Genomic DNA, 53,481 nt, shown 5'->3' on the forward strand with positions numbered 1-53,481 from the left:
TAGTTGGGGGATCTCCCCCTGTGAGGATAGGACGTTGCCAGGCAACAACGCAGAGGACGACCGAGCATAACGCTCGGTCGTTTTTTTGTATCGATTAGCGGTGCTCTTTATAGAGGGCATCGCTTTTCGTTTGCCTTTTTTTAAATCAATGATAAAATATAGTCAAAAGTCAAAGATGGTCAGAGGGTGGTGGAGATGAGAAATATTTCGGATGTCATTGAACAGTATTTGAAGCAAGTGTTGAAGGAAAGTCAGGCAAATGCGATCGAGATTAAACGTCAAGACATCGCGCAACGATTCGAATGTGTTCCATCCCAAATCAATTATGTCATCAACACACGTTTCACCGTCGAAAAAGGATATTTAGTAGAAAGTAAACGTGGCGGTGGCGGGTATATTCGAATCCGACGCGTCATTTTACACGAAAAACAAGACGTTCTTTCAAGTTTAATGGATGTCATTCATAATCACCCACGCCTAAATGAACAACTCGTTGAAAATGTGCTCGTTCGATTAGTGGAAGAACAAATGATGGACGAGCAAGAAGCACAGTTGATCTATCATCTCTTATCAGATGAAGCGTTAAACTTACAGGTTGATGATCGCTTTTTTATTCGACGTCAACAATTACTCGCACTGATGAAAGTACTTCGTTATCGTAATGGGGGATAAGTCGTATGTTATGCGAACGCTGTAAACAACGACCTGCTGTCAATGAAGTCGTTGTGATGGAACAAGATGTACCCGTAAAAAAACGATTATGTCGGCAATGTACGGTAGAACTCATGACGGGTTATGTACCGGTCGTGAAGCGGTGTCCGACTTGCCAGATGACACGCCAAGACTTATTGCGTGTACGAAAAGCAGGATGCGCAACATGTTATACCGTATTTCGGGATGAGTTGATCAAGATTACTCGTCAATATCAACAAGGGCACGATCATCACATTGGATCGATCCCCGACCATTTGCGCACGCCTCATGAACGGATTGAAGAACGGCTCGAAAAGTTGGCAGGGGAGTTGACCCGCGCTGTCGAACAAGAAGATTATGAACGGGCAGCACGCATTCAAAAAGAAATGAAGCAATTAGAAGGGCAGGGAGATGTATAATGGAAACTTTCCTAACACATCCACTTGGTCCAAAAATGAAAGAGCGTGCCAAACTCGATGACTTGGTCGTTTCTACGAGAATTCGACTGGCACGTAACGTCAAAGACACGGTATTCTCTCCCGTACTTTCTAAAGAAGGCGAACGACAACTTTGTGATCGTCTCGAAGGGCGTCTACGTGGGTTAAAGGGATTTGAATATCTTCATATGCGTGATTATGATGAAGTAACACGACAGGCATTGATGGAGAAACACTTGATTAGCCCGGCTGTTGCAACAAATGAAGAGAGTGCGGTCTTCTTAAGTGAAGATGAGACAATCAGCGTGTTGATTAATGAAGAAGACCATCTACGCATTCAAACGTTGCTTCCAGGATATCAAGTGAAAGAAGCGTTTGAGTTAGCGAAGCAAGTAGACGCATTATGCGCAGAATCCCTCTCTTACGCGTTTGATGAGCAATTAGGATATTTGACGACATGTCCAAGCAATATCGGAACAGGACTCAGGGCCTCGGTCATGTTACACTTGCCGGGACTCACCTTAACGGGACGGATTAGTCCGATTTTGCGAGAGCTTCGAAAGCTCGGTTATACGATTCGAGGTCGTTACGGTGAAGGGAGCGATGCTGCCGGACGCTTGTTCCAATTGTCGAATCAACGGACATTAGGAAGTCATGAATCACAATTACTTGCCGACTTCATGGAAGTGACAGAACAAGTGATTCAAGCAGAACGCCATGCGCGTGAAGAACTCGTTGCGAATCGTCAGGAGGAATTAGAAGATCGATTTTATCGGTCATACGGTATTTTAAGATATGCTAAACTACTTTCTTCTACTGAGGCGATCGAAAGATTATCTGATTTACATTTGGCGAGTGACCTAGGGATTTTATCTGATTGGAGTCCACCGAAGTTCCATGAACTCATCGTTCGACTACAATCAGGTTTTCTACAAAAGCATTTCGGGAAAACATTATCTACACAAGAACGGGATCGAGAGCGAGCAACCCTCGTTCGTCGAACGTTAGATCAAGGCTTAGTTTGATCCAACTATAAGGAGGTTTTGTCAATGATGTTTGGACGTTTTACAGAACGAGCACAGCGCGTATTAGCTTTAGCACAAGAGGAAGCAGTACGTCTTGGCCATCATAATATTGGTACAGAACATATTTTATTAGGATTGGTTCGTGAAGGAGAAGGAATCGCTGCAAAAGCGCTCTTCGCTCTCGGATTGACTTCTGAAAAAATTCAACAAGAAGTAGAATCATTAATCGGGCGCGGTTCTGAGAATGGATCAACAATTCATTACACACCACGTGCGAAAAAGGTCATTGAACTCTCGATGGATGAGGCACGAAAATTAGGACATTCATACGTTGGAACGGAACACATCCTTCTTGGATTGATTCGTGAAGGCGAAGGTGTCGCAGCTCGTGTTCTCAATAACCTTGGAATCAGCTTAACGAAAGCTCGTCAACAAGTGTTGCAGCTTCTCGGTAACACGGAGTCTTCTTCAAACGCCTCGCAACCAGGCGCAAGTGCTGCAACCCCAACACTTGATGGTTTGGCACGTGACTTGACACAACAAGCGCGTGAGTCACGATTAGACCCGGTCATCGGACGAGCAGGTGAGATTCAACGTGTCATTGAAGTCTTATCTCGTCGTACGAAAAACAACCCGGTTCTTATTGGGGAACCAGGTGTCGGGAAAACAGCTGTAGTTGAAGGCCTCGCCCAACAAATCATCAACAACGAAGTACCTGAAACACTTCGCAATAAACGAGTGATGGTACTCGACATGGGTACACTCGTAGCGGGGACAAAATATCGTGGCGAATTCGAAGATCGTTTGAAGAAGGTCATGGACGAAATTCGTCAGGCTGGAAATGTTATTCTCTTCATCGATGAGTTGCACACATTGATTGGTGCGGGTGGTGCAGAAGGTGCGATTGATGCGTCGAACATCCTTAAACCTTCATTGGCCCGTGGTGAGCTTCAATGTATTGGAGCGACAACGCTCGATGAGTACCGGAAATATATCGAGAAAGATGCTGCGCTTGAACGACGCTTCCAACCGATTCAGGTAAATGAGCCGACAACAGAAGAAGCTGAGCAAATTCTTTTCGGTTTACGTGATCGCTATGAGGCCCACCACCGTGTAACCATCACGGACACAGCGATTCATGAGGCAGTCGTTCTGTCTGACCGTTATATCTCAGATCGTTTCTTGCCAGATAAAGCGATTGATCTCGTTGATGAGGCAGCATCAAAAGTACGACTTCGCTCATTCACCGCGCCACCGAACTTAAAAGAATTGGAGTCGCGTCTCGAGTCGATTCGTAAAGAAAAAGACTCAGCTGTTCAAAGCCAAGAGTTTGAAAAAGCAGCATCTCTCCGTGACACGGAACAGAAGTTACGTGATGAGTTGGAAGAGTTAAAAACGGAGTGGCAGAACAAGCAAGGCAATGAAAAGCTTGAAGTGACGAAAGAAGATATCGCTCAAGTTGTCGCAAACTGGACAGGTGTACCGGTCACGAAAATTGCGGAAGAAGAGACAGACCGTCTCCTAAAACTCGAATCAATCCTTCACAACCGTGTCATTGGTCAAGACGATGCCGTGAAGTCGATCTCTCGCGCCATCCGTCGGGCTCGTGCCGGCTTGAAAGATCCAAAACGTCCAATCGGTTCATTCATCTTCCTCGGACCTACTGGAGTCGGGAAAACCGAACTCGCTCGTGCGGTTGCAGAAGCGATGTTTGGTGATGAGGACGCGATTATTCGAATTGACATGTCGGAGTACATGGAGAAACATGCGACGAGCCGTCTCGTTGGTTCGCCTCCTGGATATGTCGGTTACGAAGAAGGCGGTCAGTTAACAGAGAAAGTACGCCGGAAACCATACTCGGTCATTCTTCTCGATGAGATTGAAAAAGCGCACCCTGAAGTGTTCAATATTTTACTTCAAGTGCTTGATGATGGTCGTTTGACGGACTCGAAAGGCCGCACGGTCGACTTCCGAAACACGGTCATCATCATGACATCAAACGTCGGGGCCGCAGCGCTTCAACGTAATAAGTATGTTGGATTCACAGTCGAAGATGATGTGAAACGTGAGTATACAGAAATGAAGGATAAAGTACTCGAGGAATTGAAAAAGGCGTTCCGACCTGAGTTCTTGAACCGGATTGACGAAATCACGGTCTTCCATTCACTTCAAAAAGAGCACATTCAAGAAATCATTAAACTTATGGCAGAGACACTTAAAAAACGTCTCGCCGAACAAGGTGTTGATTTCAGCTTGACGGATGCGGCGCTCGACAAGATTGCCGAAGTCGGCTACGATCCGGAATACGGGGCTCGCCCTCTCCGTCGTGCCCTTCAACGAGAGGTGGAAGATCGCCTCTCAGAAGCAATGCTTGGCGGTACCATTGCCAAAGGTAGTAAAGTTGCGCTCGACGTACAAGATGGAGAGTTTGTCGTTCGTAACGAAGGTGTGGTTCAGTAAATCATTTAGCTCCCTCGTCGTTCATGAGGGAGCTTTTTTTAGACAGGAAGGAAACTTATGGCCAAAATTAAAACGAAATACGTCTGCCAATCGTGTGGATATGAATCAGCCAAATGGATGGGGCGCTGTCCAGGTTGTAATGAATGGAATACGCTCGTCGAGGAGTTTGTCGAGGAGAAGAAAGCGAAACGGGGTGCAGCTTTTGTGCACAGTTCATCCCGACAATTGAAGCCGGAGCGACTAGCGAACGTCGTCTCGCAAGAAGAGACGCGTGTGCACACAAATAGTCGTGAGTTTGACCGGGTGCTCGGTGGAGGGATTGTTCCGGGTTCCCTTGTCTTAGTCGGGGGTGACCCAGGAATCGGGAAGTCGACGATTCTACTACAAGTCAGTGCACATTTAGCCCACAGCGGTAAGAAAGTACTGTATATCTCAGGTGAGGAATCACTCAAACAGACGAAACTGCGGGCGGAGCGTCTCGGGTTGCCGACCGAAGACTTGTTTGTGCTCGCCGAGACAGATATGTTGATGATTGAACGGGTCATCGATGAGGAACAACCAGGATTCGTCATCATCGACTCGATTCAGACGGTATATATGGATGAGATTCAATCTGCGCCAGGAAGTGTGTCGCAAGTTCGAGAATGTACGGCAGCCCTCATGAAGATTGCGAAGACGCGAGGGATTGCTGTCTTCATCGTCGGTCACGTGACGAAACAAGGATCGATTGCGGGGCCACGGCTACTCGAGCACATGGTTGATGCGGTACTTTACTTTGAAGGGGAGCGTCATCATACATTCCGTATTTTACGAGCAGTGAAAAACCGTTTTGGTTCAACGAACGAGATTGGAATTTTCGAGATGAAAGAGAGTGGGCTAGAAGAAGTGCTCAACCCGTCCGAAATCTTCCTAGAAGAACGAACCGCCGGTGTGTCGGGGTCTACGGTCGTCGCTTCGATGGAAGGGACAAGGACGGTACTCGTTGAACTACAGGCTCTCATCTCCCCGACATCATTCGGGAATCCGAGACGTATGGCGACGGGGATCGACCAAAACCGGGTCGCGCTTCTGATGGCTGTCCTTGAGAAACGTTCAGGCTTGTTGCTTCAAACACAAGATGCCTATTTGAAAGCAGCGGGTGGCGTCAAGTTAGATGAGCCTGCGATTGACCTCGCGATTTGTGTCTCGATTGCCTCGAGTTTCCGCGATCGCCCGACCCGTCCGACGGATGTCTGCATCGGTGAAGTCGGGTTGACCGGAGAAGTGCGACGCGTATCGCGGATTGAACAACGTGTCGCCGAAGCCGCAAAACTAGGATTCACACGTGCCATCATTCCGAAAAACAATATGGGTGGATGGACGGCTCCGGCAGGAATTGAAGTGGTCGGCGTCGGAACGGTAGACGAAGCATTGCAGTTGGCGATCCCGTTTTAACGGGTCGCCAATGGCAGTTTTTAACGCTTTGTAACGAACGTGATTGAAAAAATCATGTTACAATGTAAGTGTTATTTTTTGAAATTTTATTTCATATAGAAGGAGGTGGAATGAGTGAAGATTGCAGTACGAATCGGATTTATTTTGATTGGTCTCGTCGTAGGTTGGTTTGGAATTATCGAAGCGACGCTATTATTAGGAGACTTCGGCATGAATGTGCCGGAATGGTTAACGATTCCATACGTAGCAAGTTTGATTGGTGGACTTATCTTCTTCATTCTTAGTTTATTCTTAACCGATGGTGTTGTTGCATTTATTCGTTTTGTCGAAGAACGGCTCGTCCGTTTACCGGTAGGAGATATTTTATTCGGTTCGATTGGCCTCATTATTGGGCTCTTGATTGCCTTTTTAATCAGTGTGTCGCTCGAAGTCACGAACATTTTCTTATTGAGTAAAATCGTCCCGATTTTTGTCACGGCGCTGTTTGGTTACTTCGGATTCGCGGTCGGATATCGGAAGCGTAACGAATGGATCAAGCTATTTGTGAAGAGCGAGCGGGAGAAGCCGGCGGCTGAACCGGTTCAGCGTTCAAATGATAAAATCTTAGATACGAGCGTGATTATCGATGGACGAATCGCCGATATCGCCACGACTGGATTTGTGGAAGGAACGTTGATTGTTCCGCAGTTCGTCATCGGAGAACTCCAATATATCGCGGACTCGTCGGATACATTAAAACGAAACCGTGGTCGTCGTGGGCTTGATATTTTAAAGGAACTTCAAGAGAATAAGCGAATCCAAGTTGAAATTTATGATGGGGATTTTGAAGACGTACCAGAAGTCGACATCAAACTAATCAAATTGGCAGAGCTTAAAAATGGGATTGTCGTCACGAACGACTATAACTTAAACAAAGTATGTGAAGTTCGAAATGTCCCGGTCTTGAATATTAATGACTTAGCGAATGCCGTTAAACAAATCGTCATCCCAGGCGAAGAGATGGTCGTGACGGTCATTAAAGAAGGAAAAGAGCAAAATCAAGGCGTTGCCTATCTCGAAGACGGAACGATGGTCGTCGTAGAAGGTGGACGTAAGTTGATCTCGAAGACGCTTCCTGTCGTCGTGACGAGTGTGTTACAGACGTCTGCAGGCCGCATGATTTTTGCCCGTCCTGAATAACGAACAAAAAAGAGACGCGTGAGCGCTCTCTTTTTTCACGAAGAGAGGTGTTTAGCATAGTATCTTATACAGTTGTGATCCCGGCTGCGGGAAGAGGGAAACGAATGGGGGCGGATGCGAATAAACTGATGTTGTCGCTCCGTGATAAACCCATCATCGTATGGACGCTACAAGCGTTCGATACCGATCCGTGGTGTGAACGAATCGTTCTAGCGATTCGTCCAGAGGAACGTGAATGGTTTGAAGCGATAACGACACAGGTTGAAACACCGATTACATACGTAACAGGTGGGGAAGAACGACAACAAAGTGTTTACGCAGGACTCAAGGTGGTTGCACCCGATACGATTGTGATGATTCATGATGGTGCCCGTCCATTTGTAAAGCGCGAACAGCTACATCAAGTGGCAGAAGCGGCCTTACAAGGTGGCGCCATTCTAGCGGTACCCGTCAAGGACACGGTCAAACAAGTCGAACGTCATCAAATCGAACGAACCGTGCCCCGTGAAAATTTATGGTTGGCGCAAACGCCGCAAGCCTTTCAGATCGATGCCATTTTAGCGGCTCATGAACGGGCGATCGAACAACAGATGATGGGAACGGATGATGCGAGCTTATTCGAATGGATTGGTGAGACTGTACAAGTCGTCCTTGGGGACTACCATAATATTAAGATGACAACGCCAGAAGACTTATTGTTTGGTGATGCGATTTTAGCGAAGGAGGACTTACAATGAGAATTGGTCAAGGATTTGATGTACACGCATTTGCGGAAGGGCGTCCGCTAATTTTAGGAGGAATCGAGATTCCGCACGAACGTGGTCTGCTCGGTCATTCAGATGCAGACGTATTACTCCATACGATTGCCGATGCGGCACTCGGTGCGATTGCGGCAGGTGATATCGGGAAGCATTTCCCGGATACGGACCCTGAATTTAAAGATGCAGATTCGAAAGTATTGCTTCGCCACGTGTGGCAACTTGTGAAAAACGAAGGGTATGTCCTTGGAAATGTGGATGCGACCGTCATGGCGCAACGTCCGAAGTTACGTCCTTATATTGATGAGATGCGGGCGGTCATTGCCGATCTTCTCGAAGCGGATATCGAACAGGTGAACGTGAAGGCGACGACGACAGAGAAACTTGGCTTTACGGGGCGTGAAGAAGGAATCGCGGCACAAGCGGTCATCTTACTCAACCGAGCTTGACAGAAATGGTATACTATTTGGGCAGAAGAGAAGAAAGGTGGAACTATTATGAGTGAAGTGCGTGTACGCTATGCGCCTAGTCCGACGGGGCATCTCCACATCGGGAATGCGCGGACTGCGTTGTTTAACTACTTATTTGCTCGTCATGCAGGCGGGAAATTGATTCTTCGAATTGAAGACACGGACCAAAAACGAAATGTGTTGAACGGTGTCGAGAGTCAAATGAAGTATTTGGAGTGGCTCGGAATCGATTGGGATGAAGGTCCGGGTCGTGACGGAGATTACGGTCCATATTACCAAATGGAACGTCTTTCACTTTATGAGAAATACGTCAACGAATTGATGAGCAAAGGTCTCGCTTACAAATGCTACATGACGTCAGAGGAGCTCGAAGCAGAGCGTGAAGCACAAATTGCGCGCGGCGAGGCACCACGTTATTCTGGTGCACACCGCAATCTGACTGTCGAAGAACGTGAAGCGTTTGAAGCAGAAGGTCGCAAGCCGTCGATTCGCATCCGTGTGCCGGAAGGCGTAACGTATAAGTGGACAGATGTCGTTAAAGGCGACGTCTCATTCGAATCGAAAGACTTTGGTGATTGGGTCATCGTGAAACAAGATGGCATTCCAACATACAACTTCGCGGTTGTCGTCGATGACCACTTGATGAAAATCAGCCACGTCTTGCGTGGAGACGATCACATTGCGAACACACCAAAGCAGATGATGGTATATGACGCACTTGGATGGGAATATCCTGAGTTCGGTCATATGACGCTTATTTATAACGATCAACATAAGAAACTATCAAAACGTGACGAATCAATCATTCAGTTTATCGAACAATATGCTGACCTCGGTTACTTGCCGGCAGCGCTCTTCAACTTCATTTCCCTTCTTGGCTGGTCGCCGGTTGGAGAAGAAGAAATCTTCTCAAAAGAAGAGTTTATTCAAATGTTTGATGCGAACCGTTTATCGAAGAGTCCAGCGGTATTTGACCAACAAAAACTTTCTTGGATCAACAGTGTATACATGAAGAAGGCCACGCTTGACGAAGTAGTGGCACTCAGTTTACCATTCTTACAAGAAGCAGGACGATTACCCGAGGCGGTATCTGTGGAAGAAGCAGATTGGGCAACAAACTTGATCGCATTGTATAAAGAACAAATGACGCACGGGGCAGAGATTGTCGCGTTGACAGACTTGTTCTTCAAAGATGAAATCGAGTATGACGAGGAAGCGAATGCTGTTCTTTCAGGAGAAACGGTTCCGGCTGTCCTTGCAGAGTTCAAACAACAGCTCGAAGGAATCGAAGACTTCACACCAGAAGCGATTAAAGCGGCGACGAAAGCGACGCAAAAAGCAACTGGTCAAAAAGGGAAGAACTTGTTCATGCCAATCCGTGTCGCAACGACAGGACAAACACATGGACCAGAGCTCCCGAACGCAATTTCGTTAATCGGAAAAGAGCGTGTCTTAAAGCGTCTGACAACTTTATTAGCATAAAGGCATCGATGAGGAAAGTAAGCGGTATGGCACTTTGCAGAGACTAGAACCTAGGCTGGGAGTTCTAGATGTGTCCCCCGAAGAAGTGCACCTCTGAGCCGTCTCGGCGATATGTAGTCGAGGCCGCGACTCGGCGTTAACGAGACTTGAGAGGGGAACACTTTTCCCAAACAGAGTGGAACCGCGCTTACGGCGTCTCTGTGCCTTGGCACAGGGGCGTCTTTGTTTTTTGTATAAGAAAAGGAGATATCAATTATGGGATTTTGGAGCAGTGTACGCGAGGATTTGCGGACTGTCCTGGAACTCGATCCTGCCGCTCGTTCAAAAGTAGAGGTGGCACTGACGTATCCAGGTCTACACGCCATATGGGCACATCGTATCGCACACGGATTATGGAGACGTAACGTGAAGTTGGTGGCCAAGTTGTTAGCCCAGTTCAGTCGTTGGGTAACCGGGATTGAAATTCATCCGGGAGCAGTACTCGGTGATCGCGTGTTCATCGATCACGGTTTTGGTGTCGTCATCGGTGAGACGGCGATTATCGGGAATGATGTGACGATTTATCAAGGCGTCACACTCGGAGGAACAGGGAAAGAAAAAGGGAAGCGTCATCCGACCATCGGGAGTGACGTGCTCATCTCGGCAGGGGCGAAGGTACTCGGAAACATTACGGTTGGCGATTGCGTCAAAATCGGAGCGAGCTCTGTCGTCTTGAACGATGTGCCGTCTGATTCGACCGTAGTCGGAATTCCGGGTCGTGTCGTCATTCGAAATGGGAAGCGTGTGAAGCAACATGACCTCGATCATCGTTTCCCAGACCCAGACCGTGAGTGTCAAGAACGCTTAGAAGCGGCAGTGGATGAACTACAACAAAAATTAGAGGCGCTTGAAAAGCGGATGGAGGAGAAGACACATGATTCAGCTGTACAACAGTCTCACGAATAAAAAAGAACCGTTTGTCCCGATTGTTCCGGGGAAAGTATCGATGTATGTTTGTGGACCGACCGTCTACAACTATATTCATGTCGGGAACGCCCGACCAGCCATCGCTTTCGATACGGTGCGTCGTTATCTGACATATCGTGGGTACGAGGTGAAATACGTTTTGAACTTCACGGACGTAGACGACAAAATCATTCGCACCGCCAACGAGTTGGGGGAAGACACGGAGACGTTGACGAACCGTTACATTGAAGCTTATTTGGCTGATACGGGAGCATTGAACGTACAACCGGCAGACGTACACCCACGTGTGACGGATACAATGGAAGAAATCATCGAGTTCATTCGTCAGTTAGAGACAGAAGGGTTCGCTTATGAATCAGAAGGCGATGTATATTTCCGGACGAAGAAGTTTGAAACGTACGGGAAATTAAGTCAACAGTCCATCGAAGATTTACGTGCTGGCTCGCGCGTCGATGTCGGAGAAAAGAAAGAAGACCCGCTCGATTTCGTCTTATGGAAAGCCGCTAAACCAGACGAGCCTTCATGGGATAGTCCATGGGGTAAAGGACGACCAGGCTGGCATATCGAATGCTCGGCGATGGCGAAAAAGCATCTCGGCGCAACGATTGACATTCATGCGGGCGGTCATGACTTGAAATTCCCACACCACGAGAATGAGATTGCCCAGTCAGAAGCGTGTAACCATGCGAAGTTTGCCAACTACTGGTTGCATAACGGATTCATCAACATTGAAAACGAGAAGATGTCTAAATCGCTTGGCAACTTCCTACTCGTCCACGAGGCATTGAAAGAAGTCGACCCGATGGTCCTTCGTTTCTTCATGTTGTCGGTCCATTATCGTCATCCGATCAACTACAGCCGTGAATTGATTGAACAGGCGGCAAACGGTTGGAGTCGAATCAAAGAAGCGTATCAAAATATCGAATACCGCTTGTCTGTCACAGCTGGACTTGGTGAACCGAGTGAGTCGATGGAGCGGAAACTTGAAGCAATCAAGACGTCGTTTATCGAATCGATGGATGATGATATCAATACAGCAAATGCCGTGACTGTTCTCTTTGACTTAGCACGGGAAGCGAATATTTATGCCAAGGCGGATCACGTGGCAAAAACGACACTCGAACAAGTTCTCTCGTTATTCGACGAATTGACAGGTGTGCTCGGATTGACGCTCGCTGAAGAGAAAGAATTGCTCGATGCCGAGATTGATCAATTGATTCAAGAACGAAACGACGCACGCGCGGCACGTAACTTTGCCCGCGCTGACGAGATTCGTGATTTACTGAAAGAACAAAACATCCAACTCGAAGACACGGCCCAAGGGGTTCGGTGGAAACGGTTATGATGCAACCGAAACAAATGAATGCTCTCGCGCTCGCCTATATGGGTGACGTGGTGTATGAATTGGCCGTACGAGAAAGACTGCTCGAGCAAGGGTTGACGCGCCCGAACGATTTGCATCGAGGGGCAGTCCGTTACGTGAACGCGCGGGCGCAAGCGAGCGTCGTGACCCATTGGCTTGAGACGGACGTGTTGACAGAAGAAGAGCAAGCCGTCGTCAGACGGGGTAAGAATGCGAAGTCAGGCTCGATTCCGAAGCGGGTCGACGTCCATACGTATCGTTACTCTACGGCATTTGAGGCATTGATTGGCTATATCTATTTAACAGAAAGAAGGGATCGTCTTGAAGAACTCATCAAACAAGCGTTCGAACGACTCGAAACCGAGTCGACCGAAACGACATGACGAAAAACGGGGCGCGGAAAAACGAAAGTTTGACCGTCCGCGTGGGGAACGACCAGAACGTTCACGCCATCAGAAGGCGGAACGACCGGACTATAAGGAAGTAGACGTGATGGAGGAAGGAATCGATTTTCTTTACGGTCGAAACCCTGTACTCGAAGCACTTCGAAGCGGTCGCGACATGAACAAAGTGTTTGTTATGGAAGGGCAACAAAAAGGACCGCTCGCTCAAATCATCTCGATGGCGAATGAAGCATCCGTCCAAGTGTCATTCGTACCGAAAACAAAACTCGAGAAGATGGCTGGTAGTGAACATCACCAAGGTGTTGTAGCGGCCGTCGCGGCTTATGAGTATAAAACAATCGAGGACATGTTCGCGCTCGCCGCTTCAAAAGAGGAGACACCGCTCTTTATTTTGTTAGATGAACTCGAAGACCCACACAACCTCGGTTCGATTTTACGGACCGCGGATGCTGTCGGGGCACATGGGATCATTATTCCGAAACGCCGTTCCGTCGGTTTGACTCAGACGGTCGCCAAAGCGTCGACTGGCGCGATTGAACATATCCCGGTTGCGCGCGTGACGAATTTGACGCGGACACTCGAAGAGTTGAAAGAAAAAGGATTATGGGTCGTTGGGACCGATGCGAAAGAGAGTCAGGATTATCGTCGATTGGATGGGAATATGCCACTTGTCGTGGTCATCGGGAGTGAAGGCAAGGGAATGAGCCGACTCGTGCGTGAATCATGCGACTTCCTCGTTCACTTACCAATGGTTGGTCATGTCACGTCACTGAATGCATCTGTTGCAGCGGCACTCCTTCTGTATGAAGTGCATCGCTCACGTCACCCGTTAGCATGAGTATCCAAAAACGCGAGCTCCTTCTTGTCGACGGATATAACATCATCGGGGCGTGGCCGCACTTAAGAAGTTTGCGCGATATGGATTTTGACCAAGCGCGCAATTTGTTAATTGAAGCGATGGCGGAATATCAGGCCGTATCTGGGAAAGAAGTCACCATCGTCTTCGATGCCCATATGCGATACGGGCGTGAATCGAAAGAAAAACGAAGTCGTGTCGATGTCGTTTACACAAAAGAAAATGAAACGGCAGACGAATGGATCGAGCGGCGGGCGCACGAACTGGTGGATAACCGACTCGTCACATTATTCGTCGCGACGAACGACTTCACCGAGCAGTGGGTCATTTTTGGCCAAGGTGCCTTACGTGTCCCCGCGACCGAATTATTAAAAGATTGGAAGCATGCCAAAACACTGATTGAGCAACAACGCCTCTCGTTAGAGAAGGAACAATCGAATCGAAAAACGATTGATATCCCTCCGCATATTCAAGAGCGATTTGAAGAAATGCGACGTCGTAAATCAAAAGGTGACTGAAATCACGGACGAGTTCATGAAATGGACTCGTCTTTGTTTCGATTTTGACATTTTTTTGCAAAGGAATGTTGTATACTATTACATATATGAGTTACACAGTATTTAATTGACGGAATTTTTAGAAATTTGTTTGACGCATAGGAGTAGGGAGTCCTATAATGGGACACAACCTTACATAGTTCAGGATCAATCGCCGGGGGGTAACGAGCATGAACGGATGGCCGTACGAACAGTTTGAAAAAATGTCAGACGAAGAGTTGGTCTTATTGGCGCGCAACGAAGGGGATAGCGACGCGCTCGAGTTTTTGATTGAACGATACCGGTATTTTGTTCGAGCAAAAGCCCGCTCTTATTTCTTGATTGGTGCAGATCATGAGGACATCGTCCAAGAGGGCATGATCGGTCTCTATAAAGGGGTGCGGGACTATAAAGACGAGCGACTCGCCTCGTTCAAAAGTTTTGCCGAGATGTGCATCACACGTCAGATGATTACAGCAATCAAGACGGCGACACGTCAAAAACATATTCCGCTCAACTCATATGTGTCACTCGATAAACCGATTTTTGATGAGGAATCTGATCGGACGTTGCTCGATGTCATTTTGCCACCACATCCGACGGACCCGCAGGAACTGATCGTGACTCAAGAAGAACAGACATTTATGGAAGCGAAGATGGATGAGATTTTAAGTGATCTCGAGCGGAAGGTGTTGCGTCTTTATTTAGACGGACGTTCTTACCAAGAGATTTCAGACGACCTCGACCGTCATGTCAAATCGATTGATAATGCGTTACAGCGCGTGAAGAAGAAGTTTGAACGCCATGTCGACGTCCGAATGCTCACGAGCTAACCGATGATTGACCGCGTGCCTCCTATGTGATACTTTAAAAGCAGCGCCTTGTCCGTAGACGCCATTTACAGGAGGCGTTTTTTTTTCGCTCTTTTTTAAGAGGGATTAGTCGAAAGGGGCGCTTATGAATGGCAAAGAAAGTAAGTCTCGCTTGCTCAGAATGCGGGTCTCGGGAGTATTCGACGACAAAAAAAGATGGTGTGTCGACACGGCTTGAAATGAAAAAGTTTTGTCGCCGCTGTAACGCGCATACGATGCATCGAGAATCAAAGTAACGTAGATTGGCATTCAATGTAGGAGGAAGCTACCATGAACTTTTTGCGCGACGTATGGAAAGAGTTGAAAAAAACGAGTTGGCCAACTCGTAAAGAACTCACGAAATATACCGTTACCGTCATCGCGACCGTTGTCGTGATTGGCCTGTTCGTGTTCGGCGTAGATACTGGAGTCAGCTATCTCGTCAATTTATTGATTAACTAAGGAAGAGGTGAAAGCCGTGGAGAAACAGTGGTTTGTTGTCCAGACGTACTCAGGTTTTGAGAATAACGTCAAAGAAAACCTAGAACGTCGAATCGGTTCGATGAACATGGAAGATAAAATTTTCCGCGTCCTCGTCCCGACTGAAACGACGCAAGAAGAAGTCACATTAAAGAGTGGCGAAAAGAAAATTAAAGAGCGTGAAGTCAAAAGTTTCCCGGGCTACGTGTTCGTAGAGATGGTCATGACTGACGATTCATGGTATGTTGTCCGCAACACGCCTAACGTCACCGGCTTCCTCGGTTCAACGGGTGGCGGAGCAAAACCAATCCCGCTTCAACCGGACGAAGTGACAAACGTCTTGTCACAAATGGGTCTCATCGAGAAGAAAGATCGTTACAACTACGAGCTCGGTGACCTTGTCCGCGTGAAAGAAGGCGCGTTCGAGAACTTTGAAGGTACAATCGATGAGATTGAAGCTGACAAAGAGAAGCTCAAAGTCGTGGTCGACATGTTCGGTCGTGAAACAAAAATTGAGCTTGATTTCGAACAAGTTCAGAAAATTAACTAAACCCACTTGCTAATCCGTGAAACGGATGGTACAATCGAAAATGTTTGATGTTGTGCTATATTTCGGTACAAACTCGACCTAATAGATTGAGTGGGAGGGCGCACAACGTCCAAGAAACCACATTTTAGACTTAAGGAGGTGTGTCTCGTGGCGAAAAAAGTTTCTAAACTCGTTAAACTTCAAATCCCAGCTGGTAAAGCTAACCCAGCACCACCAGTAGGTCCAGCACTTGGTCAAGCAGGTGTTAACATCATGGGATTCTGTAAAGAGTTCAACGCTCGTACACAAGACCAAGCCGGATTGATTATTCCTGTAGTCATCACGGTATACGAAGATCGTTCGTTTACATTCATTACGAAAACTCCACCAGCTGCAGTTCTTTTGAAGAAAGCTGCTGGTATCGAGAGTGGTTCTGGTGAACCAAACCGTAAGAAAGTAGCAACGGTTAAGCGTGACAAAGTTCGCGAAATCGCTGAACTTAAAATGCCTGACCTTAACGCATCATCTGTAGAAACAGCGATGCTTATGGTTGAAGGTACTGCACGTAGTATGGGTATTGTAATCGAAGACTAATTGTTAGTCTCTGGGGTTGTCGGTGAATACTGCTCACCTTCAATCCCTTCATTATGTGGGAGGAAATTCCGCTAACCACAAGGAGGAAAAGATCATGGGTAAAAAACACCAAGAAGCAGCTAAGCTTGTTGACCGCACGAAGTCATACGACCTCGCTGAAGCTGTCGAGCTCGTTCAAAAAACAGCTACTGCTAAATTCGATGAAACAATCGAAGTTGCTGTCCGTCTCGGCGTAGATCCGAAGAAAGCAGACCAACAAATCCGTGGTGCCGTTGTACTTCCACACGGTACTGGTAAAACACAAAAAGTTCTCGTCTTCGCTAAAGGTGAGAAAGTGAAAGAAGCGGAAGCTGCTGGCGCAGACTACGTTGGCGACGCTGAGTACATCAACAAAATCCAACAAGGATGGTTCGACTTCGATGTAATCGTTGCGACACCTGACATGATGGGTGAAGTTGGTAAACTTGGTCGTGTTCTCGGACCTAAAGGCCTCATGCCTAACCCGAAAACAGGAACAGTTACTTTCGACGTAGAAAAAGCAATCGCGGATATCAAAGCTGGTAAAGTTGAATACCGTGTTGATAAAGCTGGTAACATCCACGTTCCAGTTGGTAAGAAGTCATTTGAAGCATCTAAACTCACTGAGAACATCGAGACAATTCTCGAAACACTCATGAAAGTGAAGCCTGCTACTGCAAAAGGAACTTACCTTAAAAACATCGCGCTTTCATCTACAATGGGTCCTGGGATCCGTGTAGCGACTGCGGATTTCCTTAAGTAATCTTGTTGAAATAAATTGTTGACAACGTGTGACACCGCTGTTAAAGTAATACACGTTCAACCGAATATGTTGGATTACCGTAGACAGAAGGTGGACATCGGTCCGTAAACCCTTCCGAGGTGTCTTTGCTCGAACTTGAGCCTGTTGTCACAGGTTTACTTTCAAACAATTACGCCCTCGTATGTCTTCATACGAGGGATTTCTTTTGGAGAGCAGCCTCTCGTCCGGTATAAGAATTGACTAGGAGGTGCAAACACATGGCAAACGAAAAAATCGTAGCTCAGAAATCGGCACTCGTCGATGAAATCGCTGAGAAAATGCAAGCGAGCGTTGGAACAGTTGTTGTTGACTACCGTGGACTTACAGTTGAAGAAGTGACTACACTCCGTAAATCACTCCGTGACGCTGGAATCGAGTTCAAAGTTTACAAGAACGGTCTTCTTCGCCGCGCAGCTACTCAGTCGAACTTCGAAGGTCTTGACGAAGTCTTCACTGGTCCTACAGCAATCGCCTTCTCTAACGAAGACGTTGTTGCTCCAGCGAAGATCTTGAACGACTTCTCGAAAGAGCACAAAGCGCTCGAACTCAAAGGCGGAATCATCGAAGGCAAAGTGACTTCACTCGAAGAAATCAAAGCCCTTGCAGAACTTCCATCACGCGATGGTCTTCTCTCGATGCTTCTCAGCGTACTTCAAGCTCCAATCCGTGGGCTCGCAGTCGCAACAAACGCAATCGCAGAACAAAAAGAAGAGCAATCAGCTTAATTTTTATCGCGTAGCGTAACTCAAAAAACTTTTTCACAACATCAAAGGAGGAAAACCATAATGGCTTTCAACAAAGAGCAATTCATCGAAGACCTCAAATCAATGACGGTTCTCGAACTTAACGAACTCGTAAAAACAATCGAAGAAGAATTCGGCGTATCAGCAGCAGCTCCAGTAGCAGTTGCAGGTGCTGGCGCAGGCGCAGCAGCTGAAGAGAAAACTGAATTCGACGTAGTACTCACAAACGCTGGCGCTGGTAAAATCAACGTCATCAAAGCTGTTCGTGAAATCACAGGTCTCGGCCTTAAAGAAGCAAAAGCACTCGTTGACGGAACTCCAGCTCCAGTCAAAGAAGGCGTTTCTAAAGAAGACGCTGAGTCAATCAAAGCTAAGCTTGAAGAAGCTGGCGCATCTGTTGAAGTTAAGTAATTCAACTTCACAACCTATAGAAGCTCGCCACGGCGAGCTTCTTTTATTTCCTTGAAGAAAGGGTTAGGAGGTTCAACGCATGGGAGATCATTACTACACGAACGATCCACGTTCGGAAAGTGCCCCGGAGACATGGACGTACGAGTTGCGAGGGAAACAGTATCATTTCACTTCGGACCGCGGTGTGTTCTCGAAAGGATCGGTCGATTTTGGGTCGCGTCTTTTAATTGAGTCGTTTGAAGTGCCTGATGTCTCAGGACGTATTTTAGATGTAGGCTGTGGCTATGGTCCAATGGGGATCTCGCTTGCCGATGCCTCTGGGCGTGAAGCCTTGCTCATTGATGTAAATGAGCGTGCGCTGGCGCTCTCTGAGCAAAACGCCGCCCGTAATGGAGTGACGGTCGAAACACGATTTTCTCACGCGTATGACGCGGTGGGGGGAGAACGGTTTGCCGCCATTGTCACCAATCCGCCGATTCGCGCGGGGAAACAAGTCGTCCATACGATCTTGCGTGAAGCACATGCGCATTTGGTCGATGGGGGAGCAATCTATGTCGTCATTCAAAAGAAACAAGGAGCACCTTCTGCTAAGAAATTATTAGAAGAGGTGTTTGGTCAAGTCGAAACAATTGCGAAAGAGAAAGGTTACTTTATTTTCCGAGCAATTCGGTCTTGACAAACGGTGAAGTCTTGTTGACTCGCCATAACGTATATGCTAACATTATAAAATGCCATTGGAATGGAATTCGCTTGAAACTGCCGTGTCTGCTGCTTTTTAGGGACGGAAAACGAGCGACATTCAATGACAATGTTCGATTATTACGCCCGAAAAATTCGCTAAAGAATTGGGGGTCTGAGAGGTGAATCAGTTGACTGGTCAACTTGTTCAGTACGGTCGTCACCGTCAGAGAAGAAGCTTTGCCCGTATCAGTGAGGTATTAGAGCTTCCGAATTTGATTGAAATTCAAACTGCTTCTTATGAGTGGTTCTTGCGTGAAGGATTGAAGGAAATGTTTACGGACATTTCGCCGATTTCCGACTTCACAGGAAACCTCGTATTGGAGTTCATCGATTACTCGCTCAGCGAGCCGAAGTATTCGATCGATGAATCGAAGGAGCGCGACGTTACTTATTCTGCGCCACTTCGCGTAAAAGTGCGTCTCCAAAACAAAGAGACAGGTGAGCTCAAAGAACAAGAAGTGTTCATGGGGGATTTCCCGCTCATGACAGAATCGGGAACGTTTATCATTAACGGCGCAGAACGCGTCATCGTTTCCCAGCTTGTCCGTTCACCAAGCGTGTACTATAACGCTAAACTCGATAAAAACGGTAAACGTGGATTTGGCGCAACCGTCATCCCGAACCGTGGTGCTTGGCTCGAACTTGAGACAGACGCTAAAGATATCGTTTATGTTCGTATCGACCGTACCCGTAAAATTCCGGTAACGGTGTTGTTGCGTGCCCTCGGATTCGGTACGGACCAAGAAATTATCGACCTTCTCGGGGATGACGAATATCTTCGTAACACCCTTGAAAAAGATAATACAGAGTCTACAGAGAAAGCGTTGATTGAGATTTATGAGCGTCTACGCCCTGGTGAACCACCAACGGTAGAAAACGCAAAATCACTTCTCGTGTCACGTTTCTTCGACCCGAAACGCTATGACTTGGCGAACGTCGGTCGCTATAAGATGAACAAAAAACTTCATCTTAAGAACCGCTTGTTCGGTCAAAAATTAGCGGAAACACTCGTGGACCCAGAAACAGGCGAAGTACTCGCTGAAGCTGGAACAGTCCTCGACCGTCGCAACTTAGATCGTATCCTCCCACACTTGGAGAACGGCCTCGGTTATGTCGATGCGGAACCAACTGGTGGTGTCGCTGAAGGTGAACCGTTCGGTCTTCAATCAATCAAAGTCATCTCACCAGATGACCCAGATGGAGAGCGTATCTTGAACATCATCGGAAATGGCAATATCGACCGCAGTATCAAGCATATTACGCCGGCTGATATTATCGCTTCAATCAACTACTTCTTCAACTTACTTCACGAAGTCGGAACAACAGATGACATCGACCACTTAGGAAACCGTCGTCTTCGTTCAGTCGGAGAACTTCTCCAAAACCAATTCCGGATCGGGCTTTCTCGTATGGAACGTGTCGTAAAAGAACGTATGTCGATTCAAGATCAAAACGCGATCACACCGCAAGCGCTTATTAACATTCGCCCGGTAATCGCATCACTTAAAGAGTTCTTCGGTAGCTCGCAATTGTCACAGTTCATGGACCAGACGAACCCGCTTGCTGAGTTGACGCACAAACGTCGTCTCTCTGCACTTGGACCGGGTGGTTTGACACGTGAACGTGCTGGTTTCGAAGTTCGAGACGTTCACTATTCGCACTACGGTCGGATGTGTCCAATCGAAACACCAGAGGGACCGAACATCGGACTCATCAACTCACTCTCGTCTTATGCGAAAGTGAACGAGTACGGTTTCATCGAAGCACCGTATCGTCGTGTTGACCCGGAAACAGGTCTTGTTACTGGCGATATCCAATATATGACGGCTGATGAAGAAGACCTCTACGTCGTCGCACAGGCGAACATGCCGCTCACAGAAGACGGTCACTTTGCAGACGAACAAGTTCTTTGCCGTTTCCGCGGACAAAACTTGTCAGTTGAGCCAAGCCGAGTCGATTACATGGACGTTTCGCCGAAACAGGTTGTTTCTGCCGCGACAGCATGTATTCCGTTCCTTGAGAACGATGACTCGAACCGTGCCCTCATGGGAGCGAACATGCAACGTCAAGCAGTACCACTTCTCCAACCAGATTCACCGATCGTCGGTACTGGAATGGAGTACGTGTCTGCGAAAGACTCTGGGGCAGCGATCGTTGCGAAATACCCAGGTGTCGTTGAACGCGTCACAGCGCGTGAAATCTTGATCCGTCGCACGTCTGACGTCAACGGTTCTGAGGTTTCAGGTGATTTAGACCGTTACAAACTTCAAAAATATGTCCGTTCAAACCAAGGGACATGCTACAACCAGAAACCAATCATCGCAGCTGGCGACCGTGTCGAAAAAGGAGAAATCCTCGCAGACGGTCCGTCGATGGATATGGGTGAGCTCGCGCTCGGCCGTAACGTCGTCGTTGCCTTCATGACATGGGATGGTTACAACTATGAGGATGCGATCATCATGAGTGAGCGTCTCGTGAAAGATGACGTGTACACATCGATTCATATCGAAGAGTACGAGTCAGAGTCACGTGACACGAAACTCGGACCAGAGGAAATCACGCGTGATATTCCAAACGTCGGAGATGACGCGCTTCGTAACTTGGACGATCGTGGAATTATCCGCATCGGAGCTGAAGTTAAAGATGGCGATATCCTCGTCGGTAAAGTAACGCCTAAGGGAGTTACGGAATTGACGGCGGAAGAGCGTCTCTTGCACGCAATCTTCGGTGAGAAGGCACGTGAAGTACGTGATACGTCACTTCGTGTACCAAACGGTGGAGACGGAATCATCTTGGATGTCAAAGTGTTCGACCGTGAAAACGGCGACGAATTGTCTCCAGGCGTCAACCAAATGGTACGTGTCTATATCGTTCAAAAACGTAAGATTCACGAAGGGGATAAGATGGCGGGACGTCACGGTAACAAAGGTGTTATCTCGCGGATCCTCCCTGAAGAAGATATGCCATACATGCCAGACGGTACACCGGTTGACATCATGCTCAACCCGCTTGGGGTACCATCTCGTATGAACATCGGTCAGGTGCTTGAACTTCACTTAGGAATGGCAGCGAAGAAGCTCGGCATCAAAGTGGCAACACCTGTATTCGATGGAGCGCGTGAGGAAGACGTATGGGCAACGATTGAAGAGGCTGGTATGGATAAAGATGCGAAGACGCGTCTCTATGACGGTCGTACGGGTGAACCGTTCGATAACCGTGTCTCTGTCGGTGTCATGTATATGATCAAACTCGCGCACATGGTTGATGACAAACTTCACGCTCGTTCGACTGGACCATACTCACTCGTTACGCAACAACCGCTCGGTGGTAAAGCACAGTTCGGTGGTCAGCGCTTCGGGGAGATGGAAGTTTGGGCTCTTGAAGCGTACGGCGCAGCCTACACGCTCCAAGAAATCTTGACAATCAAGTCGGATGACACGGTTGGTCGTGTGAAAGCATACGAGGCCATCGTGAAAGGCGAGAGCGTTCCGAAAGCGGGCGTTCCTGAATCATTCCGTGTCTTGATCAAAGAGCTTCAAGCGCTCGGTATGGAAGTCAAGATGATGTCAGCGGATGATGAAGAAGTCGAAATGAAAGATGAAGATGACGACAACATCCCGAACGCAACATCGGCGTTAGAACAAGTCGTTCAACCGACTGTTACGGAAGAGGAATAAGGCGAAAAGGGAGGTCGGCCCCTTGGTAGATGTTAATCGATTTGAATATATGAAAATCGGCTTGGCTTCATCAGAGAAGATCCGTTCGTGGTCTTACGGTGAAGTCAAAAAGCCGGAAACGATCAACTATCGTACACTTAAACCAGAGAAGGACGGATTGTTCTGTGAACGAATCTTCGGTCCTACGAAAGACTGGGAATGTTACTGCGGGAAGTACAAACGAATCCGTTATAAAGGAGTCATTTGTGACCGTTGTGGCGTTGAAGTGACGAAAGCGAAAGTGCGTCGCGAGCGAATGGGCCATATCGAGCTCGCGGCACCAGTTTCGCACATCTGGTACTTCAAAGGGATTCCAAGCCGCATGGGGCTTGTTCTCGATATGTCACCACGTGCACTTGAGGAAGTGATTTACTTCGCTTCTTACGTGGTTACAGAGCCAGGTGATACACCGCTTGAGAAGAAACAACTTCTCTCGGAAAAAGAGTTCCGTCTCTATCGTGAAAAATACGGTAGCGACTTCAAAGCAGACATGGGTGCTGAAGCAATCCGCACACTCCTTCAAGACGTCAATCTTGAAAAAGAAGTAGGCGAGCTTCGTGAAGAGTTGAAAACTGTCCAAGGCCAACGTCGTACACGTGCGATCAAGCGTTTGGAAGTTCTCGATGCGTTCTTCACATCAGGGAACAATCCAGACTGGATGATCCTTGAAGTACTTCCTGTCATCCCACCAGAGCTTCGCCCAATGGTACAGCTCGATGGTGGACGCTTTGCGACATCTGACTTGAACGACTTGTATCGTCGAGTCATCAACCGTAACAACCGTCTCAAACGTTTGCTCGATCTCGGCGCGCCGAACATCATCGTGCAAAACGAGAAGCGTATGCTTCAAGAAGCGGTTGACGCCCTCATCGACAACGGTCGTCGTGGTCGTCCGGTAACAGGTCCTGGTAACCGTCCGCTCAAATCACTTTCACACATGTTGAAAGGGAAACAAGGTCGTTTCCGTCAAAACCTTCTTGGTAAACGGGTCGACTACTCAGGACGTTCGGTTATCGTCGTAGGACCGAACTTGAAGATGTATCAGTGTGGTCTTCCAAAAGAGATGGCACTTGAGCTCTTCAAACCGTTCGTGATGAAAGAGCTTGTCGGTCGTGGCATCGCTTCAAACATCAAGAACGCAAAACGCAAAATCGAGAAGATGCAACCTGAAATCTGGGGCGTCCTTGAAGAAGTCATCCGTGAGCACCCAGTTCTCTTGAACCGTGCCCCGACACTTCACCGCCTTGGTATTCAAGCATTCGAACCGATTCTTGTTGAAGGTCGTGCGATTCGCCTTCACCCACTCGTATGTACGGCTTATAACGCCGACTTCGATGGTGACCAAATGGCCGTCCACGTTCCGCTTTCTGCAGAAGCACAAGCGGAAGCACGTCTTCTCATGCTCGCTGCACAGAACATCTTGAACCCGAAAGACGGTAAACCAGTTGTTACACCATCGCAGGATATGGTCCTCGGTAACTACTACATCTCACTTGAACGTGAAGATGCTGTCGGTCAAGGGAAAGTGTTCTCGAACGTCAACGAAGCGTTGATCGCTTACCAAAACGGATATGTCCACTTGCACTCGCGTGTGGCGCTTCCGGCACGTACGCTCAACAACCCGACGTTCACAGACGAACAGAACGAGAAATTGCTCATTACGACTGTTGGTAAGATGATTTTCAACGAAATCTTGCCGAACACGTTCCCATACTTGAACGAGCCAACGATGGAAAACTTGCAGGAAGCAACTCCTGATAAGTACTTCATCGACAAAGGGGCGAACGTTGCGGAAGAAATCGCATCACGTCCAATCATCGACCCGTTCAAAAAAGGATTCCTTGGAAAAGTCATCGCGGAAGTGTTCCAGAAGTTTGAAACGACTGAAACAAGCCGCATGCTTGACCGCATGAAAGATCTCGGCTTCAAACACTCGACGAAAGCCGGTGTGACAGTTGGGATTGCCGACATCATCGTACTTCCTGATAAACAGGAAATCTTGGATGAGGCACAAAAACAAGTCGACCAAATCATGAAGTCGTTCCGTCGTGGTCTCATCACAGAAGATGAACGTTACGAGCGCGTTGTACGTGCTTGGAACGAAGCGAAGGATGAAATTCAATCTCGATTGATGAAATCCCTCAACCGCTTGAACCCGATCTTCATGATGTCTGACTCTGGTGCCCGTGGTAACGCCTCTAACTTTACGCAGCTTGCGGGTATGCGTGGTTTGATGGCCGCTCCATCTGGTCGCATCATCGAACTTCCAATCAAATCGTCATTCCGTGAAGGTCTGACGGTTCAAGAGTACTTCATCTCGACTCACGGGGCTCGTAAAGGTCTTGCCGATACAGCCTTGAAGACAGCCGATTCAGGTTACTTGACGCGTCGTCTCGTTGACGTTGCGCAAGATGTCATCATCCGTGAAGAAGATTGTGGAACAGACCGCGGGATCCGCGTATCTGCACTCCGCGAAGGTACGGAAGAAATCGAAAACTTGTACGACCGTCTCGTCGGACGTACATCGTTTGAAACGGTCACACACCCTGAAACGGGCGAAGTGTTGGTCGATAAGAACGAATTGATCACAGAAGACATCGCACGCGTCATCGTTGATGCGGGTGTCGAGCAAGTTGAAATCCGTACGGCCTTCACATGTAACACGTCACACGGTGTATGTAAGAAGTGTTACGGACGTAACTTGGCTACTGGATCAAACGTTGAAGTCGGGGAAGCCGTCGGTATCATCGCCGCACAATCAATCGGTGAGCCAGGAACGCAGCTTACAATGCGTACCTTCCACACAGGTGGGGTTGCCGGAGACGATATCACACAAGGTCTTCCACGTATCCAAGAGGTATTCGAAGCCCGTAACCCGAAAGGTCAAGCGGTCATCTCGGAAATCTCTGGTACGGTCATCGACTTCACGGAATCGCGTGACAAGCGTGAACTCACGGTCGAAGGATTCAGTGAAACACGTTCTTACACGATTCCATTCGGAGCGCGTCTCCGTGTTCAAATCGGCGATACAGTAGAAGCCGGTGAAGTCTTCACGGAAGGTTCGATCGATCCGAAAGAATTGCTCGCCGTCCGTGGTGTATCTGGTGTTCAGAACTATCTTCTCCAAGAAGTTCAAAAAGTATACCGGATGCAAGGGGTAGAAATTGGTGATAAGCACGTTGAGGTCATGGTTCGCCAAATGCTTCGTCGTGTCAAAGTCATCGAGTCTGGTGACACACCACTTCTCCCAGGTTCACTTGTCGACATCAGCGTCTTCAAAGAAGCGTGTAAAGATGCGATTCGTGACGGTAAACACCCAGCGACTGCAAAACCAGTCCTTCTCGGGATCACGAAAGCATCGCTTGAGACAGATTCGTTCCTCTCAGCAGCTTCGTTCCAAGAAACGACTCGTGTCTTGACGGATGCGGCAATCAAAGGGAAACGCGACTATCTCCTCGGACTCAAAGAGAACGTCATCATCGGTAAACTTGTTCCAGCTGGTACTGGAATGGCGGTCTACCGTGATGTCGAACTTAAAGAAGATGAGGCGCCAGTTGCACTCGAAGATACAACGGTCGAGTAAAATACGTCTTGACAGCGCAGGTTGGCGGTGCTACTATGATTTAGTGCCGCCAATCGGTTGTTGTCGATGACAACGATGTCCAGCAGTCGGCAAGCTACTTGGACGTCCATCCGAACTTTCTACGGGAAGGTTTGGCTGCTACAATTGCCACTTTCAAGGTATAACTCACGTTTTTGCGAGGTCATGGAATGCCTACGCCTCGTAAAAGCGTTTCGTTATGACCTTAAATGAACCACCCGGGTCGGTGGGACTAGAAAATAGCAACATTCAGGAAGGGAGGATCTTCAAAGATGCCTACTATTAACCAGTTAGTCCGTAAAGGACGTAAATCGAAAGTCGTTAAATCTGACTCTCCAGCACTTAACAAAGGTTACAACAGTTTCATCAAGTCACAAACAAACGTGAGCTCACCACAAAAACGTGGTGTTTGTACACGTGTTGGTACAATGACTCCGAAGAAACCGAACTCGGCACTTCGTAAGTATGCTCGTGTTCGTTTGACTAACCAAATCGAAGTGACTGCGTACATTCCAGGTATTGGCCACAACCTTCAAGAGCACAGCGTTGTTCTTATCCGTGGAGGACGTGTAAAAGACTTACCAGGGGTACGTTACCACATCGTCCGTGGTGCGCTTGACACTGCAGGTGTTGATGGACGTATGCAAGGCCGTTCTAAATACGGTACGAAACGTCCGAAAGCTGCGAAGAAGTAATTCTCGCAAACTAAACTACAATTGAAATTTTGAAAGGAGGGTACTCGGATGCGTAAAAACCGTGCAGAACGTCGTGACGTTATCGCAGATCCGATCTACAACTCGAAATTGGTAACTCGCCTCATTAACCGTGTCATGTTAGACGGTAAAAAAGGTACAGCTCAAACTATCATTTACAACGCATTTGGCATCATCGCTGAACGCTCAGGCAAAGAGCCTATGGAAGTGTTCGAAGAAGCAATGAACAACATCATGCCTGTACTTGAAGTTAAAGCACGCCGTGTAGGTGGAGCTAACTACCAAGTTCCTGTTGAAGTTCGTCCAGAGCGCCGTACAACACTTGGTCTTCGTTACCTCGTGAACTACGCTCGTCTCCGCAACGAAAAAACGATGGAGCAACGTATCGCGAACGAAATCATGGATGCAGCCAACAACACTGGTGCGTCTGTTAAGAAACGCGAAGACATGCATAAGATGGCAGAAGCAAACAAAGCGTTTGCTCACTATCGTTGGTAATTTAATCGTAAAGTCCACTCCGCCAAGCATGGCTTAACGGAGTGGCTTTCGGGTATAATCATATCGTGTGCGCGCACACGAAAATTAAACATGCGGAAGGAGAATACCCAGTATGGCAAGAGAATTCTCCCTAAAGAATACTCGTAACATCGGGATCATGGCTCACATCGATGCCGGTAAAACGACAACAACTGAACGTATTCTTTATTACACAGGTCGTATCCATAAAATTGGTGAAACGCACGAAGGTGCTTCACAAATGGACTGGATGGAGCAGGAGCAAGAGCGTGGAATCACGATCACTTCAGCTGCGACAACTGCACAGTGGAATGGCCACCGTGTAAACATCATCGATACACCTGGACACGTAGACTTCACAGTAGAAGTTGAACGTTCACTCCGTGTACTTGATGGTGCTGTTGCTGTACTTGACGCTCAGTCAGGTGTAGAACCACAAACTGAAACTGTATGGCGTCAAGCGACGACATATGGTGTACCACGTGTCGTATTCGTCAACAAGATGGATAAAATCGGCGCAGACTTCTTGTACTCTGTGAAGACGCTTCATGAGCGCCTCCAAGCGAACGCTTACGCGATCCAACTCCCAATCGGAGCAGAGGACGATTTCAAAGGGATCATCGATCTCGTTGAAATGAAGACTTACATGTACAACAACGACCTCGGTACTGACATCGAAGTTACAGATGGCTTCCCAGCTGACATGGCTGACCAAGCTGAAGAACTTCGCGGTCAATTGATCGAAGGTGTTGCTGACTTCAACGAAGAGTTGATGATGAAGTACCTTGAAGGTGAAGAGATTTCAATCGAAGAATTGAAAGCTGCAATCCGTCAAGCGACACTTAGCGTTGAATTCTACCCTGTACTCGTTGGTTCTGCCTTCAAGAACAAAGGTGTTCAGCTCATGCTTAACGCCGTTGTTGATTACCTCCCATCACCAGTTGATGTAGAGTCAATCAAAGGGATCAACCTCGATACAGAAGAAGAAATCACGCGTGAGCCTTCTGACGAAGCTCCATTCTCAGCACTTGCGTTCAAAGTTATGACTGACCCTTACGTCGGTAAATTGACGTTCTTCCGCGTGTACTCTGGTACAGCTGAAGCGGGATCATACGTGAAGAACTCGACTAAAGGGAAGCGCGAGCGTCTCGGTCGTATTCTTCAAATGCACGCAAACAGCCGTGAAGAGATTCCAATGGTATACGCTGGTGACATCGCCGCTGCTGTTGGTTTCAAAGACACGACTACTGGTGACACGCTTTGCACAGAGAAAGATAACATCGTTCTCGAGTCAATGACGTTCCCAGAACCAGTTATCTCGGTTGCAATCGAGCCTAAATCGAAAGCAGACCAAGATAAAATGGGTCAAGCTCTTGCGAAACTCGCAGAAGAAGATCCAACATTCCGCACTGAAACAAACCCTGAGACTGGTCAAACAATCATCTCTGGTATGGGTGAGCTTCACCTTGATATCCTCGTTGACCGTATGCGTCGCGAATTCAAAGTAGAAGCTAACGTTGGTGCACCACAAGTTGCTTACCGTGAAACAATCCGTGGCGCTGCGAAGATCGATTCGAAATTCGTTCGTCAGTCTGGTGGACGCGGTCAGTACGGTCACGTTGTCGTAGAATTCGAGCCGAACGAAGAAGGCGCTGGATTTGAGTTCGAGAACAAGATCGTCGGTGGTGTTGTACCACGTGAATACGTCCCAGCTGTTCAGAACGGGATTGAAGAAGCTCTCGAAAACGGTATCCTCGCTGGTTACCCAGTAGTAGACGTTAAAGCTCGCCTCGTATTCGGATCGTACCACGATGTCGACTCGAACGAGATGGCGTTTAAAGTTGCTGCTTCGATGGCGGTTAAACAACTTAAGGACCAAGCGAAAGCTGTCATCCTTGAGCCAATGATGCGTGTTGAAGTTGTTATCCCAGAAGAATACATGGGTGACATCATGGGTGACGTAACGTCACGCCGTGGACGCGTAGAAGGTATGGAAGCTCGCGGTAACGCACAAGTCGTTAAAGCGATGATTCCACTTTCAGAAATGTTCGGTTACGCAACATCACTTCGTTCACGTACACAAGGACGCGGAACGTACTCGATGCACTTCGATCACTACGAAGAAGTACCGAAATCAATTGCTGAAGAAATCGTCAAAAAAGCGAACGGCTAATAACGGTTGTATCGCTAGATTGATTGTTGTAAGCTAAGGAGGACGTATGTTAAAAGTAACCTACGTCTTCCTAGTTAAATAAAAACTAATCGTTTAATAGAGGAGGAATCTAGAATGGGTAAAGAAAAATTCGACCGTTCTAAGCCGCACGTTAACATTGGTACAATTGGCCACGTTGACCACGGTAAAACAACTTTGACTGCAGCAATCTCTGCTGTACTTTCACGTGCACAAGGTAAAACAGCTACTAAGTTCGACCAAATCGATGGTGCTCCAGAAGAGCGCGAGCGCGGTATCACAATCGCAACAGCTCACATCGAGTACGAAACTGACAAGCGTCACTACGCACACGTTGACTGCCCAGGACACGCTGACTATGTTAAAAACATGATCACTGGTGCTGCTCAAATGGACGGCGCGATCCTCGTTGTATCTGCAACAGATGGCCCAATGCCACAAACACGTGAGCACATCCTTCTTTCACGTCAAGTAGGTGTTCCTTACATCGTAGTCTTCATGAACAAAGTTGACATGGTAGACGACGAAGAGCTCCTCGAACTCGTTGAAATGGAAATCCGTGAACTTCTTTCTGAATACGACTTCCCAGGCGACGACCTCCCTGTAATCAAAGGTTCTGCACTTGGCGCACTTAACGGTGAAGCTCAGTGGGAAGAAAAAGTTATGGAACTCATGAACGCTGTTGATGAGTACATCCCAGAACCAGTTCGTGATACAGAAAAAGACTTCATGATGCCTGTTGAGGACGTATTCTCAATCACTGGTCGTGGTACTGTAGCGACTGGTCGTGTTGAGCGTGGTGTTCTCCGCGTCAACGACGAGATCGAAATCGTTGGTCTTACAGAAGAAACTAAGAAAACTGTATGTACTGGTGTAGAGATGTTCCGTAAGCTTCTTGACTATGCTGAAGCTGGCGACAACATCGGTGCACTTCTCCGTGGTGTATCACGTGACGACATCGAGCGTGGACAAGTACTTGCTAAGCCAGGTTCAATCACACCACACTCAAAATTCAAAGCATCAATCTACGTTCTTTCTAAAGAAGAGGGTGGCCGTCACACGCCATTCTTCGCGAACTACCGCCCGCAGTTCTACTTCCGTACAACTGACGTAACAGGTATCGTTCACCTTCCAGAAGGTACTGAAATGGTAATGCCAGGAGACAACATCGAGTTGACGGTCGAATTGATTTCTACAATCGCGATCGAAGACGGTACACGTTTCTCTATCCGTGAGGGTGGCCGTACTGTAGGTGCTGGTTCAGTAACAGAAATCATCGAGTAATCGATTGATTCAACTGAACAACTTCAAGCAGTCCGCAATATGCGGGCTGCTTTTTTGTGTTTTCCTATGGTCGTGGTAATATGAAACATACGAGAAAGGAGTGGCGTCATGTTAAAACAGTTGGAGACGATTTGTCGTTTAAACGGGATCGATTATCGGATTGGCGGTTCGCAACTTTTAAAGCATCATGGAATCGTCGATGTGACCAATGACATCGATTTGTTCGTAGAGCCGGATCAGTTTGAACGGTTGGATGAGGTCTTGAGTCGTGCCGGAGAGAAACGGTCATCTGAACCACATGAAGCATACTTGACGACTTACTTTGGGGAGTATGTGTTTGAGGGGGATGACGTTGACGTCATGTCCAGTTTTCGGATGAAGTGCACGGACGGGATTTATACACATCCTTATATAGAAGGAGAAGGGAACTGGATGCACCTCGAAGAGTGGGTTGTGCTTTACACGGTCATTGGTCGAGAGGACAAATTGACGCGTTTGGTGCAATATTTCGAGACACATCCCATCAAGGCGGGCATCATCCACACTTGTTTAAAGCGGGCGCCACATTCGGTCATCGAAGCGGTGACAGAGCGGTTTGGAGAGGTTATGAAACGCTAGGTCGAGTTGACATGGGAGTTCGTTTGAAAAATAGTTCAATAAAAGAATGAATTTTCTCTTGCAAAAGCTCGCGAATCTTGTTACATTAGGGAACGTTGAGCAACTCATCAGACAACCGGCAACTTCAAAAATCTAATCTTGCATTCCATGACCAGATTAGATATAATGATTAAGTGTTTGTGCGAGTGGTGAGAGACTTTACAGCAGAAAATGGGTCCAATCGTTGATTTGCAATGATCGGATACCTCTGCTGACACAAGCACGCTGCGTTGAAGCGGGAGGTTATGACACGCCAGGCAGCATTGCCATGGCCGGTGTGGAAATTTCCGCGGAGAATTGTCTATTTTAAAAGTAGGCGACAAAGGAGGGAAATAAACATGGCAAATGAAAAAATTCGTATTCGTTTAAAAGCATATGACCATCGCGTTCTCGATCAATCAGCTGAGAAGATCGTTGACACTGCGAAGCGTTCAGGTGCAAAGGTATCGGGTCCAATCCCGCTCCCAACTGAAAAATCGGTTTACACGATCCTTCGTGCGGTTCACAAGTACAAAGATGCTCGTGAGCAGTTCGAAATGCGTACACACAAACGCTTGATCGACATCGTAAACCCAACACCGAAAACAGTCGATTCGCTTATGCGTCTCGAGTTACCATCAGGTGTAGACATCGAAATCAAACTTTAATTCTTCATATAGTAGATACTAGCCAGAAGAGACAATTAATTATTAACAGGAGGTGTATCTCATGGCTAAAGGAATCTTAGGAACAAAACTTGGTATGACTCAAATCTTCAACGAAGCAGGCGAAGTAGTACCAGTAACAGTAGTTGCTGTAGAAGGTAACGTTGTTCTTCAACTTAAAACAGTTGACACAGACGGTTACGAAGCAGTTCAACTTGGTTTCGGAGACATCAAAGAATCACGTCAAAACAAACCATCAAAAGGTCACGCTGCGAAAGCAAACGCGACACCTAAGCGCTTCATCAAAGAGGTTCGTACTTCAGTAGAAGGATACGAAATCGGTCAAGAGATTAAGGCAGACATTTTCGCTGCAGGTGAATTAGTAGACGTAACAGGTACATCGAAAGGTAAAGGATTCCAAGGTGCGATCAAGCGTCACGGACAATCACGTGGACCAATGGCCCACGGTTCGCGCTACCACCGTCGTCCTGGTTCGATGGGTCCTGTCGCTCCTAACCGCGTATTCAAAGGGAAGCTTCTTCCTGGTCAAATGGGTGGAGAGCGTAAAACAATTCAAAACCTTGAAATCGTTAAAGTTGATGTGGAACGCGGCCTTCTCCTCGTGAAAGGTGCTATCCCAGGCGCTCGTAAATCGAACGTCATCATCAAAACAGCGGTCAAAGGTAACTAATTAACTGCACGGAAAGGAGGAATTACGAATGCCTAAAGTAGCTTTGCTTAACCAAACAGGTTCAAATGTTGGCGAAATCGAATTGGCAGAAGCCATCTTCGGAATCGAGCCAAACGAATCAGTACTTTATGACGCAATCGTCATGCAACAAGCATCACGCCGTCAAGGTACTCACGATACGAAAGGTCGCTCGGAAGTACGCGGTGGCGGCCGTAAACCATGGAAACAAAAGGGAACTGGTCGTGCGCGCCAAGGTTCTATCCGCTCACCACAATGGGTTGGTGGTGGTACAGTCTTCGGTCCAACACCACGTTCATACTCTTACAAACTTCCTAAAAAGGTTCGTCGTTTAGCACTTCTCTCGGCTCTTTCGTCGAAAGTACAAAACAACGAATTCATCGTCCTCGAAGGCCTTGCTTTCGATGCACCAAAAACAAAAGATATGGCTGCTGTACTCAACAGCTTATCAGTAGAACGTAAGGCTCTTGTAGTCACAGCGGACTACAATGAGACTATCGCTCTCGCAGCTCGTAACATCCCAGGAGTGACTGTGATCGACGCAGCAGGCGTAAACGTTCTTGACCTCGTTGCTAACGACAAAGTCATCTTCACTAAAGATGCGGTTGCGAAGGTAGAGGAGGTGCTTGCATAATGGCTCAAGCATACGATATCATCAAACGTCCGATCATCACTGAGCGTTCAGTTAGCCTCATGGAAGCTAACAAATACGTTTTCGAAATCGACGTAAAAGCGACTAAATCGCAAGTGAAACACGCTATCGAAACAATCTTCAACGTGAAAGTTGCTTCGGTAAACACAATGAACTACAAACCGAAAGCGAAACGTGTCGGTCGTCACGCTGGTTACACAGCTCGCCGTAAAAAAGCGATCGTAACTCTTGCAGAAGGCAACACAATCGACTTCCTCGGTTAATTAACTACCTTAGAAGAAAAGGAGGGAATCCTCGATGGCAATCAAAAAGTTTAAGCCGACCACTAACGGTCGTCGTAACATGACATCTCTCGACTTTGCAGAGATCACAACGAATCGCCCTGAAAAATCGTTAACTGAAAAGCTTTCGAAAAAAGGCGGACGTAACAACCAAGGTCGCTTGACTGTTCGTCACCAAGGTGGCGGTCACAAGCGTAAATACCGTATCATCGATTTCAAACGTAACAAAGATGGCGTTGCAGGACGCGTAGCAACGATCGAATACGATCCAAACCGTTCAGCAAACATCGCACTCATCAACTATGTAGATGGTGAGAAACGTTACATCCTCGCTCCTAAGGGCATCAAAGTAGGCATGGAAATCATGTCTGGTCCTGAAGCGGATATCAAAGTGGGGAACGCTCTTCCACTCGTAAACATCCCTGTCGGTACAACAATCCACAACATCGAGCTTAAGCCTGGTAAAGGCGGTCAGCTTGTTCGTGCGGCTGGTGCATCGGCACAAATCCAAGGACGTGACGGCAAGTACGTCATCGTTCGTCTTCAATCAGGTGAATCACGCTTGTTCCTCGGCACTTGCCGCGCGACAATCGGTTCAGTTGGTAACGAAGAACACGAACTCGTAAACATCGGTAAAGCAGGACGTTCACGTTGGTTAGGCAAGCGCCCAACAGTACGTGGTTCTGTAATGAACCCGGTTGATCACCCACACGGTGGTGGTGAAGGTCGTGCGCCAATCGGTCGTTCGGGCCCACTTACTCCTTGGGGTAAACCAGCTCTTGGTCTTAAGACTCGTAAGAAAAACAAATCGAGCGACATGTACATCCTTCGTCGCCGTAAGAAATAATTACTACATGATTCTCGGGCGGTTCGAAAGGGCCGTTCCCGAATCATTCCAAAGGGAGGTTCTAACATGGGTCGCAGCTTGAAAAAAGGTCCATTCGCAGATCACCACTTACTCGCTAAAGTTGACAAACTCAACGAATCTGGTGAGAAGCAAGTCATCAAAACTTGGTCACGTCGCTCGACGATCTTCCCAGAATTCATGGGTCACACGTTCGGTGTGCACGATGGTCGTAAACACGTACCAGTATTCGTGACAGAAGACATGGTTGGTCACAAACTTGGTGAATTCGCTCCAACACGCACTTACAAAGGTCACGGATCAGACAAGAAAACGAAACGGTAATTTGAGGGGAGGTCAAATCCATGCAAGCTAAAGCATCAGCTAATATGGTCCGTCTTGCTCCTCGCAAAGCACGTCTCGTTGTAGACTTAATTCGCGGGAAACAAGTCGGCGAAGCGCTCTCTGTCCTTGCTCACACAAACAAGGCAGCATCGCCAATCGTTGAGAAAGTATTAAAATCAGCGATTGCTAACGCAGAGCACAACTACGATATGAACATTGAGAACCTCGTTGTAACAGAAGCTTTTGTCAACGAAGGTCCAACACTCAAACGCTTCCGCCCACGTGCGATGGGTCGCGCAAGCCGCATTAACAAACGCACAAGCCACATCCACATCGTGGTAACTGAGAAATAAGGAGGGATATGTAGTGGGTCAAAAGGTAAATCCGCACGGTCTTCGCGTTGGTGTTATCAAAGACTGGGATTCGCGTTGGTACGCTGAGAAAGACTACGCTGATCTCCTTCATGAAGACTTCGTTATTCGTGAATACATCGAAAACAAAATGAAGGATGCTAGTGTTTCTAAAGTTGAAATCGAACGCGCTGCAAACCGCGTGAACATTTCGCTTCACACTGCGAAGCCAGGTATGGTAATCGGTAAAGGTGGTTCTGAAATCGAATCGCTCCGTAAACACATTACAAAAATCGCTGACGGAAAACGCGTTCACATCAACGTTGTTGAAGTGAAAAACGCTGACGCTGTTGCGAAGCTTGTAGCAGAAAACATTGCTCGTCAATTGGAAGGTCGCGTATCATTCCGTCGTGCAATGAAACAATCAATTCAACGTTCGATGCGTACTGGCATCAAAGGGATCAAAACAGAAGTTTCTGGTCGTCTTGGTGGCGCTGATATCGCTCGTTCAGAGAAATACTCGGAAGGAACAGTTCCACTTCACACACTCCGTGCCGACATCGACTACGGAACAGCTGAAGCTGACACAACTTACGGTAAAATCGGCGTAAAAGTTTGGTTATACCACGGTGAAGTTCTTCCAACAAAAAACAACACAGCGAAAAACGCTGAATAATAAACACTCTTTCAGGAAGGAGGCAACACACTATGTTGTTACCTAAACGCGTGAAATATCGTCGTGTACACCGTGGTAAAATGCGCGGGAATGCTAAACGCGGCACAACTGTACACTTCGGTGAGTTCGGTCTCCAAGCTCTCGAAGCGAGCTGGATTACAAACCGTCAAATCGAATCAGCACGTATTGCAATGACACGTTATATGAAACGTGGTGGTAAAGTGTGGATCAAGATCTTCCCACACAAGCCGTACACTAAAAAGCCTCTCGAAGTCCGAATGGGTTCGGGTAAAGGTGCTCCAGAAGGCTGGGTAGCTGTAGTTAAGCCTGGCAAAGTAATGTTCGAAATCGCAGGTGTATCTGAGGAAGTGGCACGTGAGGCACTTCGTCTTGCATCGCACAAACTTCCAGTAAAATGTAAGTTCGTGAAACGTGAAGAAAATGGTGGTGATACGAATGAAAGCAACTGATCTCCGTCAATCAACAACTGAAGAGCTCAACGGTAAAGTGGGCGAGTGGAAAGAAGAACTCTTTAACCTTCGCTTCCAACTTGCTACAGGTCAGCTTGAGAATCCTGCTCGTATCCGTGAAGTACGCAAGTCGATTGCGCGTGCTAAAACGATTCTTCGTGAACGCGAACTCGGCATCAACAACGGCTAATTACATCGGATTCTTGAGAGGAGGTAACACTCATGGAACGCAACAACCGTAAAGTGTTCACTGGTCGCGTCGTGTCTGACAAAATGGACAAAACGATCGTCGTCGCAGTAGAAACAAAGGTTCGTCATAAACTTTATGGCAAACGTGTAAACTACACGAAGAAATATAAAGCACACGATGAGAACAACGTCGCTAAAGTGGGCGATATCGTTCGCATCGCGGAAACACGTCCTCTTTCTAAAGACAAACGTTTCCGTCTTGTAACAGTAGTAGAAGAATCAGTAATCATCTAATAACAGTTCGGATTTATTAAACATCCGGAGGGAGGTACACTCGCATGATTCAACAAGAATCTCGCTTGAAAGTAGCAGACAACTCTGGCGCGCGTGAACTGTTGACAATTAAGGTTCTCGGTGGTTCTGGTCGTAAGACTGCAAACATCGGTGACATCATCGTCGCAACGGTAAAACAAGCAACACCAGGTGGCGTTGTTAAAAAAGGTGACGTTGTCAGAGCAGTTGTCGTTCGTACAAAACGCGGCGCTCGTCGTAAAGATGGTTCGTACATCCGTTTCGATGAGAACGCAGCAGTCATTATCAAAGATGACAAGAGCCCACGCGGCACACGGATCTTCGGGCCAGTTGCACGTGAACTTCGTGAAAAAGAATTCATGAAGATCGTTTCGTTGGCACCGGAAGTACTTTAATTTCCAATTTCAATCCTATAAGGAGGTGCGCAAACGATGCATGTTAAAAAAGGCGATACAGTCCAGGTAATGTCTGGTAAAGATAAAGGCAAGCAAGGGGTTATCCTCAAAGCTATGCCAAGCAAAAACCGCGTAGTGGTTGAAGGCGTAAACGTGATGAAAAAACACTCTAAACCTTCACAAGCGAATCCACAAGGCGGGATCCTTGAGATCGAAGCACCAATTCACGTCTCGAACGTAATGCCACTCGACCCTAAAACTGGCAAACCAACTCGCGTTGGTTTCAAAGTAGTCGATGGTAAAAAAGTTCGTGTCGCGAAATCGGGCGAATCACTCGATAAATAAGAAGAACGTGACGAAAGGAGGTCCATTCGACTATGAACCGTTTGCAAGAGAAGTATAAAAGCGACATCGTGAAAGCGATGATGGATAAATTCAACTATGACTCGGTCATGCAAGTACCGAAAATCGAAAAGATCGTCATCAACATGGGTGTAGGTGATGCTGTTTCGAACTCGAAAGCACTTGACATGGCAGTTGAAGAATTAACAATTCTTTCAGGTCAAAAACCACTCGTAACGAAAGCGAAGAAATCAATCGCTGGTTTCAAGCTTCGTGAAGGTATGCCAATCGGTGCGAAGGTTACACTTCGTGGCGAGCGTATGTACGATTTCCTCGACAAATTGGTAACTGTTTCACTTCCACGTGTACGTGACTTCCGCGGTGTATCGAAGAAAGCATTCGACGGACGCGGTAACTACACGCTTGGCGTGAAAGAGCAACTTATTTTCCCTGAGATCGATTACGATAAAGTATCTAAAGTACGCGGTATGGACATCGTTGTTGTTACAACAGCAAACACAGACGAAGAAGCACGTGAATTGCTCACACTTCTCGGTATGCCATTCCAAAAATAATCTAGAGGGAGGTCGACAACATGGCTAAAAAGTCAATGGTGAATCGCGAACTTAAACGCGAGAAACTCGTTGCCCAGTACGCTGAAAAGCGTGCGAAGTTGAAAGCTGAAGGCGATTATATCGGACTCAGCAAATTGCCACGTAACTCGTCACCTGTACGCTTGCACAACCGTTGCAGCATCACAGGTCGTCCGCATGGTTACATGGGTAAATTCGGGATCAGCCGTATCAAGTTCCGTGATCTTGCATACAAAGGTCAAATCCCTGGTGTTAAAAAAGCAAGCTGGTAATCCACTAACAGTGTGAAAGGAGGTACATCGCATGGTAATGACAGACCCTATTGCAGATATGCTTACACGTATCCGTAACGCTAACATGGTTCGCCATGAAAAAATGGAGCTTCCAGCTTCGAACATTAAACGTGAGATCGCTGAAATCCTTAAGCGTGAAGGTTTCATTCGCGATGTTGAATATATCGAGGACGCTAAACAAGGTACACTTCGTCTTTTCCTTAAATATGGAGCAAGCAACGAACGTGTAATCACTGGTCTCAAACGTATTTCGAAACCAGGTCTTCGCGTATACGCAAAAGCTGATGAAGTGCCTAAAGTACTCGGAGGACTCGGAATCGCAGTTCTTTCGACATCTAAAGGTCTTATGACTGATAAAGAAGCTCGCCAACAACAAGTCGGCGGCGAAGTGCTCGCCTACATCTGGTAAGTCACTTTTCTAACAAGAACGGAGGTGTAATCAATGTCACGTATTGGTAAAAAACCAGTTACGATTCCTGCTGGCGTTACTGTAACAGTTGCTAATGACAACACGGTCACAGTAAAAGGTGCTAAAGGTGAACTTTCGCTTTCAGCTAACCCGGCATTGGAAATCAAAGTTGAAGAGAACGAATTGACGGTTGTTCGTCCAGACGAATCGAAAGAAAGCCGCACAATTCACGGTACGACACGTGCCCTTATTGCCAACATGGTACAAGGTGTGTCGAACGGATTCCAAAAAACACTTGAGATCTCGGGGGTTGGTTACCGTGCTACTAAGCAAGGTAACAAACTCGTCCTCAACCTCGGCTACTCGCACCCAATCGAGTACGTTGCTGAGGAAGGTATCGAAATCGAAGTTCCTTCAAACACGCAAATCATCGTAAAAGGGATTAACAAAGAGCGCGTCGGTCACGTTGCTGCTCAAATCCGCTCGTACCGTGCTCCAGAACCTTACAAAGGTAAAGGTGTTCGTTACTCTGATGAACGTATTCGCCGTAAAGAAGGTAAAACTGGTAAGTAATTCGTCACGAAATGAACGGAAAGGAGTGGCATAAATGATCACAAAGGCAGATAAAAATGCAGTTCGTAAAAAACGTCATGCTCGCGTACGTCGTACGATCTCGGGGACAGCAGTTCGTCCACGTTTGAACGTATTCCGTTCGAGCAAGCACATTTACGTTCAACTTATCGATGACGCGTCACAAACAACGCTTGTGTCTGCATCTTCGAAAGATAAAGCTCTCGATCTTACAAATGGCGGTAACGTTGAAGCAGCGAAAGCTGTTGGTAAACTTGCTGCAGAACGTGCACTCGAGAAAGGTATCGACACAGTTGTGTTCGACCGTGGTGGATACCTCTATCATGGCCGCGTCAAAGCTGTTGCAGAAGCAGCTCGTGAAGCAGGTCTTAAATTCTAATAAAAAGGAGGGGACACTCGATGCGCCAGTTAGACGTTAACATGGAACAACTTGAAGAACGCGTTGTTACCGTAAACCGCGTCGCGAAAGTCGTAAAAGGTGGCCGCCGCTTCCGTTTTGCTGCTCTCGTAGTCGTAGGTGACAAAAATGGTCACGTCGGTTTCGGTACAGGTAAGGCACAAGAGGTGCCAGAAGCGATTCGCAAGGCTATTGAAGCCGCTAAGAAAAACATGGTACAAGTACCTATGGTTGGTACAACAATTCCACACGAAATCACAGGAGTATTCGGAGCAGGTCGTGTATTCATGAAACCAGCTTCTGAAGGTACTGGGGTTATCGCTGGTGGTCCAGTTCGTGCGGTGCTCGAACTTGCAGGTGTAGGTGACATCCTTTCGAAATCGTTAGGTTCAAACACACCGATCAACATCGTCCGTGCGACGGTACAGGGCTTGACTGAGCTCAAAAAAGCAGAGGAAGTTGCTAAACTACGTGGTAAAAGCGTAGAAGAACTTCTTAACTAAGGGAGGGAACTAGACATGGCGAAACTCGCAATCACCCTCACACGCAGCACAATTGGTCGTCCGGAAGGTCAGCGTGTTACTGTACGTACACTCGGTCTTCGCAAAATGCATCAAACGGTCGTTGTCCCAGACAACGTCGCGATGCGCGGTATGATCAATAAAGTGTCGCACCTTGTGACTGTAAAAGAAATCAACGAATAATAAAGATTTTAATAAATAAGGAGGTGCCACTATGAAACTCCATGAATTGAAGCCAACTCCAGGTTCACGTCACGAACGTAACCGTGTCGGTCGCGGTATGGCGACTGGTAACGGTAAAACTTCTGGTCGTGGACACAAAGGTCAAAAAGCTCGTTCGGGCGGTGGCGTTCGTCCAGGATTTGAAGGTGGACAAAACCCACTTTACCGTCGTCTTCCAAAACGCGGTTTCAACAACCCAACTCGTAAAGAGTACGCGGTTGTTTCCCTAGACACGCTTAACCGTTTCGAAGCAGGTACTGAAGTTACTCCAGAACTCTTAATCGAGACTGGTGTTGTCAGCTCTGCAAAAGACGGAATCAAAGTCCTTGCTAACGGCAAGCTTGAAACTAAATTGACTGTAAAAGCCAACAAGTTCTCGGGTGCAGCGAAAGAAGCGATCGAAGCAGCTGGCGGTACAGTTGAGGTGATCTGATGTTTCAGACGATCTCCAATATGTGGCGCGTGAAAGATATTCGACAGCGTATTCTCTTCACACTCGCAATCATCATCATTTTCCGCATCGGGGCTCATATCCCGGTGCCGATGGTGAATACGGATGTGTTGCGTTTTGACTCAGGAGGTCTTCTTGACTTCTTGAACTTGTTTGGAGGAAATGCTTTACAGAACTTCTCCCTGTTCGCAATGGGGATCATGCCGTACATTACGGCATCGATCGTTGTTCAACTTTTACAAATGGACGTCGTTCCGAAGTTTGCCGAATGGGCTAAACAAGGAGAGGCGGGTCGTAAAAAGTTAGCGACGGTCACGCGCTATGGGACGATCATCTTAGGATTTGTCCAAGCGACTTCATTGTCGTTTGGATTTAACCGCCTCTACCCAGGTCTCGTCAATGAGACATGGGGAACGGCGACTTACTTTGTGATCGCGATTGTACTCACTGCGGGTACAGCGTTCTTGATGTTCCTTGGTGAAATGACAACGGAGAAAGGTGTTGGGAATGGTATTTCCATCATTATCTTCGCCGGTATTGTTGCTGGGTTCCCAAGAATCTTTACGCAGATTTATGAAACAAAACTCCAAAACGCTGGAGATGCATTGTTCATTAATATCGTTTACTTGGTTGTATTGGCCCTTGTTATTTTGGCTGTGACGGTTGGGATCATTTATGTTCAACAAGCGGCACGCAAAATTCCAATCCAATATGCAAAACGCACGGCGAACCGTACCCCTGTGGGCGGCCAGTCGACGCACTTGCCAATCAAGCTAAACGCTGCAGGTGTTATCCCGGTTATCTTCGCGATTTCCTTCATGGTAACACCACCAACTGTTGCAAGCTTCATTGCTTCTCCAGAGACAACGCAAAAGTTACAAACGTACTTTGACACGACGGCGCCAATCGGAATGTCGATTTACGTTGCGTTAATCATTGCGTTCTCTTACTTCTATACATTTGTTCAGGTTAACCCAGAACAGATGGCAGAAAACCTGCAGAAGCAAGGTGGTTATATTCCTGGGATTCGTCCTGGGGCGCAAACAGAACAGTACATCACGAAGTTACTGTATCGATTGACTTTCTTCGGAGCGATCTTCTTATCGCTTGTGGCGATCATGCCGACAATCTTCATTAAGCTTGCCGGTCTTCCAACTTCCGTTCAAATCGGAGGGACGAGCTTATTGATCGTCATCGGGGTAGCCCTCGAAACGATGAAACAAATCGAGAGTCAACTTGTAAAACGACACTATAAAGGCTTTATCCGTTAAAGCGGAAGGAAGGGTTGACCCTTCCTTCCTGTCGTGTTTACAAGCCCTTCGTGAAAATCAAAACTGGAGGCTAACCGAGATGAATCTAGTACTCATGGGCTTACCGGGTGCTGGGAAAGGGACTCAAGCGGCTAAAATCGTAGAAGAGTACCAAATCCCTCACATTTCGACAGGCGACATGTTTCGTGCGGCAATCAAAGGCGGAACGCCACTCGGTAAAGAAGCCAAGTCATTCATGGATAAAGGTGAACTCGTACCGGATGAGGTAACAATCGGAATCGTACGTGAGCGTCTTAGCCAAGATGACACTGAAAAAGGTTTCTTACTCGATGGATTCCCGCGTACTGTTGCTCAAGCAGAGGCACTCGAAAGTTTGCTTAAAGATTTGGGGAAACAGATTGACCACGTCGTCAACATCGATGTGGATGCGGAAATTCTCGTTCCACGCTTGACAGGTCGTTGGATCTGCCCAACGTGTGGCGCGACATATCACGTGATCTTCAACCCACCAAAAGTGGAAGGCATCTGTGATGTGGATGGGTCGGCTCTCATGCAACGTGAAGACGATAAAGAGGAAACGGTCCGCCGTCGCCTTGACGTCAACATCGAGCAATCGAAACCACTCATTGACTTTTACGCTGAAAAAGGGTATCTTCGTACATTGGATGGAGATCGTCCAATCGATGTCGTATATGCCGATGTCAAAGCATTACTCGGTGATACTGAATGATCATCACGAAGACGCCTCGTGAAATTGCGATTATGCGTGAGGCTGGGCAAATTGTTGCTCGAACGCACCAGGTGCTCAAACAGCACATAAAACCAGGAATCACGACGCTTGAGCTCGACCAGATTGCGGAAGATTACATTCGCAGCCAAGGTGCGACGCCATCGTTTAAAGGCTATAACGGTTTTACCGGTAGTGTTTGCGCTTCGGTGAATGAAGAGCTTGTTCATGGCATTCCAGGAAAACGGGTATTGAAAGATGGAGATATTATCTCAATCGACATCGGTGCCTACTATAATGGATACCATGGAGATTCCGCTTGGACTTATCCAGTGGGAACAATCTCAGAAGAGACACAGCGGCTACTTGACGTAACCGAAGAAAGTCTGTATAAAGGATTGGAGCACGCCAAGGCTGGAGGGCGATTGACAGATATTTCGCATGCGATTCAAGCATATGTTGAATCACATGATTTCTCTGTCGTCCGCGAATACGTCGGTCATGGTGTTGGACAAGATTTGCATGAAGAACCGCAAATTCCACACTATGGTCCACCGGGGAAAGGGCCGCGCCTGAAGACTGGGATGACGTTAGCTATTGAACCAATGGTTAATGCTGGTCAACGCTATGTTCGAACACTGGCTGATAACTGGACAGTTGTCACAGTGGACGGTAGCATGTGCGCCCACTTTGAGCACACCATCGCCATCACAGACGATGGATACGAGATTTTAACGAAACTCGATTCCGGTGAATGAGGCTCTATTGTTTCATACTGATCCATTTTGGATCCTTCTCTCACAGTAGATGGCAATAGATCGTCTGTGCTCCTAAAGATCTTCATATAGAAAGGGGAATAAATGATGGCGAAACAAGATGTCATTGAAGTGGAAGGCACTGTTGTCGAACCACTTCCGAACGCAATGTTTAAAGTGGAGTTAGAAAACGGCCACACGGTGCTCGCGCACGTCTCAGGGAAAATTCGGATGCACTACATTCGGATCCTTCCAGGTGACCGCGTAACTGTTGAGTTGTCTCCATACGACTTGACTCGCGGGCGGATTACGTACCGTTATAAGTAACTCCGATTTTTCCAGGAGGAGGGTATACTCATGAAAGTAAGACCGTCGGTAAAACCGATTTGCGAAAAATGTAAAGTTATTCGCCGTAAGGGTAAAGTAATGGTAATTTGCGAAAACCCGAAACACAAACAAAAACAAGGTTAATTTCAGAGGAGGTGCACACATGGCACGTATTGCTGGTGTAGATATTCCACGCGAAAAACGTATCGTTATTTCGCTCACATACATCTATGGTATTGGTAAAACAAAAGCACAAGAAATTTTGAAGGCTGCTAACGTTTCTGAAGAGACACGCACACGCGACCTTACTGAAGATGAACTCAACCGTATCCGTGAGGCAATTGACGGAATCAAAGTTGAAGGTGACCTTCGTCGTGAAGTTTCACTTAACATCAAACGTTTGATCGAGATCGGCGCATACCGCGGTATCCGTCATCGCCGTAGTCTCCCTGTTCGCGGTCAAAACACGAAGAACAACTCGCGTACTCGTAAAGGCCCACGCCGTACAGTAGCGAACAAGAAGAAGTAAAGGAGGGAATTGAACAATGGCGAAACGTAAGCAAAACGTACGTTCTAAACGTAAAGTTAAAAAACATGTTGAAGTCGGTGTGGTACACATCCGTTCTACATTCAACAACACAATCATTACAATCACTGACACGCAAGGTAACGCGATCTCATGGGCTACTTCTGGTAACCTTGGATTTAAAGGATCACGTAAATCGACTCCGTTCGCAGCACAAATGGCTGCTGAAACTGCAGCGAAAGTTGCAATGGACAACGGTATGCGTACAGTAGAAGTTAACGTTAAAGGTCCTGGTGCTGGACGTGAAGCGGCTATCCGTGCGCTCCAAGCTACTGGTCTCGAAGTTACTGCAATCCGTGACGTAACTCCAGTTCCGCACAACGGTTGCCGCCCTCCGAAACGTCGCCGCGTATAATCGCTTGAACGTGTGAGGGGCTTACCTAGCACGACAGCTTATACTTTAGCAGTTCAAACTGCACGGCAGGATATACTCAAGGAGGGGTTCAGATGATCGAGATTGAAAAACCAAAGATCGAAACGGTCGAAATCAGCGAGGACGCTACGTTTGGTAAATTCGTAGTAGAACCGCTTGAACGTGGATATGGCACTACTCTCGGTAACTCACTACGTCGAATTCTATTGTCATCGCTCCCAGGTGCAGCGGTAACAGCGGTTCAAATCGATGGCGTGCTTCACGAGTTCTCTACGATTGACGGTGTCGTCGAAGACGTTACTCAAATCGTACTAAACCTCAAGAAGTTAGCACTCAAAGTGTACTCGGAAGAAGAGAAAACGCTTGAGATTAACGTTTCAAGTGCCGGTGCTGTCACTGCGGCAGACATTACCCATGATAGCGACGTTGAAATCTTGAATCCTGAGCTCCACATCGCGACTCTCGCTGACAATGCGACGCTTCGCATGCGTTTGACTGCTCGCCGTGGTCGTGGTTACGTCCAGGCAGAAGATAACAAACGTGATGATATGCCGATTGGGGTCATTCCAATCGATTCGATCTATACACCGATTCAACGCGTGAACTACGAAGTAGATAAAACACGTGTCGGTCAAGACGCTAGCTTTGATAAGCTTTTATTAGACGTGTGGACAGATGGTTCAATTCGTCCGGAAGAAGCTGTATCATTAGGAGCTAAAATTTTGACTGAACACTTGAACATCTTCGTTGGTTTGACAGATGAGGCTCTCAACGCAGAAATTATGGTCGAGAAAGAAGAAGACCAAAAAGAAAAAGTACTCGAAATGACGATTGAAGAACTCGATCTCTCAGTTCGTTCGTACAACTGCTTGAAGCGCGCTGGCATCAACACTGTTCAAGAACTCGCAAACAAATCAGAGGAAGAGATGATGAAAGTTCGTAACCTCGGACGTAAATCACTCGAAGAAGTTCAACACAAGTTGGACGAACTCGGTTTGGGCTTGCGTAAAGAAGACTAAGTTCAACCGAAGGAGGGAAATGTAATGGCTTATTCGAAACTTGGCCGTACAAGCTCGCAACGCAAGGCGCTTTTGCGTGATCTTGCAACTGACCTAATTATCAACGAGCGCATTCAAACAACTGAACAAAAAGCGAAAGAACTTCGCCCAGTCGTTGAAAAATTGATCACTCTTGGGAAACGTGGCGATCTTCATGCCCGTCGTCAAGTAGCTTCATTCGTTCGTAAGGAGAACGCTGGAGAAAAAGACGCAATCCAAAAATTGTTCGAAGACGTGGCTCCACGCTACGCTGAACGTCAAGGTGGATACACGCGCATCATGAAAGTCGGCCCACGCCGCGGTGATGGTGCAGAAGTTGTAATCATCGAACTCGTCTAATTCATTAGGCAGTCAACAGGGCATGCGGTGACGTATTGCCCTGTTTCCACATAAGAAAGGAGTCGACCCATGGAATCACAAATTATGGTACGGGACGTCGTATTTCATTACCCTGGACAGTCTGAGCCGGCACTTAACGGCCTATCGCTCGATGTATATAAAGGGGAATGGCTTGCGATTGTCGGCCATAACGGTTCTGGTAAGTCGACACTGACGAAATTGTGGAACGGGCTTCTGATTCCTGAAAAGGGGGAAGTCCGCGTCGAGACACTCGATCCGTCGAACGCCGCAGACGTGTGGGACGTTCGAACGCGGATTGGGGTCGTCTTTCAAAATCCCGACAATCAATTTGTCGGGGCGACCGTGCGCGATGATGTGGCATTTTCTCTCGAAAACATGGGACTTCCACGTCAAGAAATGGTTCGTCGAATTGATGACAGTCTAGCGCGCGTTGGATTATCGGAACTAGCGGACCGTGAACCGCATCAGTTATCCGGTGGACAAAAGCAGCGTGTTGCGATTGCTTCGGCTCTCGCAATGCGCCCGCGTGTCCTCGTGCTCGATGAAGCGACCTCGATGCTCGACCCGATTGGGCGACAAGAGGTATTACAAACGGTACGACAGCTCGTCTCTGAAGGGATGACCGTTGTCGCCATTACACACGAGCTCGACGAAGTGTTGTTTGCTGACCGTATCATTGCATTGTCGAAAGGCACGATTGCGATGACCGGTACGCCTGAAGACGTGTTTCAACATCCAGATACGCTCCGTGACATTCAATTAGATGTCCCGTTTATCGTTCGGATGCAACTCGAACTGAAGGCACGTGGCATTCCACTCGATCGTCTGATGCTACAACATTCGGAGTTGGTGAACCATCTATGCCGATACGCATTGAAGAAGTAACATATCAATATCAAATGAATACTCCGTTTGAACGAACCGCGCTGCGCGATGTGAATGTAACCATTCCGTCGGGAGCGCTTGTTGCGTTTCTTGGGCATACTGGCTCCGGAAAATCAACGCTCGTTCAACATATGAATGGTTTATTACGACCGACAGACGGACGTGTGGTGGTCGACGACATCACCGTTACCCCGATTCGCTCGCGTCGTGATAAAAAGCAAAATCTCTTACCGCTTCGGCGTCGCGTTGGGCTCGTCTTTCAATATCCTGAGCACCAATTGTTTGAAGAGACGGTCGAACGCGACGTCATGTTCGGTCCGCGCAACTTTGGCGCGACAGATGTCGAAGCGAAAGAGCGTGCCCATGAGGCACTTCGACTCGTCGGTTTAGATGAATCATTATGGGACCGTTCCCCATTCGACCTTTCCGGGGGCCAGATGCGCCGCGTCGCGATTGCAGGCGTCTTAGCGAGCCGTCCTGATGTCCTCATCGTGGACGAACCGACAGCGGGTCTCGATCCGATTGGAAGACGCGATATGCTGGCGTTATTTAAGCGGCTACGAGAAGAGCTGAACTTGACACTGATTCTTGTCTCACACGATATGGATGATGTGCTCACCTATGCAGAACGCGTGATTGTGATGGAACGTGGTCAGGTGGCGTTCGATGGGGACCCGTTTGAACTGTTCCAAGACGAATCGCTCGTACATCGTCTCCAGCTTGATATCCCACACGTTCTCCGATTCGCTCGCGATTTAGCGCCAACGTTTGGAGAGACGACCATTCCGCTCGTACGAACGGAGGGCGAATTGGCGGATTGGATTGCGACGCACTTGAAAGGGGGAGCCGAATGATTATTGGTCAATATATACCGGGCCATTCTTGGCTCCATTCACTCGATGCGCGGGCAAAGACACTTTTTATTTTAGGGTTTATCCCGGTGGTGTTTTTAGCAGATAACTTATGGACGAATTTATTTCTATTAGCATTCACGCTGTTTGTGGTGAAACTATCACAACTATCGTGGCGTTATTTATGGAATGGATTACGCATGATTCTCTTCTTAATCGTCTTCACGTTGATCTTGCAGCTGTTATTTAATCGCGATGGGACACTGCTCTTTGAATTCGGGCCGATCGCAATCTATTCAGAAGGGATTCGAATGGGACTGATCGTCTCGCTCCGATTCTTCTATCTCGTCATGTTGACGACACTCGTTACGTTGACGACAACGCCAATGGAGTTGACTGACTCGATTGAAGCAGGTCTCCGACCGTTTGAGCGGATTCGTGTGCCCGCACACGAGATTGCCTTAATGTTATCGATCTCGCTTCGTTTTTTACCGACCCTTGCCGACGAGACAGACCGCATCATGAAAGCTCAACAAGCGCGAGGTGTTGATTTGATGAGCGGTCCATGGAAGTCTCGTTTAAAAGGTGTCATCCCGCTATTGATCCCGTTATTCATTTCTGCGTTTAAGCGCGCTGAAGACCTCGCCACGGCAATGGAGGCGCGTGGGTATCGTGGTGGTGAAGGACGGACGAGGTTGCGTGAGATGAAGTGGCAGACGCGTGATACGGCAGTATTACTTCTATTTGTCGCGTTAACACTCATTTTGTTTGGATTGAGAGGGATTGGATGAGACGGATTAAACTGACAGTTGCCTATGACGGGACACACTATGCGGGATATCAAGTACAGCCAAACGGGAATACGATTCAGGCCGAGATTGAGGCGGTCTTGACTCGGATGCATCGACACCCCGTCAAAATTGTCGCCTCAGGTCGTACAGACGCCCGTGTCCACGCCTTAGGACAAGTGATTCATTTTGATACAACGCTACAGATGGCGGCGGAGCGGTTCGTGAAAGCATTGAACGCGATGTTGCCGGACGACATTCTCGTCAAACAAGCAGTAGAAGTCGACACGACGTTCCATGCTCGGTATGGGGCGAAGCGAAAAGAGTATCGCTATCATATTCGTAAGACGGAGGATCCGTTCAGAAGACACTATGCTACCACGGTGACTTACACACTTAGTCTTGACCGGATGCGTCAAGCGATGGAGCGGCTAGTCGGGACTCATGATTTTACCTCATTCTCTGTGACGAAGGCGGAGGTCGAGGATCGTGTTCGTACTATCTATGAAGCAGAAGTACTCGAAGTGGGTGATGAGACTGTATTCCGTTTCGTTGGTTCTGGCTTTTTATATAATCAAGTTCGTATTATGGTGGGGACGATTATCGAGGTGGGAAGAGGCAAGTATGAGCCTACGGACATCACCGAAATGCTGGAGGCGAAAGACCGCCGTGTGGCGGGGATTACCGCGCCCCCGCACGGTTTGTACTTGTGGAATGTGAATTATGAAAAAGTAGATTGACATTCCCTCTATAAAATCGTATTATATTCATTGGCATTTCATTTTCAAATTTAGAGATGAACCACAATCTTAGCCCCGTAAACTAGGATTATGATAAAGCATCAAAAAATTAAGTGAACAGACATTTCTAGGAGGTATTCCACATGCGCACAACATTCATGGCTAAAGCATCTGAAGTAGAACGCAAATGGCTCCTTATCGACGCAGAAGGCAAAACACTCGGTCGTTTGACTAGTGAAGTAGCATCACTTCTTCGCGGTAAGCACAAGCCGACTTTCACACCACACGTTGATTGCGGAGACCACGTCATCATCATCAACGCTGAGAAAATCAAATTGACTGGTAACAAATTGAATGACAAGATCTACTACCGTCATTCAGGTCATCCAGGCGGTTTGAAATCACAAACTGCAAAAGAGCTTCTCGCAAAACGTCCAGAGCGTATGCTTGAACTCGCGATCAAAGGGATGCTTCCAAAAGGATCACTCGGTCGTCAACAATTCAACAAACTCCACGTTTACGCTGGAACTGAACACAAGCATGAAGCACAAAAACCAGAAGTTTACGAACTTCGCGGTTAATCGAGACACAGGGAGGAACTAAACGATGGCAGATGTACGTTACTACGGAACAGGCCGCCGCAAACACTCGGTGGCTCGCGTTCACCTCGTTGCAGGTGACGGTAAAGTTGTTGTAAATGGCCGCGATATCTCAGAATACTTCGGTCATGAGACTTTAATCATGATGGCTAAATCACCACTCGTATTGACTGAAACAGAAGGTAAATACGATGTAATCGTTAACGTTAACGGTGGTGGATACACTGGACAAGCTGGAGCAATTCGCCACGGCGTATCACGTGCGCTTCTTCAAGCGGACCCAGAATTCCGTCCAAGCCTCAAAGAAAAAGGCTTCTTAACTCGTGACGCTCGTATGAAAGAACGTAAAAAATACGGTCTTAAAGCAGCACGTCGCGCACCACAATTCTCGAAGCGTTAATCTTCGCGAAGTGGTTCGAACTCTCCATCCTTTTGGGTGGAGAGTTTTTTGTATAAATTAGTCGATTCCGAAGCCGTCAAGAAAACGCTTTTTTTGATATACTGATATCGAAACAGTTATAAGGGGGAAGCAATATGCTTACAGTAGAGCAAGTACGCGAGGAATTGGCGGGGCTCGTTGATCCGACGATCAACCGAACGCTTGGAGATACAGCGGGAGTCAAAGACATCCGCATTAAAGAAGACTATGTCAGTGTGAAAGTGGCACTCGGACAAACAGGGAGCGGGGAACAGCTTCAGTTACAACAAGAAATCGTCACACTGCTCAAGGGGAAAGGCTTTAAGACGGTCGGACTTCGTTTTGAAGCATTGAATGATGAAAGTTTGAAAGAGGTAACGAAGCCGGCGATTCTTCGTGAGAATTCAGGAACGACATTTATCGCTATTGCTTCAGGTAAAGGTGGCGTAGGAAAGTCGACAGTATCTGTCAACCTCGCTGTCGCTCTTGCACGTGCCGGGAAGAAAGTCGGATTGATCGACGCGGACATTTACGGTTTCAGCGTTCCAGATATGCTTGGAATCGAAGAGCGTCCAGTCGTTCGTGGGGAAAAAATCATACCAGTTGAGCGTTTCGGCGTGAAAGTCATTTCGATGGGCTTCTTCGTTGAAGACAATGCACCGGTGATCTGGCGCGGACCGATGCTCGGGAAGATGCTCAATAATTTCTTCAATGACGTCGAGTGGGGCGACCTCGACTATCTATTACTCGACTTACCGCCAGGAACGGGAGATGTCGCACTTGATATCCATTCCATGCTCCCATCATGTCAAGAATTGATCGTGACGACACCACACGCTACAGCAGCTTTCGTTGCAGCACGTGCGGGGGCAATGGCGATTAAAACGAACCATAAACTGTTGGGTATCATTGAAAACATGGCCTACTTTGAAAGTAAGGTAACGGGTGAGAAGGAATACGTATTTGGTCATGGCGGTGGAGAAAAACTGTCAGAAGCACTGAAGAGTAAACTCCTTGCTCAAATCCCACTCGGTCAACCGTATGACAACGAGGAAGACTTTGCACCATCGGTCTATCGTGATGGGCATCCGTTTGAGCATACGTATGATGAGTTGGCGCAAGCAGTCATTCAACAAATAGAAGGGTGAATCGGTGAGAGATGAAAGTACAAGGTTTTTTACGTTTGTTTTGGACAACGCTCGTGTTTGGGACGTTGTTTGGGTTCCTAATGAATTTATTGGCGAACCCGGGTTATTTGGTCAGTCAGTCCTGGGAGGCAATTGTTACGGCACTTAGTTACTCGAGTACATGGACCGGGATCAGCATGATGGGCTTTTTCGCCTATTTAATCATCCACCGAGTCGGTCTTGACTTGTTTAGAGGACCACGTCTATGGAATCGTGTTCAAGTATTGCTGATTGCTTTCGCAATCTTTGATGCCGTTTATTTACGAATGCTCGCATTTGGGAATGACCATATGTGGCGTTATATCGGTGAGATGGTCGTATTATTAATTGTCGCTTGGGTAGTTGCTGTGAGTAAGGCGAAACAAACAAATATGAGTGCTTTCATCCCAACGCTCTTCTTGATGACGGTGATTACATTAATCGAATGGATTCCGGCTCTTCAAACAACTGATGAAATCCCATTACTTTGGCCGGCGCTCGCGACACTCGTGTTTGCGAACGCTTATCAAGTGTTAATGCTTCATCGTTTCCAAAAGACTGGGCAAGTGGCCGAGTCGACTTCATCAGAAACAGGAAAGAAAAAAACTAAAAAGCATATGTCTTCTAAGTCATCGTAACGATCAACCGGTCTTGAATTGCTCCTTAACATGGGAACAATTCAACGACTGGTTTTTTATTTTGATTGCATTAGAAGAAAAAATAAAGTTTTTTTAGAAAAACAGTTGACGGTTTTTGGCGATGCTGATATATTAATAAACGTCGCTGATGTTGTTCACGAAACAATAATCAGAAAGCGAAAAAAAATAATAAAAAGTGGTTGACTTTCACAAGTCAAATCGCTATTATTAAAAAGTCGCTAACACGACAACAATTGGTCTTTGAAAACTGAACGATGAGGCAAAAAAAGTTTTACAATTTTTGAATGAAGCGCAAGCTTCGTCAATTTAAGAGCTATATCAA

68 protein-coding genes and 2 other annotated features are annotated in these 53,481 nt (G+C 47.3%); all 68 genes read left to right on the forward strand.

What is annotated here, in order from left to right; translation table 11 throughout:
* Positions 1 to 195: 195 nt before the first annotated feature.
* The 68 genes from KNO75_RS14045 (at position 196) to KNO75_RS14380 (ending at position 53,138) form a co-directional block, all read left to right on the forward strand.
* Positions 196 to 672: a CtsR family transcriptional regulator gene (locus tag KNO75_RS14045; protein ID WP_214791026.1), complete on the forward strand. Its 477-nt coding sequence runs from the start codon at positions 196 to 198 to the stop codon at positions 670 to 672.
* 5 nt (positions 673 to 677) lie between these two features.
* Positions 678 to 1,112 (forward strand): UvrB/UvrC motif-containing protein, encoded by a 435-nt coding sequence (locus KNO75_RS14050; protein WP_214796624.1) that lies wholly within the window; start codon positions 678 to 680, stop codon positions 1,110 to 1,112.
* Positions 1,112 to 2,155: a protein arginine kinase gene (locus tag KNO75_RS14055; RefSeq protein WP_214796626.1), complete on the forward strand. Its 1,044-nt coding sequence runs from the start codon at positions 1,112 to 1,114 to the stop codon at positions 2,153 to 2,155. Before KNO75_RS14050 ends, KNO75_RS14055 begins: the two co-directional genes overlap by 1 nt.
* A 24-nt stretch (positions 2,156 to 2,179) precedes the next feature.
* Positions 2,180 to 4,615, forward strand: coding sequence for an ATP-dependent Clp protease ATP-binding subunit (gene clpC / locus KNO75_RS14060; protein ID WP_214791038.1), 2,436 nt, complete (start codon positions 2,180 to 2,182; stop codon positions 4,613 to 4,615).
* A gap of 57 nt (positions 4,616 to 4,672) precedes the next feature.
* A complete protein-coding gene (gene radA, locus KNO75_RS14065; protein WP_074032385.1) occupies positions 4,673 to 6,049 on the forward strand; it encodes a DNA repair protein RadA in 1,377 nt (458 codons plus the stop codon).
* Positions 6,050 to 6,163: 114 nt separating this feature from the next.
* Entirely contained in the window at positions 6,164 to 7,228 is a 1,065-nt protein-coding gene (locus KNO75_RS14070; protein WP_214791040.1) for a PIN/TRAM domain-containing protein, read from the forward strand.
* 56 nt (positions 7,229 to 7,284) lie between these two features.
* Entirely contained in the window at positions 7,285 to 7,965 is a 681-nt protein-coding gene (ispD, locus tag KNO75_RS14075) for a 2-C-methyl-D-erythritol 4-phosphate cytidylyltransferase (RefSeq protein WP_214822429.1), read from the forward strand.
* Complete coding sequence (gene ispF, locus KNO75_RS14080; RefSeq protein ID WP_214822427.1) at positions 7,962 to 8,435, forward strand: 2-C-methyl-D-erythritol 2,4-cyclodiphosphate synthase; 474 nt, start codon at positions 7,962 to 7,964, stop codon at positions 8,433 to 8,435. Before ispD ends, ispF begins: the two co-directional genes overlap by 4 nt.
* 45 nt (positions 8,436 to 8,480) lie before the next feature.
* Entirely contained in the window at positions 8,481 to 9,938 is a 1,458-nt protein-coding gene (gltX, locus tag KNO75_RS14085; RefSeq protein ID WP_214796646.1) for a glutamate--tRNA ligase, read from the forward strand.
* Positions 9,935 to 10,141: a binding site (T-box leader), on the forward strand. Its footprint overlaps the gene before it by 4 nt.
* Before the next feature lie 52 nt (positions 10,142 to 10,193).
* Positions 10,194 to 10,883 (forward strand): serine O-acetyltransferase, encoded by a 690-nt coding sequence (cysE, locus tag KNO75_RS14090; protein WP_214796628.1) that lies wholly within the window; start codon positions 10,194 to 10,196, stop codon positions 10,881 to 10,883.
* Positions 10,852 to 12,249 carry a cysteine--tRNA ligase gene (gene cysS / locus KNO75_RS14095; RefSeq protein WP_214796630.1) on the forward strand — a complete coding sequence of 466 codons (1,398 nt, stop codon included), beginning with the start codon at positions 10,852 to 10,854 and terminating at the stop codon, positions 12,247 to 12,249. The genes cysE and cysS overlap by 32 nt, the downstream gene beginning before the upstream one ends.
* Positions 12,246 to 12,650, forward strand: a complete 405-nt coding sequence (locus KNO75_RS14100; protein WP_214796632.1) for a Mini-ribonuclease 3 — start codon at positions 12,246 to 12,248, stop codon at positions 12,648 to 12,650. The genes cysS and KNO75_RS14100 overlap by 4 nt, the downstream gene beginning before the upstream one ends.
* 109 nt (positions 12,651 to 12,759) lie before the next feature.
* Entirely contained in the window at positions 12,760 to 13,509 is a 750-nt protein-coding gene (gene rlmB / locus KNO75_RS14105) for a 23S rRNA (guanosine(2251)-2'-O)-methyltransferase RlmB (protein WP_214791111.1), read from the forward strand.
* Positions 13,506 to 14,045: an NYN domain-containing protein gene (locus KNO75_RS14110; protein WP_214791058.1), complete on the forward strand. Its 540-nt coding sequence runs from the start codon at positions 13,506 to 13,508 to the stop codon at positions 14,043 to 14,045. Before rlmB ends, KNO75_RS14110 begins: the two co-directional genes overlap by 4 nt.
* Positions 14,046 to 14,254: 209 nt before the next feature.
* Entirely contained in the window at positions 14,255 to 14,896 is a 642-nt protein-coding gene (gene sigH, locus KNO75_RS14115) for an RNA polymerase sporulation sigma factor SigH (protein ID WP_031421852.1), read from the forward strand.
* Between the two features lie 128 nt (positions 14,897 to 15,024).
* On the forward strand, positions 15,025 to 15,171 hold the full coding sequence (rpmG, locus tag KNO75_RS14120; protein ID WP_026824819.1) for a 50S ribosomal protein L33: 147 nt from the start codon (positions 15,025 to 15,027) through the stop codon (positions 15,169 to 15,171).
* Positions 15,172 to 15,205: 34 nt separating this feature from the next.
* Positions 15,206 to 15,376 carry a preprotein translocase subunit SecE gene (secE, locus tag KNO75_RS14125; protein WP_074032412.1) on the forward strand — a complete coding sequence of 57 codons (171 nt, stop codon included), beginning with the start codon at positions 15,206 to 15,208 and terminating at the stop codon, positions 15,374 to 15,376.
* Between the two features lie 16 nt (positions 15,377 to 15,392).
* Positions 15,393 to 15,944 (forward strand): transcription termination/antitermination protein NusG, encoded by a 552-nt coding sequence (gene nusG / locus KNO75_RS14130; protein WP_012727691.1) that lies wholly within the window; start codon positions 15,393 to 15,395, stop codon positions 15,942 to 15,944.
* Between the two features lie 147 nt (positions 15,945 to 16,091).
* Positions 16,092 to 16,517 (forward strand): 50S ribosomal protein L11, encoded by a 426-nt coding sequence (gene rplK, locus KNO75_RS14135; protein WP_012727690.1) that lies wholly within the window; start codon positions 16,092 to 16,094, stop codon positions 16,515 to 16,517.
* A 94-nt stretch (positions 16,518 to 16,611) separates the two neighbouring features.
* The gene (rplA, locus tag KNO75_RS14140; protein WP_074032415.1) at positions 16,612 to 17,298 is read left to right on the forward strand and encodes a 50S ribosomal protein L1; all 687 of its coding nucleotides are present in this window, start codon (positions 16,612 to 16,614) and stop codon (positions 17,296 to 17,298) included.
* Positions 17,299 to 17,357: 59 nt separating this feature from the next.
* Positions 17,358 to 17,511 (forward strand) — a sequence feature (ribosomal protein L10 leader region).
* Positions 17,512 to 17,555: 44 nt separating this feature from the next.
* Positions 17,556 to 18,062, forward strand: coding sequence for a 50S ribosomal protein L10 (gene rplJ, locus KNO75_RS14145; protein ID WP_214697119.1), 507 nt, complete (start codon positions 17,556 to 17,558; stop codon positions 18,060 to 18,062).
* A gap of 60 nt (positions 18,063 to 18,122) precedes the next feature.
* A complete protein-coding gene (gene rplL, locus KNO75_RS14150) occupies positions 18,123 to 18,491 on the forward strand; it encodes a 50S ribosomal protein L7/L12 (RefSeq protein WP_074032420.1) in 369 nt (122 codons plus the stop codon).
* Between the two features lie 79 nt (positions 18,492 to 18,570).
* Positions 18,571 to 19,167, forward strand: coding sequence for a class I SAM-dependent methyltransferase (locus KNO75_RS14155; protein WP_214822424.1), 597 nt, complete (start codon positions 18,571 to 18,573; stop codon positions 19,165 to 19,167).
* Between the two features lie 193 nt (positions 19,168 to 19,360).
* The gene (gene rpoB / locus KNO75_RS14160) at positions 19,361 to 22,909 is read left to right on the forward strand and encodes a DNA-directed RNA polymerase subunit beta (RefSeq protein WP_214791113.1); all 3,549 of its coding nucleotides are present in this window, start codon (positions 19,361 to 19,363) and stop codon (positions 22,907 to 22,909) included.
* 22 nt (positions 22,910 to 22,931) lie between these two features.
* Complete coding sequence (gene rpoC, locus KNO75_RS14165) at positions 22,932 to 26,531, forward strand: DNA-directed RNA polymerase subunit beta' (RefSeq protein ID WP_214791060.1); 3,600 nt, start codon at positions 22,932 to 22,934, stop codon at positions 26,529 to 26,531.
* A 290-nt stretch (positions 26,532 to 26,821) separates the two neighbouring features.
* Positions 26,822 to 27,244 carry a 30S ribosomal protein S12 gene (rpsL, locus tag KNO75_RS14170; RefSeq protein ID WP_012727683.1) on the forward strand — a complete coding sequence of 141 codons (423 nt, stop codon included), beginning with the start codon at positions 26,822 to 26,824 and terminating at the stop codon, positions 27,242 to 27,244.
* A 48-nt stretch (positions 27,245 to 27,292) separates the two neighbouring features.
* Positions 27,293 to 27,760 (forward strand): 30S ribosomal protein S7, encoded by a 468-nt coding sequence (gene rpsG / locus KNO75_RS14175; RefSeq protein WP_012727682.1) that lies wholly within the window; start codon positions 27,293 to 27,295, stop codon positions 27,758 to 27,760.
* Positions 27,761 to 27,872: 112 nt separating this feature from the next.
* A complete protein-coding gene (gene fusA, locus KNO75_RS14180) occupies positions 27,873 to 29,951 on the forward strand; it encodes an elongation factor G (protein ID WP_214791067.1) in 2,079 nt (692 codons plus the stop codon).
* Between the two features lie 114 nt (positions 29,952 to 30,065).
* Entirely contained in the window at positions 30,066 to 31,253 is a 1,188-nt protein-coding gene (gene tuf, locus KNO75_RS14185) for an elongation factor Tu (RefSeq protein WP_074032430.1), read from the forward strand.
* Between the two features lie 108 nt (positions 31,254 to 31,361).
* Positions 31,362 to 31,871, forward strand: coding sequence for a hypothetical protein (locus tag KNO75_RS14190; RefSeq protein ID WP_214796634.1), 510 nt, complete (start codon positions 31,362 to 31,364; stop codon positions 31,869 to 31,871).
* Between the two features lie 377 nt (positions 31,872 to 32,248).
* Complete coding sequence (rpsJ, locus tag KNO75_RS14195) at positions 32,249 to 32,557, forward strand: 30S ribosomal protein S10 (protein WP_074032438.1); 309 nt, start codon at positions 32,249 to 32,251, stop codon at positions 32,555 to 32,557.
* Positions 32,558 to 32,618: 61 nt separating this feature from the next.
* Positions 32,619 to 33,245: a 50S ribosomal protein L3 gene (rplC, locus tag KNO75_RS14200; RefSeq protein ID WP_026824832.1), complete on the forward strand. Its 627-nt coding sequence runs from the start codon at positions 32,619 to 32,621 to the stop codon at positions 33,243 to 33,245.
* Between the two features lie 28 nt (positions 33,246 to 33,273).
* The gene (rplD, locus tag KNO75_RS14205) at positions 33,274 to 33,897 is read left to right on the forward strand and encodes a 50S ribosomal protein L4 (RefSeq protein ID WP_214791072.1); all 624 of its coding nucleotides are present in this window, start codon (positions 33,274 to 33,276) and stop codon (positions 33,895 to 33,897) included.
* Entirely contained in the window at positions 33,897 to 34,178 is a 282-nt protein-coding gene (rplW, locus tag KNO75_RS14210; protein ID WP_026824834.1) for a 50S ribosomal protein L23, read from the forward strand. The genes rplD and rplW overlap by 1 nt, the downstream gene beginning before the upstream one ends.
* Positions 34,179 to 34,212: 34 nt before the next feature.
* Complete coding sequence (rplB, locus tag KNO75_RS14215; protein WP_012727674.1) at positions 34,213 to 35,043, forward strand: 50S ribosomal protein L2; 831 nt, start codon at positions 34,213 to 34,215, stop codon at positions 35,041 to 35,043.
* Positions 35,044 to 35,109: 66 nt separating this feature from the next.
* Entirely contained in the window at positions 35,110 to 35,385 is a 276-nt protein-coding gene (gene rpsS, locus KNO75_RS14220) for a 30S ribosomal protein S19 (RefSeq protein ID WP_012727673.1), read from the forward strand.
* 20 nt (positions 35,386 to 35,405) lie between these two features.
* Positions 35,406 to 35,738: a 50S ribosomal protein L22 gene (gene rplV, locus KNO75_RS14225; RefSeq protein WP_214791081.1), complete on the forward strand. Its 333-nt coding sequence runs from the start codon at positions 35,406 to 35,408 to the stop codon at positions 35,736 to 35,738.
* A 13-nt stretch (positions 35,739 to 35,751) separates the two neighbouring features.
* A complete protein-coding gene (rpsC, locus tag KNO75_RS14230; protein WP_012727671.1) occupies positions 35,752 to 36,411 on the forward strand; it encodes a 30S ribosomal protein S3 in 660 nt (219 codons plus the stop codon).
* A 32-nt stretch (positions 36,412 to 36,443) separates the two neighbouring features.
* Positions 36,444 to 36,881 carry a 50S ribosomal protein L16 gene (rplP, locus tag KNO75_RS14235; RefSeq protein ID WP_012727670.1) on the forward strand — a complete coding sequence of 146 codons (438 nt, stop codon included), beginning with the start codon at positions 36,444 to 36,446 and terminating at the stop codon, positions 36,879 to 36,881.
* On the forward strand, positions 36,868 to 37,071 hold the full coding sequence (gene rpmC, locus KNO75_RS14240; RefSeq protein WP_012727669.1) for a 50S ribosomal protein L29: 204 nt from the start codon (positions 36,868 to 36,870) through the stop codon (positions 37,069 to 37,071). Before rplP ends, rpmC begins: the two co-directional genes overlap by 14 nt.
* Before the next feature lie 32 nt (positions 37,072 to 37,103).
* Entirely contained in the window at positions 37,104 to 37,364 is a 261-nt protein-coding gene (gene rpsQ, locus KNO75_RS14245) for a 30S ribosomal protein S17 (RefSeq protein WP_012727668.1), read from the forward strand.
* 44 nt (positions 37,365 to 37,408) lie between these two features.
* Positions 37,409 to 37,777 carry a 50S ribosomal protein L14 gene (gene rplN, locus KNO75_RS14250; protein WP_012727667.1) on the forward strand — a complete coding sequence of 123 codons (369 nt, stop codon included), beginning with the start codon at positions 37,409 to 37,411 and terminating at the stop codon, positions 37,775 to 37,777.
* A gap of 36 nt (positions 37,778 to 37,813) precedes the next feature.
* Complete coding sequence (gene rplX / locus KNO75_RS14255) at positions 37,814 to 38,122, forward strand: 50S ribosomal protein L24 (RefSeq protein ID WP_074032448.1); 309 nt, start codon at positions 37,814 to 37,816, stop codon at positions 38,120 to 38,122.
* A 32-nt stretch (positions 38,123 to 38,154) separates the two neighbouring features.
* Complete coding sequence (gene rplE / locus KNO75_RS14260) at positions 38,155 to 38,694, forward strand: 50S ribosomal protein L5 (RefSeq protein WP_012727665.1); 540 nt, start codon at positions 38,155 to 38,157, stop codon at positions 38,692 to 38,694.
* 20 nt (positions 38,695 to 38,714) lie between these two features.
* Positions 38,715 to 38,984, forward strand: coding sequence for a 30S ribosomal protein S14 (rpsN, locus tag KNO75_RS14265; RefSeq protein WP_012727664.1), 270 nt, complete (start codon positions 38,715 to 38,717; stop codon positions 38,982 to 38,984).
* A 31-nt stretch (positions 38,985 to 39,015) separates the two neighbouring features.
* Positions 39,016 to 39,414, forward strand: coding sequence for a 30S ribosomal protein S8 (rpsH, locus tag KNO75_RS14270; RefSeq protein WP_026824842.1), 399 nt, complete (start codon positions 39,016 to 39,018; stop codon positions 39,412 to 39,414).
* Between the two features lie 33 nt (positions 39,415 to 39,447).
* Positions 39,448 to 39,987: a 50S ribosomal protein L6 gene (gene rplF, locus KNO75_RS14275; protein ID WP_012727662.1), complete on the forward strand. Its 540-nt coding sequence runs from the start codon at positions 39,448 to 39,450 to the stop codon at positions 39,985 to 39,987.
* A gap of 34 nt (positions 39,988 to 40,021) precedes the next feature.
* Positions 40,022 to 40,384 carry a 50S ribosomal protein L18 gene (gene rplR / locus KNO75_RS14280; RefSeq protein WP_034804040.1) on the forward strand — a complete coding sequence of 121 codons (363 nt, stop codon included), beginning with the start codon at positions 40,022 to 40,024 and terminating at the stop codon, positions 40,382 to 40,384.
* Positions 40,385 to 40,404: 20 nt separating this feature from the next.
* Entirely contained in the window at positions 40,405 to 40,905 is a 501-nt protein-coding gene (rpsE, locus tag KNO75_RS14285; protein ID WP_012727660.1) for a 30S ribosomal protein S5, read from the forward strand.
* A 15-nt stretch (positions 40,906 to 40,920) separates the two neighbouring features.
* Positions 40,921 to 41,106, forward strand: coding sequence for a 50S ribosomal protein L30 (gene rpmD / locus KNO75_RS14290; protein WP_012727659.1), 186 nt, complete (start codon positions 40,921 to 40,923; stop codon positions 41,104 to 41,106).
* Between the two features lie 31 nt (positions 41,107 to 41,137).
* Positions 41,138 to 41,578 (forward strand): 50S ribosomal protein L15, encoded by a 441-nt coding sequence (gene rplO / locus KNO75_RS14295; protein ID WP_012727658.1) that lies wholly within the window; start codon positions 41,138 to 41,140, stop codon positions 41,576 to 41,578.
* Complete coding sequence (gene secY, locus KNO75_RS14300) at positions 41,578 to 42,867, forward strand: preprotein translocase subunit SecY (RefSeq protein WP_214697130.1); 1,290 nt, start codon at positions 41,578 to 41,580, stop codon at positions 42,865 to 42,867. Before rplO ends, secY begins: the two co-directional genes overlap by 1 nt.
* A gap of 79 nt (positions 42,868 to 42,946) precedes the next feature.
* The gene (locus tag KNO75_RS14305) at positions 42,947 to 43,597 is read left to right on the forward strand and encodes an adenylate kinase (protein WP_012727656.1); all 651 of its coding nucleotides are present in this window, start codon (positions 42,947 to 42,949) and stop codon (positions 43,595 to 43,597) included.
* A complete protein-coding gene (gene map / locus KNO75_RS14310) occupies positions 43,594 to 44,352 on the forward strand; it encodes a type I methionyl aminopeptidase (protein WP_214791083.1) in 759 nt (252 codons plus the stop codon). Before KNO75_RS14305 ends, map begins: the two co-directional genes overlap by 4 nt.
* Positions 44,353 to 44,457: 105 nt before the next feature.
* Positions 44,458 to 44,676: a translation initiation factor IF-1 gene (infA, locus tag KNO75_RS14315; protein ID WP_021066622.1), complete on the forward strand. Its 219-nt coding sequence runs from the start codon at positions 44,458 to 44,460 to the stop codon at positions 44,674 to 44,676.
* A 30-nt stretch (positions 44,677 to 44,706) separates the two neighbouring features.
* A complete protein-coding gene (gene rpmJ, locus KNO75_RS14320; protein ID WP_003156543.1) occupies positions 44,707 to 44,820 on the forward strand; it encodes a 50S ribosomal protein L36 in 114 nt (37 codons plus the stop codon).
* 19 nt (positions 44,821 to 44,839) lie between these two features.
* Positions 44,840 to 45,205, forward strand: a complete 366-nt coding sequence (gene rpsM / locus KNO75_RS14325; protein WP_012727653.1) for a 30S ribosomal protein S13 — start codon at positions 44,840 to 44,842, stop codon at positions 45,203 to 45,205.
* Positions 45,206 to 45,221: 16 nt separating this feature from the next.
* The gene (rpsK, locus tag KNO75_RS14330) at positions 45,222 to 45,617 is read left to right on the forward strand and encodes a 30S ribosomal protein S11 (protein WP_012727652.1); all 396 of its coding nucleotides are present in this window, start codon (positions 45,222 to 45,224) and stop codon (positions 45,615 to 45,617) included.
* A 92-nt stretch (positions 45,618 to 45,709) separates the two neighbouring features.
* Complete coding sequence (locus tag KNO75_RS14335; RefSeq protein WP_012727651.1) at positions 45,710 to 46,654, forward strand: DNA-directed RNA polymerase subunit alpha; 945 nt, start codon at positions 45,710 to 45,712, stop codon at positions 46,652 to 46,654.
* 24 nt (positions 46,655 to 46,678) lie between these two features.
* Complete coding sequence (rplQ, locus tag KNO75_RS14340) at positions 46,679 to 47,032, forward strand: 50S ribosomal protein L17 (protein ID WP_012727650.1); 354 nt, start codon at positions 46,679 to 46,681, stop codon at positions 47,030 to 47,032.
* 69 nt (positions 47,033 to 47,101) lie between these two features.
* A complete protein-coding gene (locus tag KNO75_RS14345) occupies positions 47,102 to 47,938 on the forward strand; it encodes an energy-coupling factor transporter ATPase (protein WP_214791086.1) in 837 nt (278 codons plus the stop codon).
* Positions 47,914 to 48,792: an energy-coupling factor transporter ATPase gene (locus KNO75_RS14350; protein WP_214822422.1), complete on the forward strand. Its 879-nt coding sequence runs from the start codon at positions 47,914 to 47,916 to the stop codon at positions 48,790 to 48,792. Before KNO75_RS14345 ends, KNO75_RS14350 begins: the two co-directional genes overlap by 25 nt.
* Entirely contained in the window at positions 48,789 to 49,580 is a 792-nt protein-coding gene (locus KNO75_RS14355; RefSeq protein WP_214796638.1) for an energy-coupling factor transporter transmembrane component T family protein, read from the forward strand. Before KNO75_RS14350 ends, KNO75_RS14355 begins: the two co-directional genes overlap by 4 nt.
* Complete coding sequence (gene truA, locus KNO75_RS14360; RefSeq protein WP_214822420.1) at positions 49,577 to 50,317, forward strand: tRNA pseudouridine(38-40) synthase TruA; 741 nt, start codon at positions 49,577 to 49,579, stop codon at positions 50,315 to 50,317. Before KNO75_RS14355 ends, truA begins: the two co-directional genes overlap by 4 nt.
* Positions 50,318 to 50,460: 143 nt before the next feature.
* Positions 50,461 to 50,898: a 50S ribosomal protein L13 gene (gene rplM / locus KNO75_RS14365; RefSeq protein WP_026824852.1), complete on the forward strand. Its 438-nt coding sequence runs from the start codon at positions 50,461 to 50,463 to the stop codon at positions 50,896 to 50,898.
* Between the two features lie 25 nt (positions 50,899 to 50,923).
* The gene (gene rpsI, locus KNO75_RS14370) at positions 50,924 to 51,316 is read left to right on the forward strand and encodes a 30S ribosomal protein S9 (RefSeq protein WP_012727644.1); all 393 of its coding nucleotides are present in this window, start codon (positions 50,924 to 50,926) and stop codon (positions 51,314 to 51,316) included.
* 134 nt (positions 51,317 to 51,450) lie between these two features.
* Positions 51,451 to 52,482, forward strand: a complete 1,032-nt coding sequence (locus tag KNO75_RS14375) for an Mrp/NBP35 family ATP-binding protein (RefSeq protein ID WP_214822418.1) — start codon at positions 51,451 to 51,453, stop codon at positions 52,480 to 52,482.
* A gap of 11 nt (positions 52,483 to 52,493) precedes the next feature.
* A complete protein-coding gene (locus KNO75_RS14380) occupies positions 52,494 to 53,138 on the forward strand; it encodes a KinB-signaling pathway activation protein (protein ID WP_214822416.1) in 645 nt (214 codons plus the stop codon).
* Positions 53,139 to 53,481: the final 343 nt, after the last annotated feature.

Source organism: Exiguobacterium sp. s35 (genome assembly GCF_018617535.1).
GTDB classification, from domain to species: Bacteria; Bacillota; Bacilli; order Exiguobacteriales; family Exiguobacteriaceae; genus Exiguobacterium; species Exiguobacterium aestuarii.

Bases quoted from the DNA above. Each gene is read 5' to 3' on its own strand.
- KNO75_RS14335 (WP_012727651.1), top strand. From the start codon at position 45,710: ATGATCGAGATTGAAAAACCAAAGATCGAAACGGTCGAAATCAGCGAG.
- rplN (WP_012727667.1), top strand. From the start codon at position 37,409: ATGATTCAACAAGAATCTCGCTTGAAAGTAGCAGACAACTCTGGCGCG.
- rpsL (WP_012727683.1), top strand. From the start codon at position 26,822: ATGCCTACTATTAACCAGTTAGTCCGTAAAGGACGTAAATCGAAAGTC.
- rplM (WP_026824852.1), top strand. From the start codon at position 50,461: ATGCGCACAACATTCATGGCTAAAGCATCTGAAGTAGAACGCAAATGG.
- rpsN (WP_012727664.1), top strand. From the start codon at position 38,715: ATGGCTAAAAAGTCAATGGTGAATCGCGAACTTAAACGCGAGAAACTC.
- rpsJ (WP_074032438.1), top strand. From the start codon at position 32,249: ATGGCAAATGAAAAAATTCGTATTCGTTTAAAAGCATATGACCATCGC.
- rpsG (WP_012727682.1), top strand. From the start codon at position 27,293: ATGCGTAAAAACCGTGCAGAACGTCGTGACGTTATCGCAGATCCGATC.
- rplC (WP_026824832.1), top strand. From the start codon at position 32,619: ATGGCTAAAGGAATCTTAGGAACAAAACTTGGTATGACTCAAATCTTC.
- rpsQ (WP_012727668.1), top strand. From the start codon at position 37,104: ATGGAACGCAACAACCGTAAAGTGTTCACTGGTCGCGTCGTGTCTGAC.
- KNO75_RS14305 (WP_012727656.1), top strand. From the start codon at position 42,947: ATGAATCTAGTACTCATGGGCTTACCGGGTGCTGGGAAAGGGACTCAA.
- sigH (WP_031421852.1), top strand. From the start codon at position 14,255: ATGAACGGATGGCCGTACGAACAGTTTGAAAAAATGTCAGACGAAGAG.
- rlmB (WP_214791111.1), top strand. From the start codon at position 12,760: ATGGAGGAAGGAATCGATTTTCTTTACGGTCGAAACCCTGTACTCGAA.
- KNO75_RS14345 (WP_214791086.1), top strand. From the start codon at position 47,102: ATGGAATCACAAATTATGGTACGGGACGTCGTATTTCATTACCCTGGA.
- rpsH (WP_026824842.1), top strand. From the start codon at position 39,016: ATGGTAATGACAGACCCTATTGCAGATATGCTTACACGTATCCGTAAC.
- rplV (WP_214791081.1), top strand. From the start codon at position 35,406: ATGCAAGCTAAAGCATCAGCTAATATGGTCCGTCTTGCTCCTCGCAAA.
- KNO75_RS14350 (WP_214822422.1), top strand. From the start codon at position 47,914: ATGCCGATACGCATTGAAGAAGTAACATATCAATATCAAATGAATACT.
- secE (WP_074032412.1), top strand. From the start codon at position 15,206: ATGAACTTTTTGCGCGACGTATGGAAAGAGTTGAAAAAAACGAGTTGG.
- rpsM (WP_012727653.1), top strand. From the start codon at position 44,840: ATGGCACGTATTGCTGGTGTAGATATTCCACGCGAAAAACGTATCGTT.
- fusA (WP_214791067.1), top strand. From the start codon at position 27,873: ATGGCAAGAGAATTCTCCCTAAAGAATACTCGTAACATCGGGATCATG.
- truA (WP_214822420.1), top strand. From the start codon at position 49,577: ATGAGACGGATTAAACTGACAGTTGCCTATGACGGGACACACTATGCG.
- KNO75_RS14045 (WP_214791026.1), top strand. From the start codon at position 196: ATGAGAAATATTTCGGATGTCATTGAACAGTATTTGAAGCAAGTGTTG.
- tuf (WP_074032430.1), top strand. From the start codon at position 30,066: ATGGGTAAAGAAAAATTCGACCGTTCTAAGCCGCACGTTAACATTGGT.
- KNO75_RS14055 (WP_214796626.1), top strand. From the start codon at position 1,112: ATGGAAACTTTCCTAACACATCCACTTGGTCCAAAAATGAAAGAGCGT.
- rpmD (WP_012727659.1), top strand. From the start codon at position 40,921: ATGGCGAAACTCGCAATCACCCTCACACGCAGCACAATTGGTCGTCCG.
- secY (WP_214697130.1), top strand. From the start codon at position 41,578: ATGTTTCAGACGATCTCCAATATGTGGCGCGTGAAAGATATTCGACAG.
- rplB (WP_012727674.1), top strand. From the start codon at position 34,213: ATGGCAATCAAAAAGTTTAAGCCGACCACTAACGGTCGTCGTAACATG.
- KNO75_RS14380 (WP_214822416.1), top strand. From the start codon at position 52,494: ATGAAAGTACAAGGTTTTTTACGTTTGTTTTGGACAACGCTCGTGTTT.
- rpmC (WP_012727669.1), top strand. From the start codon at position 36,868: ATGAAAGCAACTGATCTCCGTCAATCAACAACTGAAGAGCTCAACGGT.
- KNO75_RS14155 (WP_214822424.1), top strand. From the start codon at position 18,571: ATGGGAGATCATTACTACACGAACGATCCACGTTCGGAAAGTGCCCCG.
- rplA (WP_074032415.1), top strand. From the start codon at position 16,612: ATGGGTAAAAAACACCAAGAAGCAGCTAAGCTTGTTGACCGCACGAAG.
- KNO75_RS14355 (WP_214796638.1), top strand. From the start codon at position 48,789: ATGATTATTGGTCAATATATACCGGGCCATTCTTGGCTCCATTCACTC.
- rplJ (WP_214697119.1), top strand. From the start codon at position 17,556: ATGGCAAACGAAAAAATCGTAGCTCAGAAATCGGCACTCGTCGATGAA.
- rpsI (WP_012727644.1), top strand. From the start codon at position 50,924: ATGGCAGATGTACGTTACTACGGAACAGGCCGCCGCAAACACTCGGTG.
- infA (WP_021066622.1), top strand. From the start codon at position 44,458: ATGGCGAAACAAGATGTCATTGAAGTGGAAGGCACTGTTGTCGAACCA.
- rplX (WP_074032448.1), top strand. From the start codon at position 37,814: ATGCATGTTAAAAAAGGCGATACAGTCCAGGTAATGTCTGGTAAAGAT.
- cysE (WP_214796628.1), top strand. From the start codon at position 10,194: ATGGGATTTTGGAGCAGTGTACGCGAGGATTTGCGGACTGTCCTGGAA.
- rplE (WP_012727665.1), top strand. From the start codon at position 38,155: ATGAACCGTTTGCAAGAGAAGTATAAAAGCGACATCGTGAAAGCGATG.
- ispF (WP_214822427.1), top strand. From the start codon at position 7,962: ATGAGAATTGGTCAAGGATTTGATGTACACGCATTTGCGGAAGGGCGT.
- KNO75_RS14100 (WP_214796632.1), top strand. From the start codon at position 12,246: ATGATGCAACCGAAACAAATGAATGCTCTCGCGCTCGCCTATATGGGT.
- rplO (WP_012727658.1), top strand. From the start codon at position 41,138: ATGAAACTCCATGAATTGAAGCCAACTCCAGGTTCACGTCACGAACGT.
- rplQ (WP_012727650.1), top strand. From the start codon at position 46,679: ATGGCTTATTCGAAACTTGGCCGTACAAGCTCGCAACGCAAGGCGCTT.
- rplP (WP_012727670.1), top strand. From the start codon at position 36,444: ATGTTGTTACCTAAACGCGTGAAATATCGTCGTGTACACCGTGGTAAA.
- rplF (WP_012727662.1), top strand. From the start codon at position 39,448: ATGTCACGTATTGGTAAAAAACCAGTTACGATTCCTGCTGGCGTTACT.
- KNO75_RS14375 (WP_214822418.1), top strand. From the start codon at position 51,451: ATGCTTACAGTAGAGCAAGTACGCGAGGAATTGGCGGGGCTCGTTGAT.
- cysS (WP_214796630.1), top strand. From the start codon at position 10,852: ATGATTCAGCTGTACAACAGTCTCACGAATAAAAAAGAACCGTTTGTC.
- rplR (WP_034804040.1), top strand. From the start codon at position 40,022: ATGATCACAAAGGCAGATAAAAATGCAGTTCGTAAAAAACGTCATGCT.
- KNO75_RS14110 (WP_214791058.1), top strand. From the start codon at position 13,506: ATGAGTATCCAAAAACGCGAGCTCCTTCTTGTCGACGGATATAACATC.
- KNO75_RS14190 (WP_214796634.1), top strand. From the start codon at position 31,362: ATGTTAAAACAGTTGGAGACGATTTGTCGTTTAAACGGGATCGATTAT.
- rpmJ (WP_003156543.1), top strand. From the start codon at position 44,707: ATGAAAGTAAGACCGTCGGTAAAACCGATTTGCGAAAAATGTAAAGTT.
- map (WP_214791083.1), top strand. From the start codon at position 43,594: ATGATCATCACGAAGACGCCTCGTGAAATTGCGATTATGCGTGAGGCT.
- rplW (WP_026824834.1), top strand. From the start codon at position 33,897: ATGGCTCAAGCATACGATATCATCAAACGTCCGATCATCACTGAGCGT.
- rpsE (WP_012727660.1), top strand. From the start codon at position 40,405: ATGCGCCAGTTAGACGTTAACATGGAACAACTTGAAGAACGCGTTGTT.
- rpsS (WP_012727673.1), top strand. From the start codon at position 35,110: ATGGGTCGCAGCTTGAAAAAAGGTCCATTCGCAGATCACCACTTACTC.
- rpmG (WP_026824819.1), top strand. From the start codon at position 15,025: ATGGCAAAGAAAGTAAGTCTCGCTTGCTCAGAATGCGGGTCTCGGGAG.
- rpsK (WP_012727652.1), top strand. From the start codon at position 45,222: ATGGCGAAACGTAAGCAAAACGTACGTTCTAAACGTAAAGTTAAAAAA.
- rplL (WP_074032420.1), top strand. From the start codon at position 18,123: ATGGCTTTCAACAAAGAGCAATTCATCGAAGACCTCAAATCAATGACG.
- rplD (WP_214791072.1), top strand. From the start codon at position 33,274: ATGCCTAAAGTAGCTTTGCTTAACCAAACAGGTTCAAATGTTGGCGAA.
- radA (WP_074032385.1), top strand. From the start codon at position 4,673: ATGGCCAAAATTAAAACGAAATACGTCTGCCAATCGTGTGGATATGAA.
- KNO75_RS14050 (WP_214796624.1), top strand. From the start codon at position 678: ATGTTATGCGAACGCTGTAAACAACGACCTGCTGTCAATGAAGTCGTT.
- clpC (WP_214791038.1), top strand. From the start codon at position 2,180: ATGATGTTTGGACGTTTTACAGAACGAGCACAGCGCGTATTAGCTTTA.